The sequence below is a fragment of the Peribacillus sp. NPDC056705 genome, from assembly GCF_043656335.1.
In genome coordinates this window covers 1-57,671 of sequence record NZ_JBHTYI010000015.1, presented here as the reverse complement: position 1 = coordinate 57,671, position 57,671 = coordinate 1, and the positions used below count along the sequence as shown (strand labels likewise).

The 57,671-nt window shown below is 41.6% G+C and carries 50 protein-coding genes and 1 rRNA gene; 35 read left to right on the top strand and 16 right to left on the bottom strand.

Annotated features, from left to right (window positions below):
- The first annotated feature begins 421 nt into the window (after positions 1-421).
- From ACFRAK_RS17740 to ACFRAK_RS17695, 10 genes are all read left to right on the top strand, one after another.
- Entirely contained in the window at positions 422-622 is a 201-nt protein-coding gene (locus ACFRAK_RS17740; RefSeq protein ID WP_034304915.1) for a cold-shock protein, read from the top strand.
- Positions 623-1,158: 536 nt separating this feature from the next.
- A complete protein-coding gene (locus ACFRAK_RS17735; RefSeq protein WP_387604685.1) occupies positions 1,159-1,530 on the top strand; it encodes an ArsR/SmtB family transcription factor in 372 nt (123 codons plus the stop codon).
- Positions 1,523-3,646: a heavy metal translocating P-type ATPase gene (locus tag ACFRAK_RS17730; RefSeq protein ID WP_394572171.1), complete on the top strand. Its 2,124-nt coding sequence runs from the start codon at positions 1,523-1,525 to the stop codon at positions 3,644-3,646. The genes ACFRAK_RS17735 and ACFRAK_RS17730 overlap by 8 nt, the downstream gene beginning before the upstream one ends.
- 272 nt (positions 3,647-3,918) lie before the next feature.
- On the top strand, positions 3,919-5,184 hold the full coding sequence (gene hflX / locus ACFRAK_RS17725; RefSeq protein ID WP_387705118.1) for a GTPase HflX: 1,266 nt from the start codon (positions 3,919-3,921) through the stop codon (positions 5,182-5,184).
- Positions 5,185-5,889: 705 nt separating this feature from the next.
- Positions 5,890-7,251 (top strand): NAD(P)-dependent oxidoreductase, encoded by a 1,362-nt coding sequence (locus tag ACFRAK_RS17720; RefSeq protein ID WP_387604757.1) that lies wholly within the window; start codon positions 5,890-5,892, stop codon positions 7,249-7,251.
- 23 nt (positions 7,252-7,274) lie between these two features.
- On the top strand, positions 7,275-8,561 hold the full coding sequence (preA, locus tag ACFRAK_RS17715; RefSeq protein ID WP_387604691.1) for an NAD-dependent dihydropyrimidine dehydrogenase subunit PreA: 1,287 nt from the start codon (positions 7,275-7,277) through the stop codon (positions 8,559-8,561).
- Between the two features lie 14 nt (positions 8,562-8,575).
- Positions 8,576-9,994 (top strand): dihydropyrimidinase, encoded by a 1,419-nt coding sequence (hydA, locus tag ACFRAK_RS17710; RefSeq protein ID WP_394572170.1) that lies wholly within the window; start codon positions 8,576-8,578, stop codon positions 9,992-9,994.
- Between the two features lie 42 nt (positions 9,995-10,036).
- On the top strand, positions 10,037-11,521 hold the full coding sequence (locus tag ACFRAK_RS17705) for an NCS1 family transporter (RefSeq protein WP_387604695.1): 1,485 nt from the start codon (positions 10,037-10,039) through the stop codon (positions 11,519-11,521).
- Between the two features lie 16 nt (positions 11,522-11,537).
- Positions 11,538-11,753 (top strand): hypothetical protein, encoded by a 216-nt coding sequence (locus ACFRAK_RS17700; RefSeq protein ID WP_192207481.1) that lies wholly within the window; start codon positions 11,538-11,540, stop codon positions 11,751-11,753.
- Between the two features lie 166 nt (positions 11,754-11,919).
- Positions 11,920-13,554, top strand: a complete 1,635-nt coding sequence (locus ACFRAK_RS17695) for a PucR family transcriptional regulator (protein ID WP_387604697.1) — start codon at positions 11,920-11,922, stop codon at positions 13,552-13,554.
- A gap of 126 nt (positions 13,555-13,680) precedes the next feature.
- On the opposite strand, the gene yhfH (ACFRAK_RS17690) is transcribed toward ACFRAK_RS17695, so the two are convergent.
- From yhfH (ACFRAK_RS17690) to yhfH (ACFRAK_RS17670), 5 genes are read right to left on the bottom strand one after another with little or no spacing between them, the layout of a single operon-like run.
- On the bottom strand, positions 13,681-13,821 hold the full coding sequence (gene yhfH / locus ACFRAK_RS17690) for a protein YhfH (RefSeq protein WP_098371755.1): 141 nt from the start codon (positions 13,819-13,821) through the stop codon (positions 13,681-13,683).
- Between the two features lie 29 nt (positions 13,822-13,850).
- On the bottom strand, positions 13,851-13,988 hold the full coding sequence (yhfH, locus tag ACFRAK_RS17685) for a protein YhfH (RefSeq protein ID WP_192207483.1): 138 nt from the start codon (positions 13,986-13,988) through the stop codon (positions 13,851-13,853).
- 29 nt (positions 13,989-14,017) lie between these two features.
- Positions 14,018-14,155, bottom strand: a complete 138-nt coding sequence (yhfH, locus tag ACFRAK_RS17680; protein WP_076372630.1) for a protein YhfH — start codon at positions 14,153-14,155, stop codon at positions 14,018-14,020.
- Positions 14,156-14,184: 29 nt separating this feature from the next.
- Positions 14,185-14,322: a protein YhfH gene (yhfH, locus tag ACFRAK_RS17675; protein ID WP_098372156.1), complete on the bottom strand. Its 138-nt coding sequence runs from the start codon at positions 14,320-14,322 to the stop codon at positions 14,185-14,187.
- A 43-nt stretch (positions 14,323-14,365) separates the two neighbouring features.
- Positions 14,366-14,500, bottom strand: coding sequence for a protein YhfH (yhfH, locus tag ACFRAK_RS17670; RefSeq protein WP_394572169.1), 135 nt, complete (start codon positions 14,498-14,500; stop codon positions 14,366-14,368).
- Between the two features lie 510 nt (positions 14,501-15,010).
- Here yhfH (ACFRAK_RS17670) and ACFRAK_RS17665 point away from each other — a divergent pair.
- The 10 genes from ACFRAK_RS17665 to ACFRAK_RS17620 all read left to right on the top strand — a co-directional run bounded on the left by ACFRAK_RS17665 (position 15,011) and on the right by ACFRAK_RS17620 (position 26,590).
- Positions 15,011-15,901, top strand: coding sequence for a diacylglycerol/lipid kinase family protein (locus tag ACFRAK_RS17665; RefSeq protein WP_387604700.1), 891 nt, complete (start codon positions 15,011-15,013; stop codon positions 15,899-15,901).
- 464 nt (positions 15,902-16,365) lie between these two features.
- Positions 16,366-18,399 (top strand): Na+/H+ antiporter, encoded by a 2,034-nt coding sequence (locus tag ACFRAK_RS17660; protein WP_387604702.1) that lies wholly within the window; start codon positions 16,366-16,368, stop codon positions 18,397-18,399.
- A 121-nt stretch (positions 18,400-18,520) separates the two neighbouring features.
- Positions 18,521-19,045: a GNAT family N-acetyltransferase gene (locus ACFRAK_RS17655; RefSeq protein WP_387604704.1), complete on the top strand. Its 525-nt coding sequence runs from the start codon at positions 18,521-18,523 to the stop codon at positions 19,043-19,045.
- A 164-nt stretch (positions 19,046-19,209) separates the two neighbouring features.
- Positions 19,210-20,595 carry a protoporphyrinogen oxidase gene (locus tag ACFRAK_RS17650; RefSeq protein ID WP_387604706.1) on the top strand — a complete coding sequence of 462 codons (1,386 nt, stop codon included), beginning with the start codon at positions 19,210-19,212 and terminating at the stop codon, positions 20,593-20,595.
- Between the two features lie 497 nt (positions 20,596-21,092).
- Positions 21,093-21,635, top strand: a complete 543-nt coding sequence (locus ACFRAK_RS17645) for a helix-turn-helix domain-containing protein (protein WP_387604708.1) — start codon at positions 21,093-21,095, stop codon at positions 21,633-21,635.
- A gap of 60 nt (positions 21,636-21,695) precedes the next feature.
- Positions 21,696-22,805 carry an ABC transporter ATP-binding protein gene (locus ACFRAK_RS17640; protein WP_387604710.1) on the top strand — a complete coding sequence of 370 codons (1,110 nt, stop codon included), beginning with the start codon at positions 21,696-21,698 and terminating at the stop codon, positions 22,803-22,805.
- Positions 22,795-23,598, top strand: coding sequence for an ABC transporter permease (locus ACFRAK_RS17635; RefSeq protein ID WP_192207492.1), 804 nt, complete (start codon positions 22,795-22,797; stop codon positions 23,596-23,598). Before ACFRAK_RS17640 ends, ACFRAK_RS17635 begins: the two co-directional genes overlap by 11 nt.
- A gap of 1 nt (position 23,599) precedes the next feature.
- Complete coding sequence (locus ACFRAK_RS17630) at positions 23,600-24,403, top strand: ABC transporter permease (RefSeq protein ID WP_192207493.1); 804 nt, start codon at positions 23,600-23,602, stop codon at positions 24,401-24,403.
- Positions 24,400-25,473: an ABC transporter substrate-binding protein gene (locus tag ACFRAK_RS17625; protein ID WP_394572168.1), complete on the top strand. Its 1,074-nt coding sequence runs from the start codon at positions 24,400-24,402 to the stop codon at positions 25,471-25,473. The genes ACFRAK_RS17630 and ACFRAK_RS17625 overlap by 4 nt, the downstream gene beginning before the upstream one ends.
- A 226-nt stretch (positions 25,474-25,699) precedes the next feature.
- Positions 25,700-26,590 carry a peptidylprolyl isomerase gene (locus tag ACFRAK_RS17620; protein ID WP_387604718.1) on the top strand — a complete coding sequence of 297 codons (891 nt, stop codon included), beginning with the start codon at positions 25,700-25,702 and terminating at the stop codon, positions 26,588-26,590.
- 318 nt (positions 26,591-26,908) lie between these two features.
- Here the strand turns inward: ACFRAK_RS17620 and ACFRAK_RS17615 are convergent, their stop codons facing one another.
- A complete protein-coding gene (locus ACFRAK_RS17615) occupies positions 26,909-27,451 on the bottom strand; it encodes a YtxH domain-containing protein (RefSeq protein WP_387604720.1) in 543 nt (180 codons plus the stop codon).
- A gap of 169 nt (positions 27,452-27,620) precedes the next feature.
- Here ACFRAK_RS17615 and ACFRAK_RS17610 point away from each other — a divergent pair, with 169 nt between their 5' ends.
- Together ACFRAK_RS17610 and ACFRAK_RS17605 are read left to right on the top strand one after the other, a co-directional pair.
- Entirely contained in the window at positions 27,621-28,085 is a 465-nt protein-coding gene (locus tag ACFRAK_RS17610; protein ID WP_387604722.1) for a MarR family winged helix-turn-helix transcriptional regulator, read from the top strand.
- Entirely contained in the window at positions 28,086-31,202 is a 3,117-nt protein-coding gene (locus ACFRAK_RS17605) for an MMPL family transporter (protein ID WP_387604724.1), read from the top strand.
- A 109-nt stretch (positions 31,203-31,311) separates the two neighbouring features.
- On the opposite strand, the gene ACFRAK_RS17600 is transcribed toward ACFRAK_RS17605, so the two are convergent.
- The 4 genes from ACFRAK_RS17600 to nagA form a co-directional block, all read right to left on the bottom strand.
- Entirely contained in the window at positions 31,312-32,034 is a 723-nt protein-coding gene (locus ACFRAK_RS17600) for an SIS domain-containing protein (RefSeq protein WP_260287637.1), read from the bottom strand.
- A gap of 63 nt (positions 32,035-32,097) precedes the next feature.
- Positions 32,098-32,820: a GntR family transcriptional regulator gene (locus tag ACFRAK_RS17595; RefSeq protein WP_260287638.1), complete on the bottom strand. Its 723-nt coding sequence runs from the start codon at positions 32,818-32,820 to the stop codon at positions 32,098-32,100.
- Between the two features lie 15 nt (positions 32,821-32,835).
- Positions 32,836-33,570, bottom strand: coding sequence for a glucosamine-6-phosphate deaminase (gene nagB, locus ACFRAK_RS17590; RefSeq protein WP_394572167.1), 735 nt, complete (start codon positions 33,568-33,570; stop codon positions 32,836-32,838).
- A complete protein-coding gene (gene nagA, locus ACFRAK_RS17585; RefSeq protein ID WP_394572166.1) occupies positions 33,570-34,748 on the bottom strand; it encodes an N-acetylglucosamine-6-phosphate deacetylase in 1,179 nt (392 codons plus the stop codon). Before nagA ends, nagB begins: the two co-directional genes overlap by 1 nt.
- A 310-nt stretch (positions 34,749-35,058) precedes the next feature.
- Between nagA and nagE the strand changes: the two genes are divergently transcribed.
- Entirely contained in the window at positions 35,059-36,969 is a 1,911-nt protein-coding gene (gene nagE, locus ACFRAK_RS17580) for an N-acetylglucosamine-specific PTS transporter subunit IIBC (RefSeq protein WP_394572165.1), read from the top strand.
- Between the two features lie 610 nt (positions 36,970-37,579).
- Positions 37,580-37,759 carry a hypothetical protein gene (locus ACFRAK_RS17575; RefSeq protein ID WP_387604732.1) on the top strand — a complete coding sequence of 60 codons (180 nt, stop codon included), beginning with the start codon at positions 37,580-37,582 and terminating at the stop codon, positions 37,757-37,759.
- A 106-nt stretch (positions 37,760-37,865) separates the two neighbouring features.
- On the opposite strand, the gene ACFRAK_RS17570 is transcribed toward ACFRAK_RS17575, so the two are convergent.
- Positions 37,866-39,599, bottom strand: coding sequence for an AAA family ATPase (locus tag ACFRAK_RS17570; protein WP_387705996.1), 1,734 nt, complete (start codon positions 39,597-39,599; stop codon positions 37,866-37,868).
- 248 nt (positions 39,600-39,847) lie between these two features.
- On the opposite strand from ACFRAK_RS17570, the gene def reads away from it, so the two are divergent.
- Complete coding sequence (gene def / locus ACFRAK_RS17565; protein ID WP_048688779.1) at positions 39,848-40,426, top strand: peptide deformylase; 579 nt, start codon at positions 39,848-39,850, stop codon at positions 40,424-40,426.
- Positions 40,427-40,466: 40 nt separating this feature from the next.
- Here the strand turns inward: def and ACFRAK_RS17560 are convergent, their stop codons facing one another.
- Positions 40,467-41,168 carry an SGNH/GDSL hydrolase family protein gene (locus ACFRAK_RS17560; protein WP_387604736.1) on the bottom strand — a complete coding sequence of 234 codons (702 nt, stop codon included), beginning with the start codon at positions 41,166-41,168 and terminating at the stop codon, positions 40,467-40,469.
- Between the two features lie 111 nt (positions 41,169-41,279).
- On the bottom strand, positions 41,280-42,794 hold the full coding sequence (locus ACFRAK_RS17555) for an MDR family MFS transporter (RefSeq protein ID WP_192207505.1): 1,515 nt from the start codon (positions 42,792-42,794) through the stop codon (positions 41,280-41,282).
- Positions 42,795-42,923: 129 nt separating this feature from the next.
- Here ACFRAK_RS17555 and ACFRAK_RS17550 point away from each other — a divergent pair, with 129 nt between their 5' ends.
- The 4 genes from ACFRAK_RS17550 to ACFRAK_RS17535 all read left to right on the top strand — a co-directional run bounded on the left by ACFRAK_RS17550 (position 42,924) and on the right by ACFRAK_RS17535 (position 47,562).
- On the top strand, positions 42,924-43,403 hold the full coding sequence (locus ACFRAK_RS17550) for a MarR family transcriptional regulator (RefSeq protein WP_260287645.1): 480 nt from the start codon (positions 42,924-42,926) through the stop codon (positions 43,401-43,403).
- Between the two features lie 182 nt (positions 43,404-43,585).
- Positions 43,586-44,431 (top strand): iron uptake system protein EfeO, encoded by an 846-nt coding sequence (gene efeO, locus ACFRAK_RS17545; RefSeq protein ID WP_387604740.1) that lies wholly within the window; start codon positions 43,586-43,588, stop codon positions 44,429-44,431.
- Complete coding sequence (efeB, locus tag ACFRAK_RS17540; RefSeq protein ID WP_387604742.1) at positions 44,432-45,718, top strand: iron uptake transporter deferrochelatase/peroxidase subunit; 1,287 nt, start codon at positions 44,432-44,434, stop codon at positions 45,716-45,718.
- 89 nt (positions 45,719-45,807) lie between these two features.
- Entirely contained in the window at positions 45,808-47,562 is a 1,755-nt protein-coding gene (locus ACFRAK_RS17535; RefSeq protein WP_387604744.1) for an FTR1 family iron permease, read from the top strand.
- 43 nt (positions 47,563-47,605) lie between these two features.
- Here ACFRAK_RS17535 and ACFRAK_RS17530 read toward each other — a convergent pair whose 3' ends face one another.
- Entirely contained in the window at positions 47,606-48,031 is a 426-nt protein-coding gene (locus tag ACFRAK_RS17530) for a DUF4395 domain-containing protein (protein WP_260287649.1), read from the bottom strand.
- A gap of 487 nt (positions 48,032-48,518) precedes the next feature.
- Between ACFRAK_RS17530 and ACFRAK_RS17525 the strand changes: the two genes are divergently transcribed.
- The 5 genes from ACFRAK_RS17525 to ACFRAK_RS17505 all read left to right on the top strand — a co-directional run bounded on the left by ACFRAK_RS17525 (position 48,519) and on the right by ACFRAK_RS17505 (position 55,853).
- Positions 48,519-48,950 carry a MerR family transcriptional regulator gene (locus ACFRAK_RS17525; protein WP_387604761.1) on the top strand — a complete coding sequence of 144 codons (432 nt, stop codon included), beginning with the start codon at positions 48,519-48,521 and terminating at the stop codon, positions 48,948-48,950.
- 199 nt (positions 48,951-49,149) lie between these two features.
- Positions 49,150-50,448, top strand: coding sequence for a hemolysin family protein (locus ACFRAK_RS17520; RefSeq protein ID WP_387604763.1), 1,299 nt, complete (start codon positions 49,150-49,152; stop codon positions 50,446-50,448).
- Positions 50,449-50,768: 320 nt separating this feature from the next.
- A complete protein-coding gene (locus tag ACFRAK_RS17515) occupies positions 50,769-53,567 on the top strand; it encodes a response regulator (protein WP_394572163.1) in 2,799 nt (932 codons plus the stop codon).
- A 32-nt stretch (positions 53,568-53,599) separates the two neighbouring features.
- The gene (locus ACFRAK_RS17510; RefSeq protein WP_387604748.1) at positions 53,600-54,433 is read left to right on the top strand and encodes a CheR family methyltransferase; all 834 of its coding nucleotides are present in this window, start codon (positions 53,600-53,602) and stop codon (positions 54,431-54,433) included.
- Positions 54,434-54,710: 277 nt separating this feature from the next.
- Positions 54,711-55,853 carry a PP2C family protein-serine/threonine phosphatase gene (locus ACFRAK_RS17505; protein ID WP_387604750.1) on the top strand — a complete coding sequence of 381 codons (1,143 nt, stop codon included), beginning with the start codon at positions 54,711-54,713 and terminating at the stop codon, positions 55,851-55,853.
- Positions 55,854-55,947: 94 nt separating this feature from the next.
- Here ACFRAK_RS17505 and ACFRAK_RS17500 read toward each other — a convergent pair whose 3' ends face one another.
- Positions 55,948-56,118, bottom strand: coding sequence for a CsbD family protein (locus tag ACFRAK_RS17500; RefSeq protein ID WP_394572162.1), 171 nt, complete (start codon positions 56,116-56,118; stop codon positions 55,948-55,950).
- 80 nt (positions 56,119-56,198) lie between these two features.
- Positions 56,199-56,957: an alpha/beta hydrolase gene (locus ACFRAK_RS17495; RefSeq protein ID WP_387604753.1), complete on the bottom strand. Its 759-nt coding sequence runs from the start codon at positions 56,955-56,957 to the stop codon at positions 56,199-56,201.
- Positions 56,958-57,595: 638 nt separating this feature from the next.
- Here ACFRAK_RS17495 and ACFRAK_RS17490 point away from each other — a divergent pair.
- A 16S ribosomal RNA gene (locus ACFRAK_RS17490) occupies positions 57,596-57,671 on the top strand; the annotation flags it as partial.

The window sequence follows — 57,671 nt, the reverse complement described above, 5'->3', positions numbered from 1 at the left end:
CCGGAACGCCCGCGGAAAGCTAGTACCTGGAAGGTAAATCAACGTTCCGCTTTACACCTCCTCAAAAAAATGTAGGCAATGATAAATAACATCAAGTTTGTCTACAGTTTGAAACCTCTTTAACTTTGTAAACGAGAGGTTTTTGTTTGGACGAATGCGTGTGGCAGGTCATGAAGCCATTACCTGAATAGATAGAGCCCATTGGTTAATGCTTGATTATAAATGAATTTAAAGAGTATTAAAAATTCTGGAAAAAAGTTTCCCCAAACTATTTGCAATCGCTACCATTTAATGTTATGCTTAGTCTTAATTATTTTTGTTCGGTACTAAGGATACTAAAAGTACTACTTTTCGTTTTCGATGATGACTTAGAGCAAGGATAGTAATACATTGTGCTTAGATGCACTAGGAGGCAACAACAATGGAACAAGGTAAAGTAAAATGGTTTAACGCAGAAAAAGGTTTTGGATTCATCGAACGCGAAAACGGAGACGACGTATTCGTACATTTCTCAGCTATCCAAAGCGAAGGTTTCAAATCTTTAGACGAAGGTCAAGAAGTTACTTTTGAAGTAGAACAAGGTCAACGCGGACCTCAAGCTTCTAACGTTCAAAAAGCATAATTTCAATAACAAAAAAAGACAGATCCTTGTTATAGGGTCTGTCTTTTTTTGTTTTGTGAAAATACATGACAAAAAACCCTGCTCAACGATGAGCAGGGTAAATGGTACAAGTAAAGTAAAACGCTTAAAAAGGTTTGACTAAGTATATCATAGTTTTTCTAAAAAATACTAAATTAAATATATTATACTTATCAAGGCATCAATAGGAAAATATTAAAATCATTGGATTGAAGGGACGCGAAGGGATTTATGTCCCTTCTTTTTTTTCGCCTGAAGAATAGAGGTTTCGGTTCAGGAGATTCATGGAGACCCTGAAAAGAGGACAGCCTGCACTTTGTGTTCAGCAAAATTCCAGGGGAGCGGTTGAGAAGTGAAACAAAAAACGATGGCTCACATATAAAGACATATAGGTGCTTTCACTAAGCCGCTTTTGAGGAAGGAGAAAAGGCTCTTGAACAATCAAATATAGATTTGAATGTTCAGGTAATTATGTTATATTATAATCAAACGCAGATTTGAATGAGAGGTGTGAGAAGATGACGGAACTGAAAGATATATGTGATGTCCACCTGCATGATGAAGTGAAGGTTAATCGCATTCAAGAGGAAATGAACCAGGTGGATTTATCCAGCATGTCGAAGCTGTTTAAGGTTATAGGCGATGAGAATAGGGCAAAGATAGCTTATGCGCTCTGTAAGGACGAGGAATTGTGTGTGTGCGATCTGGCCAATATCATTGGTGCTTCGATGGCAACTACGTCCCATCATCTTCGTACGCTTTATAAACACGCAATCGTAAAATACCGAAAAGAAGGAAAGTTGGCTTTTTATTCTTTGGATGATCATCATATAAGGCAGTTAATTCTCATTGCATTAGAACATCAGCAGGAGGTAAGGGTCGATGGCTGAGTCCACATTAAAAACATATCGTATCCAAGGTCTATCTTGCACGAATTGTGCAGCTAAATTTGAGAACAATGTCCGTGAACTAGAAGGTGTGGAGGATGCCAAAATCAACTTTGGTGCCTCGAAGATTTCTGTACAGGGCAGTGCGACTCTCGAAGAGATTGAAAAGGCGGGTTCTTTTGATAACCTGAGAATCCGCGGTGAACAGGAACAGGTGAAACAAAAGGAACCATTTTGGAAGCAAAAAGAAAATATAAAAGTGGTGTTCTCGGTTATCCTTTTGCTGATCAGCTGGATTTTGGATAGTCGATATGCTGATGGAAGCATCGTGCCGGTAATCGGTTATGCGGCTGCAATCATAGTTGGGGGATATTCATTATTTATCAATGGATTGAAGAATCTTGTCAGGCTTCGCTTTGATATGCACACCCTTATGACGGTTGCCATCATCGGGGCGGCCGTGCTTGGTGAATGGGGCGAAGGGGCGACTGTCGTCATCCTCTTTGCGATAAGTGAAGCACTGGAAAAATATTCGATGGATAAAGCCCGTAATTCGATAGAATCATTAATGAACATCGCACCTAAAGAAGCCTTGATCCGTAGGGGGCATCACGAAATGATGGTTGCTGTTGATGAGATTGAAGTGGGCGACATCATGATCGTTAAGCCGGGTCAAAAGCTTGCCATGGATGGCAGGATCATGAAAGGTGCCTCGACACTTAATCAAGCAGCCATTACTGGGGAATCCGAGCCGGTTTTTAAAACGGTTGAGGGTGAAGTGTTTGCCGGAACCTTAAATGGTGAAGGGTTGCTCGAAGTGGAGGTCACGAAGCGAGTCGAGGATACGACGATTGCAAAAATCATCCACCTGGTTGAAGAAGCACAGGCTGAAAAGGCACCTTCCCAAGCCTTCGTGGATAAATTCGCAAAATTCTATACGCCGGCCATAATGCTCATTGCCTTGGCCATTGCCGTGTTGCCCCCGATTGTGATGAGCGGGGATTGGAGTGAATGGATTTACCGGGGGCTAGCTGTACTTGTTGTCGGTTGTCCGTGTGCTTTGGTCATTTCTACGCCCATCGCCATTGTGACAGCTATCGGAAATGCTGCGAAACATGGTGTGCTGATTAAAGGCGGGGTCCATTTGGAGGAAGCGGGAGCCTTAAAGGCGATTGCGTTTGACAAAACGGGTACTTTAACAAAGGGCATACCTGAAGTGACTGATTTCACAGTGTTATCTGCTGAGTTGAATGAACAGGATGTGCTGGCTATCGCTGCTGCTTTAGAAAGCAGATCACAGCACCCGCTTGCCACGGCCATTCTCCAAAAGGCGGAAGACCACGATGTGGACTATCATTCTTTATTGGTAGAGGATTTTACTGCAATTACCGGTAAAGGTATAAAGGGGAAAATCAATCAAGGAATCTATTACATTGGTAAACCCCACCTTTTTGAAGAAGAGGCAGGTTTAGGCTTCTCTGATGATGTGCTTAAATTAATCAGCGGCTTTCAAAATACAGGGAAAACGGTGATGGTGCTCGGCGATCAAGTGAAGATCTTGGCGCTCATCGCGGTGTCTGATGAAATAAGGGAAAGCAGTAAGGAAGCAATTCGGAAAATGCATGCATTGGGCATTGAAAAAACGATCATGCTGACCGGGGATAATATCGGAACAGCTAAAGCTATCGGGGCGGCAGCTGGCGTTCATGAGATTGAGGCGGAGCTATTGCCACAAGATAAATTGACCATCATCAAACGATGGAAACAAAAATATGATCGAGTGGCCATGGTAGGCGATGGCGTTAATGATGCTCCGGCCTTGGCAGCTTCCACGGTAGGAATCGCAATGGGCGGGGCGGGTACAGATACGGCCCTTGAAACGGCCGATATTGCCTTAATGGGTGATGACTTATCGAAGCTGCCTTATACAATCAGCTTAAGCCGTAAAACATTAAAAATCATTAAGCAGAACATCACGTTTTCATTGGTGATTAAAATCCTGGCCTTATTATTGATAGCGCCGGGCTGGTTAACACTTTGGATGGCGGTTTTTGCCGACATGGGTGCGACGTTATTAGTTACATTGAATAGTCTTAGGTTATTGAGAATAAAGGAATAGAGTAATATGGGCTCCCTGGTGCATCTTAAGGTGAACCAGGGAGCTTTTATTTAGGGGCTTTCCAATTGTTTCATGTGAAACTTGAAAAAAGTGATCGGTCCGGTTATTTTTTTGGTGAATTTTCTTTTATAGTAAAAGGAAGTCCGATAAACTTGTGCAGCGAACGTTATGCAAGTAATGTCTGGTGTGCTACAATGTGGCTGGCTTTTAGGCAGTAGGATAGGTTTGTTTAAGCAATATAGGGAGTAAGGTATGTACGGAAGGGATTTGAAATGATGGAATTACAGCAGAGGGCAATCTTGGTTGGAGTTAATCTCAACGGTCAAAAGGATTTTGAGTATTCAATGGAGGAATTGGCCAATTTAACGGAAGCATGTGAGGTAGAGGTTGCAGCGACCATCACACAAAATTTGCATCGGGTGAACTCGTCACATTTTATCGGTACCGGGAAGATCGAGGAAGTGAAAAATCTCGTTGAGCATAAAGAAGCGAATGTCGTCATTTTTAATGATCAGCTCTCCCCTTCGCAACTTCGTAATCTGGAGAGGGATATGGATTGCAAGGTGATTGACCGAACAATCTTGATTCTGGACATCTTCGCGCATCGGGCGAAAACGAAGGAAGCACAGCTTCAGGTAGAAGTGGCGAAGCTTCAGTATATGCTCCCGCGTCTCGTTGGTCTGAGGGAGTCATTAGGGCGTCAGAGTGGCGGGGTCGGTACAAACAAAGGTGCAGGTGAAAAGCAGTTAGAGCTTGACCGCAGGAGAATCGAGGAAAATATAAGTGTATTGAATAAAGAACTGGAAGCCCTTGTTGCACACCGGCAAACACAGAGGAAACAGCGGAAAAAGAATGCCATCCCTGTCGTATCCTTAGTCGGTTATACCAATGCAGGTAAATCTTCGATCATGAATGCCCTGATTGAGATGTTCCATCCAACAGCCGAGAAGCAGGTGTTTGAGAAGGATATGCTGTTCGCAACGCTTGAGACATCCGTCCGAAACATCCCGCTTCCGGATAAAAAGGAATTTTTATTGACGGATACGGTGGGGTTTGTGTCCAAATTGCCCCATCATCTCGTGAAAGCATTCCGCTCCACATTGGAAGAAGTGGTAGAAGCGGACCTGTTGATCCATGTTGTCGATTTTTCTAATCCTGATCATGAGCATCAAATTGAGATAACGGATAAGACTTTAAATGAGATAGGCATTAAAGGGATTCCAACGATTTTTGCTTATAATAAAGCCGACCTTACCGATTTGGATATCCCTCAGGTGAATCGTGGCTCTGTGTATATGTCAGCAAAAAACAAAGTTGGCATCGAGGAATTGATAGATCAAATTCGCAAGCATATTTTTGTCGACTATACTCACTGTGAAATGCTGATTCCATTTGATCAAGGACAGCTGGTTTCTTATTTCAATGAAAATGGTCACATAACCGAAACAGAATATGAGGCAACCGGATATCGAATAAAGCTTGAGTGCAAGAAAACGGATTATGAGAAATATAAACGGTACGTTATTCATCCGGAATGAACCTGCCTGTTGATAAATTGTTAACGGTTTGTTGATAAGTGGAAAAGTCGATTCTTTAATGTGGATAACTTTTGGTGGAATGCCTCCGTTCTGCACAAACAAAGAGAATAACACCACATAATATGTGAATAAGTTGTGGATAAAGGTGAAAAGACCCCGGAAACCAAGATTTTAGTTTCCGGGCTTTTTTTTATGTGGACAAAGTGTTGATAATTAGGTCTTCAGTACAAACCTTCCGAAGAATATCAATAAGTATGATGAAAAGTATGTTTGAATGTAGAAAAATGACGATGTTTATCGTTTATTGTTAGGAAATATAACATGATTATTACATATTGCATAGCTAGCACATGGAAATGCTTTACACTTTGTATAATGTAACTTACTTTTTAACATTATAAAATAAAGAATACTCAATTCTCTGAGTTATCATCAGGATTTGAGTTTTTAAGATTAGTAGGGGGGCCTTTTGTGTTAGAAGGAAGCAGGGACCGAGGCGTGACCAGTGAAAGAATGATAGAAAATATTAAACAAAACGAGAGAATTTGGCTGGGAAATCGCCATGACTGTTAGTTGAATAATGATGAAAACCATGTTGGCATGCTTTCAATCGTTTGAATATTAGGACAGTAGAGAGAAACGCATGCAATTCCTCCCTTTTTATTTTTCAAAATAAATGTTTGGAAGGAGAAATAGTGAATGAGTATGACGAGCCCGTTAAAAGGTGATCTGGAGATTAACTTTCAGGAAGCGGAGAGGGGGTTATCCCCAAGGGAAGCTTTGGAAGAATCGAATCGATGTTTATACTGCTATGATGCCCCATGCATCCAAGCCTGTCCGACTGGAATAGATATTCCAGGTTTTATTAAGAAGATAGCTTCAGGTAATTTTAAAGGATCGGCCAAGACCATCATGACAGCCAATCCTGTCGGTGCCAGCTGTGCGCGGGTATGTCCGACTGAGGAGCTATGTGAGGGGGCATGTGTCCTGAACCATTCTACAAAGCCAATCATGATTGGCAATCTCCAGCGTTATTCCACAGATTGGGCCATCCAAAATAAACAAGCCTTATTCAAGGCCGGAAAGAAGAATGGCAAAAAAGTTGCCATTGTTGGAAGCGGTCCGGCGGGTTTGTCTGCAGCAAGGGAGCTAGCCTTGCTTGGCTACAGCGTAACCATTTTCGAAGCTGAAAAGAATTCAGGCGGATTAAATACTTACGGAATTGTATCGTTCCGTTTACCTCAGAGCATTTCTTATTGGGAAGTTGAACAAGTAAAGAGTTTGGATGTTGATATTAAAACGAATACTCGGGTCGGGGTGGATGTTTCCGCAAATCAGCTGACTGCCGACTTTGATGCGGTCATTTTAGCGATCGGCATGTCCGATGTTCCTAAGCTTGGAATTGAAGGGGAGGACTTGGCTGACGTTTATGATGCAATCGATTTCGTAAAAGCAACGAAAACAGGGGCAATCACTGATAAATTCATTGGGAAGAAGATGGCGGTAATAGGGGCTGGAAACACGGCGATCGATGCCGCAACCTGTTCTGTACGCCTGGGCGCCGAACAGGTGAGCATTATTTATCGTCGTACCCAAAAGGAAATGACAGCCTATGATTTTGAATATGAGTTTGCCAAACAAGAAGGTGTCGGGTTCCACTGGCTGACTGCCCCCTCCAGGATACTCTCGGATGAAAGCGGTCAGGTTACGGGCATCGAGTGCGTGAAGATGGTGCTTAGCGAGGCGGGGGAAGATGGCCGGCGCCGTCCAGTCCAAATTACCGGATCAGAGTTCGTCATACCGGTCGATGGGGTCATTCGTGCCATAGGCCAATCCAGGTATGTAGGATTGATTGAACAGTTCGGCATTCAACATGATGATGGGGTCGTAACATTGGAGGGTGATTCCTACAGGACATCCAATGAAAAGATCTTTGCGTGCGGTGACGTGATCTTCGGAAAAGGACAAGGTGAGGCAATGGTTGTTTCAGCTGCCCAGCAAGGGAAGAAGACAGCCTATGAAATTGATTCGATTTTGATGGGCGAAGCGGTGGACATTGCTTTATAACTATAAAAATTAGGAGGCTTATCATGGCTGATTTATCAATTGATCTTGCAGGTATTAAATCTCCCAATCCTTTTTGGCTTGCTTCAGCACCACCTACTAATTCGGGTTATCAAGTCCAGCGAGCATTTGAAGCTGGCTGGGGCGGAGCTGTTTGGAAGACGTTGGGTGATCCCATCCTGAATGTTTCATCGCGTTTTGCAGCGGTCAGCTTTAATGGACAGAGAGTTGCCGGGTTCAACAATATAGAATTGATTACGGATCGACCTCTTGAAGTGAATCTGAAAGAAATATATGAAACGAAGAAGAGATTCCCTGATCATGCAATCATTGCATCGGTGATGGTGGAGCCACAACAGGAAAAGTGGCATGAAATCATCAAACGTATAGAAGATGTAGGGGTCGATGGTTACGAGTTGAACTTTGGTTGCCCGCACGGTATGGCAGAGCGTGGGATGGGAGCTGCTTCGGGACAGGTTCCCGAACTTGTGGAAAAGCAAACTTACTGGGCGAAGGAAGCTGCATCCAAACCCGTCATCGTCAAGCTTACACCCAATATAACTGACATTACGGTTACGGCTGAAGCGGCGGTGCGCGGCGGTGCGGATGCAATAAGCATGATCAATACGATCAACAGCTTGGCGGGAGTGGACATCCATTCATGGAATACGATTCCTCATGTAGGCGGCAAGGGAGCTCACGGAGGGTATTGCGGTCCGGCCGTGAAGCCGATTGCCTTGAATATGGTGGCTGAGTGTGCAAGGAATAAAATGATCAATGTTCCCATTTCCGGAATAGGCGGCATTTCAAATTGGCAGGATACGGTGGAATTTTTATTGATGGGTTCGACTGGAGTTCAAATTTGTACGGCTGCCATGCATCACGGTTTTAGAATAGTAGAAGACTTGATTGATGGCCTGTCCAATTACCTTGATGAAAAAGGGATTTCTTCCGTGATGGATATTGTCGGTAAGTCCGTACCGCGTTATTCCGACTGGGGGAATTTAGATCTCAATTACAAGGTTGTTGCGCGCATTAATAATGATGTGTGCATCAACTGCAATAAATGCCATATTGCGTGTGAAGATACATCTCATCAATGTATAGATATGTTAAAGGACACGTCAGGCGGCTCCTTCTTGAGAGTGCGCGAAGAGGATTGTGTAGGCTGTAACCTTTGCTCGATCGTCTGTCCGGTCGATGGGGCGATCGATATGATCGAATTGACAAATGAATTACCGCCAATGACATGGAATGAACGCCAGTCTTTCCTTGGGGGCATAAGCAGTGAAAGTGTTGATTTCGTAAAATGATGGAGGGATTGAAGATGAAGAAAATCATTAAAAATGGAACGATTGCAACCGCTGCAGATACGTATCAGGCGGATATATTGATTGAAAATGAGAAGATTGCAATGATTGGCAAGGACCTGCCTGCTGAAGGGGCTGAAATCATTGATGCAAGAGGGGCATATATTTTTCCGGGGGGCATTGATCCGCATACCCATCTCGATATGCCGTTCGGAGGGACAACGACGAAGGATGATTATGAAACGGGGACGATAGCTGCTGCATATGGAGGCACGACAACGATCATCGACTTTTGTCTGACCGAAAAAGGGGTGCCGTTAAAGAAAGCAATTGAAACATGGCATGAAAAGGCCAATGAAAAAGCGGCCATAGATTATGGATTTCATTTAATGATCAGTGAGATTAATGATGATGTATTGGCTGAGCTGCCAAGTATCATAGATAATGAAGGGATTTCTTCCTTTAAAGTGTTCATGGCTTACAAGAATGTTTTTCAAGCTGATGATGCCACGCTATACCGCACTTTGTTGCAAGCAAAGGAACTTGGCGCACTTGTCATGGTTCACGCTGAAAATGGTGATGTCATCGATTATCTTACAAAGCAGGCGCTTGCTGAAGGTAACACCGATCCAATTTACCATGCATTGACAAGGCCGCCGGAACTTGAAGGGGAAGCAACTGGACGTGCAGCTAAGCTGACGGAAATGGCAAATGGTCAGCTCTATGTGGTTCATGTCACCTGTGAAGATGCGGTTGAAAAGATCACTGAGGCAAGAAATAAAGGGGTGGATATTTGGGGGGAGACTTGTCCGCAATATTTGGTTCTTGACCAGTCTTATCTTGAAAAGCCCCATTTCGAAGGATCTAAGTATGTATGGTCCCCGCCGTTAAGGGAGAAGAAAAACCAGGAAGTGCTATGGAATGCTTTGAAAACGGGACAGCTGCAAACCATTGGCTCCGATCAATGCTCTTTTGATTTTAAGGGACAGAAGGAACTTGGGCGTGAAGATTTCACGAAAATACCGAACGGTGGCCCAACGATTGAGGACCGCATGAGCATCCTCTTCTCTGAAGGGGTCATGAAAGAGCGTATTACCTTGAATCAATTCGTCGACATGACCTCCACGCGTGCTGCCAAACTATTTGGATTATTCCCTCAGAAAGGGACGATTGCAGTAGGTTCGGATGCTGATATTGTCATTTTTGACCCTAAAGTTGAAAGGGCCATTTCTGCTGATACCCATCATATGGCTGTGGATTATAATGCGTTCGAAGGTATGGAAATTACAGGTGAACCGGTTTCCGTTTTATCGAGAGGTCAATTCGTCATTAAAGACAAACAATTTGTAGGTGAAGCTGGAAAAGGGCAATTCCTGAAACGGGCAAAATATAATGCGGCGCTGAAGCCGGATACCGGGAAAAAGCTTCCAGTCTAACTTCGGTAAGGAAACTTGCAAATTAATCTAGGGGGATTTTCTATGAGTGAGAAGAAGGATTATTTAAAGTCTCCCGATTTGCTGCCTATACCTCATAGTGAGAAAAATATAAGTGCAGCCGGATTTGGTTTCATTTGGGTGGGCATGGCCGTAGTATTGGCCGCCTTCGCAATCGGTGGGAATGGTGTTCAAAGTTTATCCTTAGGCTGGGTCGTTCTTGCAACGGTCATTGCCTGTGTGGTTCTTGGCTTTTTGATGACAATGACAGGGGATATTGGTGTTGAACATGGAATATCATTCCCGGTCTATATGAGGGCGCCGTTCGGTACGATTGGCACCCACATCCCTTCGGTTGTACGGGGTTTTGTAGCGTCATGCTGGTTCGGCCTCAATACTTACTTTGGAGCCACTGCAATGAACGCTATCTTCACAACCCTTTTTGACTTTGATAATTGGTTTATATGCTTTCTCATTTTTGCCGTTTTACAATTGGTCAACACGGCAATGGGAATAAAGTCGATAGAACGATTCGCCGACTTGGCGGCGCCCGTTATCATTTTAATTTCTGGCTGGATGTATTTCACCCTATCCGATCAGGCTGTGGCCAAAGGGAGAGATGTATGGTCCTGGATTGAAAGTCCGGTCACTGGCGGGGCTGCCGCCACGGCCTTCGTGGTCGTCATCATGGCAAATATGGGGTTTTGGGGCACATTGACTGCAGATATGCCCACGCTTTCCCGCTATATTAAGGCACCAAAAAATGAAAAAAATTGGTTCAAGCGCAATAAGGGGCAAATAATTGGGAATATTATCACCTATCCCCTCACGCAGACATTCATGGTGATTATCGGAGCGGTTTCTTATATGGCTGTTTCCAATTATGATCCTGTAGTTGCCGTACAGGGATCAGCAAGTGGAATTGCTCTCGGCGTCCTTTTAATCATGATCGTATTCGCTCAATGGTCGACGAATACTACGGCCAATGTCATTCCCGCGGCTACCATTTTCTCCAATGTCATGGGTCCTAAAATGCCATTCTGGGCGGGAGTCGTTGTGGCGGGAGTTATTGGGATAGTAGTTCAGCCATGGAGCCTTTTCGGCATCATAATAGAAGTTTTATTAATAATAGGTGGAATCCTGGCATCCATTGTCGGCATCCTTGTAGCGGATTACTATTTCCTCCGTAAACGGAGAGTGAATGTACAAGAACTTTATGAGAGTGAAGGCCAGTATAAATACTTGAATGGAGTGAATTGGGCAGGAATCATTTCTTGGGTGATTGGAGGAATAGGTGCGACGATTTTTTCAAATTATTCGTTTATTATTGGCTTACTTCTCGGCGGTGCAAGTTATTATATATTAGCTAAGTATTGGTGGTTCAAGCGATATGAACAAGCTGAAATCATGGATCCCAGCGATGAGAAATATTTAGGGATTTCCGTTGGCAGGGATTGGAAAATCGAAAGAGGTACAGAACTTGAGGAAGAGATGGTTTTTCCGGCTACAACGGGCAAGGAGAACGTATGAAAAGGGGGGAATGGAAATGTCCGAATATCAAGAGTATCTCTTAGAAAGGGAACAAATCGATTTTTTACTTGAAAGAGGATATCGAATTACCCGGGTTTCCGAAAGTTTAAGTGGAGCTTTTCTCGATTTTGAACTGATTGAAGGAACGAAACAGGAATGGAAGCAATTGAACATCAAGACCCCGGAAGGAAGGAAATACTTCTCTACATTGCTTGTCAAAAAATTGCATTGAAATGGTTATGGACCGGGCCTATTCCTCACGAATGGGTCCTTTTTCTTGTACCTGCCCGAGCTTTTTGTAGAATTTTGACGTTAGTTTTTCTAACAAGTGTCTGGAGGTTTAAGGGTTGTCCGTTTATAATAGATTTTAAAGCAGTTTTATAAAAGGATGTGGACGGATGAATACATCGATTACAGTCGAGGAAATTCTAACACGCAAGCATTTTAATCTGACGGATATAATTGCAGGTAGCGGTGGGATAAAGCGTCAAGTGAAGTGGGTACACTGTATGGAAGTCACCCAAATCAGCCATTTGTTAAATGGAAATGAACTGATTCTGACCACAGGTTTAGGGTGGAAGGATTGCGATGACACATTTCTATCCTACTTAAGACAGTTGATTGAATGCGATGCAGCCGGACTCTGTATAGAGGTTGGCGCCGACACCATGGCCGTGCCGCAATGTGCCATTGATCTCGCAAATGAACGGCAATTCCCTATCATCCTATTTCATGAAGAAGTCCCTTTCGTAGAAATCACACAGGATATTCATTCCCTTATCATCAATAAACAATATGAGATGATCTCCAACTTAGAAAACTACTCCCAGCAGTTAAATAAAAATCTCCTCGAAATTGACCATTATGAACCAATTCTAAAATTTCTCCACAGCTATTTAAATGTACAGGTTATTCTTATCTTTAATGAAAATGAAATAGCAGTCATTCCAAAAACCAAGAAAAAAATAACTTTTCAAATGGTAGCGGACATATACGAAGAGAAGCGGAAATTAAATAAAACCGTTCTTGGACAGCCGATTCAAGTGCTCGGTGAAAATTATGCGGAACTGCTCATTTGCAGCAATGACAGAGAGTTGACTGATTTTGATTCTCTGATCTTGGATCGAACGGCTACCGCATTGGCACAGCATCTATTAAGGGAGTTATATATAGAAGAAAAGAAAATGTCGGAAGAAAGTAAATGGCTTACAAATTGGATTGAAGGTGAATATAGTGACGAAGCAATCCGGGAGAGGCTTTCCTATCTTGATCCGAAAATGCAGTTGGATGGCGGAATTGTTTGCATTTGCAAACCACACCCAAAATATAATAAAAGTTCCACAAAATTAGATGGAACCTATTTTAAGATAATGTTTAGAACAGTTTTTGAACAGTACGGATTCCAGATATTTTCCATGGAAATACATCAGCATCTTGTTTTTATTTTAGGTGATAATCGTTCATCTGAAGATTGGAAATCAAGGGTTACAAGCGCGGTGGATCGAATCATGAAAATGGATGTAAGCGGGCGTAATCGCATGGGTCTGCTTTCCATTGGGTTTGGAAAGCATGTTCAAAGGTTAAGTGAGATTTATAAAAGTTATGAAACGGCCCGTGAGACTTTGCTGCTTCAGGATACACTACCAGAGGATAGCAGGAGCTTCTTTTATCAGGACTTACATATGCATCGCATGATTTCGCTCATAAATAAACATGGTAATCTGGAGGAAACGGTGTACGAATATTTAGGTCCGGTCATTGAGTATGACAAGCAAAACAATGGTGAGTTAATGCCTACCTTGAAGACCTATCTTGCTTGTAACGGTTCCAAACAGGAAACATCGAAACAACTATTCATTGTCCGGCAAACACTATATCATAGGCTTGAAAAATTGGAGAAACTGCTAGGTTCAGATTTTATGCGTTCAGATAAGCGTCTAGGCCTTGAATTCATGATTTTTGCATTGGACTTCTTACAATACAGCAGCAGGCAGGTAAGTGGGAAATATGTAGACAAATATATTGGGAGATAAAAAAATAAGAACGGCCGAAGGGTGTCCCGGGGACATCCTTTTTTAATGCAAGGAAAGGAAAGCCAATAAAGGATTAATGCTGACATCAAAATGGCCTAAATAGCTTCTTGATGTCAGCATCTTTTATTAATATTCATCTTTTTTGGAAAGGCAGCGGTCACATTCCAAGAGGTAGGATTCAGCTTGTTCAGTGATATGGGTCCCGCATTCCGAACATTGTTTAGGTGGCAGAGTCCTGAAGAATTCCAATGGGTTTTTAGTTTGCATGATGATTCCTCCTTATGATTTGGTTTAATTTATTCTTCGTGTTTCGAAAGGCAGCGGTCACATTCCATTAAGTAGGATTCGGCTTGTTCAGTGATATGTGTCCCGCACTCCGAACATTGTTTAGGCGGCAGCGTCCTGAAGAATTCCAATGGGTTTTTAGTTTGCATGATGATTCCTCCTTTTTGATTTGGTTTAATCAGTCTTCGCGTTTGGAAAGGCAGTGGTCACATTCCATTAAGTAGGATTCAGCTTGTTCAGTGATATGGGTCCCGCACTCCGAACATTGTTTAGGCGGCAGCGTCCTGAAGAATTCCAGTGGATTTATAGTTTGCATGATGGCTCCTCCTTTTTGATTTGGTTTAATTAGTCTTCACGTTTGGAAAGGCAGCGGTCACATTCCATTAAGTAGGACTCAGCGTGCTCAATAATATGGTCACCGCACTCGGGGCAATGTTTAGCAGGGATATTGTTAAAAAACTCAATGGATTTTTTCATTTGCATGATATTTCCTCCTTTTTAATGGTAGATATATTTTCCGATTGCTTTATTCTTCACGTTTGGAAAGGCAGCGATCGCATTCCAACAGATAGGAATCTGAGTGGTCCACATGTGTTTCACCACACTCCGGGCAATGTTTAAATGAATCGATTATGAATAAATCTGATTGATTTGCTTGCATGTCTCGCTCCTCCTCTTTATAGTACAGTTTTCGTTGTTTGTTTGTTGTTATAATACAGTATATACCCGAATTTGGAAATTGTATAGGTATTTTACAGAAAATTTGAAATTTTTTTCGCGATTAGTGTGGAAACCTTATAGGAAAGCGATTTAACATCCATTTATTTTTGTATTTTTCGTTATGGCAAGTAGGGAATGGAAGAAATAATGCCTTTTATGAAAGGAAAAAACAAAGAGAGAAGCGAAAGGGACAGACAATTTTCAATTGGTTGTGATAGATATAATGTAACAGATGTGGAACAGGAAAGTTCAGTGATCAGTGAATGCCTGTTTCACAGCTATGTAACAAATCAGAGCTTGTTTTAAAATGATGCAAAATTCAAGTGGCAGCGATTATTTGTAAATTACTGGGGGGATGCTTATTTAACAATCAGAAAAAATGTTCGTGTGGTTTTAGTACATCAGTAAAGAGGTAACTTGCTAATAGAAGTACAATCATGGGAGGTAGCATATGTCGAAAGCGATGATTATCATCAATCCATCTTCAGGTAAGGAAAAGGCAGGGAAGATTTTGCCGAAAGCGGAAAAGGCCCTTGGTGAAATTTATGATGAGATAAGCGTTTGTAAAACGGAAGGAGAGGGGGATGCTACCGATTTTGCTAAGGAGGCTTGTGCAGAAAGGTTCGATGCGGTCATTTCAATGGGTGGGGATGGAACGGTGAATGAGATAGTGAATGGCTTGGGCGAGCAGCAACATCGGCCTATTTTCGGAATCATTCCACTAGGAACCATTAATGATTTCGCGAGATCTTTGGGAATACCTTTGAGTCCGAATGCAGCCATTGAGATATTAAAGGATAGGCATATTAAGGAATCGGACATAGGGAAGATCAATGACCGTTACTTCATGAATGTGTTGGCAGTAGGGGCGATCGCCGAGGCCACCTATAATGTTACCGTTGAACAAAAAACCCGTCTAGGGTCTTTTGCATATTTCATTGAAGGAGCAAAAGCGATCATTAAAAAGACTCCGTTTCCTTTAACGGTTGAACATGATCAGGGAAAATGGATAGGCGAGGCCCATTTACTAATTGCAACAATGACTAACTCTGTCGGCGGTTTCGAACAACTTGCACCAGAGGCGGAAGTGAATGATGGAAAGCTGCACACATTCATCATTAAGGATTTATCTCTTCCTCTCATCGTCAAGATCATTCCCAGTTTAATTAAGGGGGAGATCAAGGGGCATGACGAAGTTGAATATATTAAAACATCCAAGCTCCATTTAGCCACGTCAGAGGAACTGGCAGTCAATATCGATGGCGATGAAGGCATCCTTCTTCCCTTCCAGGCAAACGTACTGCACAAACATCTTCGCCTCTTTGTCCCGGGAACTAAATAAGTTTTTTAGTCAAAGCTTATGTAATGTCTTTTCACAAGGCTGTTTTCGCATACTTTGTTGCTATTTACCAAGTAAAGCGGTGTGGTTGATTTCCCCTCCAGATGCTCACCTGTCCCGCTGCTCCCGCAGGAGTCTCGCACTTCCGCTCCAATCAACCTTAAAGCGTTTTGTTTTAAAAACAACAATCTTTACGAAAAGAGCCTTTCACAAAGACCATTTTCATCCATCATGCGGGAAAAGCTGATTATGGTTAGCCAATCAGCTTTTTTCTGTTTTATGCGTACCCAAGTTTGTTGATAGAGTTGATTTTGAAACATCCAATCACCTCGATCTTCATGATATTCTAACAGGTATCATTATTCAGGAGGATTCTAGGTTAGAATAGTTAATGCATGAATGAATGGGTATAAATATGTTACGCTTATAGTTATGAGAATAGATGAGAGAGGAAGTTTGATGTTTGTATGGAGTTTTTTCTTGTTATATTAGCCCTTCTTATATTGATTGGAATGTCTAATGTAATTAACCATTTTATACCCTTTATACCTGTACCATTAATACAGATAACACTGGGTGTCATATTGGCACTTTTACCCTTGGGAATGCATGTTGAGATGGAGACGGAATTGTTTTTACTGTTATTCATTGCGCCCCTATTGTTCAATGATGGCAAAAATGTACCCCGAACAGCACTATGGAAGTTGAGAGCGCCCATTCTTATGCTTGCACTGGGCCTTGTATTCATAACGGTTTGGGCAGGCGGGTATTTGATTAATTGGATGATCCCTTCGATTCCATTGCCGGCAGCTTTCGCTTTGGCGGCCATTTTGTCACCTACAGATGTTGTGGCAGTGAGCGCTTTGGCGAGTCGGGTCAAGTTACCGAAGAGCATCATGCACCTTCTCGAAGGAGAAGGACTAATGAATGATGCCTCAGGTCTAGTTGCCTTTAAGTTTGCCGTTGCGGCTACAGTCACTGGTGTTTTCTCCTTAGTCGATGCAACCTTCAGTTTCATATGGATTTCAATTGGTGGGTTTGTAGGTGGGGCAATAATTGCTTTCATCATTATCAGGCTTCGTGTAGTTCTTCGCCGTTTAGGGATGGAAGACGTCACGATGCATATGCTGATCCAAATCCTAACTCCTTTTATTATTTTCCTCGCTGTGGAACATTTCCACCTTTCAGGGATTTTGGCAGTCGTGGCGGGGGGAATTGTCCATGCCGTTGAACGAGATCGGGAAATATCACCAACCGTGGAACTTCAGGTCGTTTCAAGAAGTACATGGTCCGTCATTTTATATATATTAAATGGCCTTGTATTCGTCTTGCTTGGCTTGCAAATCCCAAGCGTTGCGAAAATTATCTTTCAAGATCCGGCCTTCAATAATGGACAAGTGATCCTTTATATCGTGGTCATTACACTTTTCCTCTTCGCTTTACGATTCATTTGGCTTACGGCTGCCTGGTCGATTGGCTGGATGATGAAAAAAACAGGCGCCCAAAAACCGGACTTCAAAGCGGCCGGAATCATTACCATTTCCGGTGTTCGCGGAGCTGTAACGTTAGCGGGTTCGTTTTCGATTCCGTATGTGTTGGCGGATGGAAGTCCTTTTCCTGAGCGTTCGTTAATCATTTTCATAGCAGCAGGAGTCATTTTGCTGACCTTGATTGTTGCGAGTGTATTTCTGCCAATCGTGGCACGGTCCGAAGAAGAGGAAGTGGTGGACAAGCAGGCTGACAAAACGAAAACTGCTGCCATTCACTCACATCAAGCGGCAATTCGGGTGATTGAGTCACAAATGACAGATGAAAACCGGGAAGCGGCTTTATCGATCATTTCGAGGTACTTTACCAAGATCAATGAGTTATCCTATGTAGAACAGGAGAAAGAACCGGCTGCATTAAGGGAAGAAGAGAAAGAACTTCGCTTCAAGGCCCTTGAAGCAGAGCAAAGATTCCTGGATAAGCTCATCAAGGGTGAAAAAGTGGACCGGGAGACGGCGTATATATGCAAGGAATACATCCAGCGAATGGAAAGTGCCGTAACAAATCGACTGAAGTTCCGTTTTTTCAGGTCGGTAACGCTTTTCAGAAGAAGTATGCTGAGGGTTTTAAAATTATTTTTCCCTAATAAAAGTGAAATAAGAAAAATCAATCTTAAGAGATTGGAAAAGGTCAGGGATCTTAAAATCAGGATGTATAAAGCTGCGATCCAAGAGATACAGGCCGGAATTACAGCCGATAATCATAAGACATCCTCGATGATCATAGAAGAGTATAAAGTGCTGATTTTAAAATGCAAACGTGAAAATAGAGGCCGGACCCCGAGTAAAATGGCCGATTATGAAAGAGAGCTGTTCTATAAAGGGATCCAGGCAGAACGTGACGACGTGCAGGATATGTTTGAAAAACGAGTAATTTCCCGTGATGTTGCCAACATACTACGCCAGCAAATCAATTTACGGGAAGCACTGACAATCAATGAAAATGCACATTGATTAACTTAAGGAGAGCACTGCCGGTATATTCGGCAGTGCTCCTTCTGGTTTGCGAAGGGAATATCGGGCGGGTCATCGAATCATTAATGTATCCAAAAATTGATGATAGAGGGTGTGTTCAATGAAACAGGACAAGGAAAACGAGACCATCATCTTAACGCCTTATTTACCGGAACATCTTCACCAGCTTTCCCAGTTTTATTTACCGGATACACAAACCCCTTTTTCAGCCCTGCCCGAAGAGTCACTGAAATATTGCCGGGAAGATTGCGACAGGCATCCTATCGTAATATTGGCTGAAGGTATCCCAGTTGGTTTTTTCGTTTTACACATTGGCGAGAACATCACCCCGTTCACCAATGATGAAAAAGCGATATTACTCCGTGGATTTCTTGTTGATCAAAAGCATCAAGGTAAAGGGGTTGCGAAGAAAGCCTTGCAAATCCTTCCGGAATTCGCAAAAACGATTTTTCCTAACAAGGATTCGATCATTCTGACAGTGAATGTCATGAACGTGATTGCAAAATCGCTATATGCGAAGTCGGGGTATCAGGATACAGGGATTCAAAAAGTAGGCAGAAGCGGGTTGATGGAGATAATGGAGTATCGATTAGATACAATGAACAAGGAAGAAGCGAATAGCTAATATTGTTTGATCTCGACTTTTCCAAGAGGAGAGGTCTTTTTTTGTCGAATTTGTTACAGGTGTCATTACAAAACCAATGAATTAGAAGGGCCGCTTTTAATAATGCCGCTGCCTTATGGTACACTTTACTTAATGCAAAATTCGTTAATTGAGGTGTAGTCCTAATGAAAACAGTCGTAGTCGTAGGTGGAGGCATTACCGGTTTATCAACGATGTATTATTTACAAAGAACAGTTAAAGCGAGGAGTCTCTCTGTACGATTGATATTAATAGAAGGAAATGAGGAACTAGGCGGTAAAATAAGGACTGTGCACAATGGTCCATTTAAAATCGAAGCGGGTGCCGATTCGATTGTCGCCAGGAAACAAAATGTAAAACCATTTATTAAGGAATTGAACCTAGAGGATCAAGTTGTTTATAATGCGACGGGAAAGTCCTTCATCCATACAGATGGGATGCTGAAGGGAATTCCAGAGGATGCCCTATTCGGAATACCAATGAGCCTGGAGTCGCTGGCGAAAAGCGATCTGGTTTCTGCCCAAGGGAAGGTTGACGCCTTAAAGGATTTCTATACAAAAAATGAGACGTTTACGAAGAATGACTCAATTGGTTCATTTCTTGAAAGCTTCTTAGGTAAGGAATTGGTGCAAAAGCAGATATCGCCTGTCCTATCGGGTGTTTACTCAGGAAAATTAAATGAATTGACCATTGCCAAAACACTGCCAGAGATGCTGGATTATAAAAATGAATATGGCAGTATAATACGCGGTCTATCGGAAAATAAGCAGAAATACCAAAGCAAGGGAAATAAGAAGTTCCTTTCGTTTAAAAATGGCTTATCAACATTGGTTGACCGAATTGAGGAAAGCCTCGATCTGGTGGAAATTTCAAAAGGGGTCAGCGTGGAAAAAGTCGGAAGAGGAGATGAAGGATATATCATTTCATTGGCAAACGGTGAAACGCTGGAAACGGACTTCATCGTATTGAGTACACCGCATACAGTTGCCCAGAAATTATTGGGTGATCGGGAGTTGGATGAGGACTTCGACGGCTTGATCAATAGTTCGATGATTAGCGTTTATCTTGGATTCGATATCCCGGACAGCAAGCTTCCTAAAGACGGGACAGGTTTCATTGCAGGTGATAATAGTGATTTGATTTGCAATGCATGTACATGGACTAGCCGAAAATGGGAGCATACTTCTGAAAACAGTCAGCTTTTGGTAAGGCTTTTTTATAAAAGCTCTAGTCCGGACTATGAACGCTTACGGTCCCTTACAAACCAGGAATTGATCCAGGTGGCTTTACGCGACATTAAAAACAGTCTAAGCATTTCCGCGGATCCAGTAACGAATGAAGTGACGAAATGGCATGAAAATATGCCGAACTACCATATTAAACATCCACAAATCGTTCAATCGCTGGAGGCGAAAATCTCCGAGAATTACCCCAATGTTTTACTTGCGGGCTGTTCATACAATGGTGTCGGAATACCGGACTGTATTGCTGATGGGGAAAAGAAAGCGCAAGAGATATGTCTGAAGTTGTAAAAGGGGTGCTGCCAGTGGCGGTCTCACACTGTAGACAAACTAGAGGAAAAATATCATCTACTGTTTTTTTGAGTGTTTGTAAAATGGAACGTTGATTTCCGTTCCAGGCACTCGCTTTCCACGGGCTCCCCTGGACGCGCTTTTCCCGCAGGAGTCTCGTACCTTCCGTACCAATCAACTTTGTTTTAACTTTTAGCGATTATGTAATAGGTACGATTGCAGCACCAGCTATGATAATAATATCTAAGAATTACAATTGAAAACGTGGAAGAATCACGAGAGGTAACTATTTCTATACCCTGCTTTGCTTTATTTCCAATAGTAAATCAGAAAGGACAGCCCTGTTGGCGGTCCTTTTTTTGCATGACTGGAAATTCCGTTTGAAGTTTCCCGCATTTCCTGTATAATGATATTCGTAAAATTAAACTGGAAGTTTACTTATACAAAACTTTAACTACTGTGGGTTTACTATAAGTAAACCGATTGAGGGTAATGGGATGCAAATTGGAAGAAAAATAAAGAACCTTCGTTTGAAAAAAGGGTTGACCCAGGAAGAATTGGGGGAAAGAACGGATTTAAGCAAAGGATATATTTCACAGTTGGAAAGGGATCTGAGTTCCCCTTCAATTGAAACTTTTTTCAATATTTTAGAAGTACTCGGCTGCAAGCCGAAGCAGTTCTTCGATGAAGAGGATCAAGTCCAAAAAGTGGTTTATGAAGAAGAAGCACAAACATTTTTCATCGATGAAGAACGCGGGTATCAAATCCAGTGGCTCGTGCCTGAATCGAATGAAAAGGAGATGGAACCTATTCGGCTGACTCTCCAGGAAAAAGGGGAGTTCAAACAGTTTGAACCATCCTTGTCTGAAACATTCGGTTATGTATTAAGCGGAAGAGTTATTGTAAAGCTAGGTACACACACGTATTTTGTCAAGGCAGGGGAGTCGATTTATTTTCATGCTTCAGATGAACATCAAATCATCAATGATTTTGAAGGTCCGTCAGAGTTATTACTCGTGGTGACGGAATCATACTTATAGAATCCAAAACAAATGCAATCGTTGATTGATGAGTAAGGTAATGGAGAGAGGGAAGAAGCAATGACAAACGGGAATATAATACGCTTCGATCAGGTTACGAAGCAATTTGATGATGATACGGTAGTTCTCGATAATGTTAGTTTTGAAATCGAGAGAGGGAAGTTCTATACGCTTTTGGGTCCTTCCGGATGTGGGAAGACCACAATCCTTCGCTTGATTGCTGGATTTACGGAAGCCTCCAAAGGTGATATTTACTTTGAAGGGAAAAAGATCAATGATGTGCCAGCCAATAAAAGGCAAGTGAATACGGTATTTCAAGATTATGCACTTTTTCCGCATTTAAACGTGTTTGAAAATGTAGCATTTGGTCTTCGAATCAAAAAAATGAAGAATTCGGAAGTGGAAATCAAGGTGAAGGAAGCCCTCAGCTTTGTCAATTTGGAGGGGTATGAAAAACGGGAGATCAGGGAAATGTCCGGCGGTCAGCGGCAACGGGTGGCGATTGCCAGGGCAATTGTTAATGAACCGGAAGTTATCCTTCTGGATGAACCGCTATCTGCCCTCGATTTAAAATTGCGTACAGAAATGCAATATGAATTGCGGGAGCTGCAACAGAGGCTTGGAATCACGTTTATCTTCGTCACTCATGACCAAGAGGAAGCATTAGCGATGTCAGATGAGATTTTTGTCCTTAACAAAGGGAAAATTCAGCAAAGTGGAACCCCTACGGATATTTATGATGAACCGCTGAATCGGTTCGTTGCCGATTTCATCGGTGAGTCTAATATTGTAAAAGGAAAAATGATTGAAGATTATCTCGTGGAATTCGTCGGCAGACAGTTCGAATGTGTCGACCAAGGATTGAACAGTAATGAAGCTGTCGATATTGTCATCCGCCCGGAAGATTTAGAGATTACTTCCGTCGACCGCGGAAAGCTGCAAGTTCGGGTGGGCTCTCAGTTATTTCGCGGTGTTCATTATGAAATCAGCTGTTATGACCATGATGGGAATGAATGGCTTGTCCAATCAACGAAAAAAGTGGCAGTTGGAGATGAAATAGGTCTTTATTTCGATCCGGAATCGATTCATGTCATGCGATTGGGTGAGACTGAAGAAGAATTCGATAAGCGTCTGGAAGCGTATCATGATGGAGAAAGTCATGAAGAATAAATTATCCCGGAATATTTACTTCATCCCATATGTCTTATGGATTGCTTTATTCGTGATTGCACCCATTTTGTTAATCCTATACTATTCCTTCTTTGACATTGAAGGCAATCTATCATTGATTAACTATCAAAAGTTCTTTACGCCAGTATATTTAACAATGACATTAAGCTCATTTTGGTATGCTTTCCTGATTACGGGAATATCCCTTTTAGTCGCTTACCCAACCGCATATTTGTTAACGAAAACAAAGCATAAGCAGCTGTGGCTTTTGCTGATCATCGTCCCTTCTTGGATCAATTTACTTTTGAAGGCTTATGCCTTCATTGGTATTTTTGGCACATATGGTGTGGCGAATGGTTTTCTAGAGGTTGTAGGAATCGGAAAGCAGCAGATTCTCTTTACGGATTTCAGCTTCATATTCGTTTCGGTTTATATTTTCATCCCGTTTATGATCTTACCGATATTCAATGCGCTTGATAAAATGAATCCAACCCTTGTGGATGCGGCCAATGACTTGGGAGCGTCCCGTTGGATGACATTCCGCCGTGTCATTTTTCCATTGACGTTAGATGGTGTAAAGACGGGATGCCAGGTAGTCTTCATCCCGGCACTTTCTTTGTTCATGCTTACAAGACTGATTGCCGGTAACCGCGTCATTACGCTTGGTACGGCTATCGAGCAGCACTTCCTTGTGACACAGGATTGGGGAATGGGTTCCACAATCGCGGTATTTTTGATTATTATAATGTTCCTGATTATGTTTGTAACGGGTAACCGAAAGCAGGGTGTGTAAATTGGGCAATAAATTATCACCAATATCAAAAGCGTTTCTCGTTTTGATTTTTATCATACTCTATGCACCGATTTTCTTTTTAGTCTTTTACTCCTTTAACAGCGGTGGAACGATGTATGACTTTAAAGGGTTCACGATGGAGTGGTACAAGGAACTGTTCCAAGATACAAGGCTGCTGATCATTGTATTGAATACACTTGTGATCGCTTTATTATCTGCACTGATCTCAACGATCATAGGGGTAATGGGGGCGATTGGTATTCGGTCCTTTACGAGCAGTAAAGCTAAGAATACGGTATTATCATTGAATAATGTATTGATTGTCAGTCCCGATGTGATCATCGGTGCTTCCTTCCTGATTTTATTCACAATGGCCGGGATCAAGCTTGGATTCTACTCGGTACTGTTGTCGCATATCGCCTTCAGCATCCCGATCGTAGTGCTGCTGGTCCTTCCGAAACTTCAGGAAATGAGCCCTACTTTAATTGATGCCGCTAGAGATTTAGGGGCAAGCCGGTGGGATGTATTGACGAAGGTCATCCTTCCATACATCTTACCAGGTATCTTTGCTGGTTTTTTTATGGCATTGACATATTCACTTGATGATTTTGCGGTTACGTTCTTTGTGACCGGTAATGGCTTCTCCACTCTTTCTGTGGAAATCTATTCATTGGCCCGCCGTGGGATTTCATTGAATATCAATGCACTATCGACACTGCTGTTCGTCGTGACACTGCTGTTGGTTGTCGTATATTACTTTATAACTCAACGTGTAAGGCAAACGGGAATGGGGGGGAAACGATGAAAAGGCTTGTCCAAATGTTTTTGATCATTTCCCTCGTATCCGCTTTGCTGCTATATGCGATTTCAAGATTGAATTCATCGCAGGGGTTTACGAGCAGCAATACGCTTACCATCTATAATTGGGGCGATTACATCGATGCGGATCTAATCGAACGTTTTGAAAAAGAAACAGGGATAAAGGTCATTTATGAGACGTTCGATTCGAATGAGGCCATGATGACTAAAATCGAACAGGGCGGTACTACTTATGATATTGCCATTCCGTCTGAGTATATGATCGATAAGATGCGGCAGGAAGACTTGCTGATTCCCTTGGATCATTCCAAGCTTCCGAATTTGAAAAACATCGATGAGCGGTTCATCGACCTGCCATTCGATCCGGAGAATAAATATTCCGTCCCTTATTTCTGGGGAACGGTCGGAATTGTTTATAATTCCAAGATGCTCGGTGGCAAAGAAATAACGGCCTGGGCGGATTTGTGGGATAAAGATTTAAAGAATGAAATCCTTTTGACGGATGGCGCTAGGGAAGTGATGGGCATGGGTCTGAACTCTTTGAATTATTCATTGAATGATATAGATGAAGAACACCTTCAAGAGGCAAAATCCAAACTTGACGCCCTCACCCCGAATATTAAGGCGATAGTGGGAGATGAAAGCCGCATGCTATTGGAAGCCCAGGAAGCGGCGATTGGCTTGGTTTGGTCGGGAGTTGCTTCTGAAATCATGGCTGAAAATGAAGATCTCGAATACGTGGTTCCAAAAGAGGGGTCCAATTTATGGTTTGATAATATGGTCATCCCGAAAACAACCAAAAACGTCGATGCGGCTCACCAGTTCATCAACTTCATGCTGGACCCGAAAGTTGCGGCACAGAATGCTGAATATGTAAGTTACTCGACACCCAATAAAGCAGCACTTAAATATATGCCTGAAGAAGTGGTGAAGGATGAACGTTTCTATCCATCACCGGAACTGACAAAGAAACTCGAAGTGTACGAAAACCTCGGGAAGAAAAACTTGGCCCATTACAACGAACTCTTCCTTGAATTCAAGATGCATCGTAAATAACAAGAAAAAAGCATGGTGTAGGAGCTCCCTCCGTACACCATGCTTTTTCGTTTTTGGTAATGATCAACCAAATCAATTGGTAGCAAGATGAAATACTCTAAAATATCTGTAGGGATATAAGTATGTTAGTATAATGATGGGTTAGTGCATATTGAAGGTTGTAAAATCTTAAGGATTAATTAATATTCACAAGCTATCATGATAGAAAAATTAAGGGAGAGTATTCATGAAACTATTAAGAAGCACAAAGGCATATATTTGGGCTGGGAGCATTTTGATCATTGCCGGGATCATGGCATTTGCGATGATATCGTCAACGGATAAGACAATGGCGAGTATCGATGGCGAGAAAATCAATAAGGATGAGCTGTATGACGCGCTTGTTGCGGGGTACGGAGCAGATACTTTAGACCTATTAATTACGAATAAATTGGTTGAATTGGAAGCGGAAAAAGCGGGAATTAAAATTAAGGATGAAGAAATCCAGAAAGAAATCGATGTTATGGCTGAGTCCTATGGTGATGAAAAGTCGTTAAAAGAGCAATTGGAAGCAAGCGGCTCTTCCATGGATGCCCTGAAAAAGGACATTGTGGTTTACCTGCAAACGAAAAAACTGGTCGAACCGAGAATTACCGTGACGGACGATGAAATCAGTACGTATTTTGAAGATAATAAAGATACATTTGATCAAGCTGAACAAGTGGAAGCTAGTCATATTTTAGTCGAAGACGAAAAAACGGCTAAAAAAGTTGCGAAAGAAATTGCAGAAGGCGGTGATTTCGCTAAATTGGCAGCTGAATATTCCACTGATGCACAAACGGCGGATAAGGGCGGAAGCCTAGGGTATTTTGGGAAAGGTGATATGGTGAAAGAGTTTGAAGATGTTGCCTTTGATCTTGATATAAATAAAATCAGTGATCCAGTCAAATCCGATTATGGGTACCATATCATAAAAGTAACCGGTAAGAAGGAAGCAAAAAAGGCTAATTTAGAAGACAGTAAAGATGTAATTAAAGAAACGCTTCTTTCTGAAAAATTACAAGAGGAATATCCCGTTTGGTTGGCTGAAGTGAAAAAAGACCATGAGATAACGAATAAATTGGAGGACTCTAACTAAGGTTATCAAGTGATTTATGAACAAAAAAGCTGAGGCATAACGCCTCAGCTTTTCTAATGGCTTGTACAATTGGGATGTTGATTTCCGCTCCAGGCACTCGCTTTCCGCGGGCAGTCGTGGAGCCTCCTCGGCTTGCGCCTGCGGGGTCTCCTCTAGACGTGCTTTTCCCGCAGGAGTCTCGTACCTTCCACTCCAATCAACTCCGTTATTAGATTTAGATAGAACATACCTATGGAGTTGAGGGTGTTGCCTTTGGGTCAAATGGTTCGGGAACTTCATTTGATGAAAGGTACGTTATCCGGACCCCTTTTTTATATATTAGAAGTTGGATGAAATGGATTTTTGATTGGTTAATCCTGATTCTTTAACGATTTCATCACTCTCTTTTTCACCTTTATCATTATCGGCTTTCAATGATTGTGATGGTGTTTCTTTCAGCTGTTTACCGGCAACGACCACTTTTGAGCTGATGTCTTTCAATTCACTTGTTGCATCTTTAGCTGTACCAAGGGCATCAGTGGAGATATCCTTTACTTCGGATACTCTACCCACCACGTCTTCATTAACGGTTTCATATAGTGTTTCAACGTCATTGATTGCCTCTTTAATCGTCTCTGTTGCCCCTTTGACTCCTGATACCATCTGTTCCTTCATTTCGCCGGGATTTTCCTTGGCCTGTTCAATCATATTCATGGAGTTGTCTTTTAAAAGGACGGCTGAACGCTTTACTTTATTTCTTGTATTGGAGTCAAGCAAGGTCAACGCACCACCAACAAGCCCCCCAATCAGAATCCCTTTTAAGAGTTTGCTATTCGGTTGAGTTTCGCTAGTTGATTGATTTTCGATAGTCGATTGAGTCATTTATAGTTCCTCCTTTAGAATAGTAGATTGTTTGCTTACTTTGGGTTTTCCCTTATTTACCATAAGATAAACTGGAAATAATAAACTATCTTGGGATTGACATAATAAATAAAACAATAGTAATCTACATATAGTTAAATGACTGAACTACTTTTTGGGAGGTACAACGATGTCTAATGACAAAGTTTCTGGATTGATTGATCGATATATGAGGGTTTCCTTCTATGTCAATAAAATGGGTGAGCTTTTAATAAAAGATCAGATTTGTGATGTGCTGACGAACGAACAATACTATACTTTACGGTTCATTCAACAACAGCGGTTGTGTACATCGACGGAAATCAGTGATGCCTTTTATATTAATAAGAGTGCCGTCACGTCCAACATCAACAGGCTGGAAGGCAAAGGATTGATAGAACGGGAACAGGACCTGGGTGACCGAAGGGTCTTTCACTTGAAGCTTTCCAAAGAGGGGGAAGCATTGTTACTGGAAACGGAAAATAAGATTCATAAATTGGTAGAGAGCATCATGACGAAATTCGATTATGAAGAGATCGTTAAATTCCTTGATACATATGAGAAGCTTTCACAAATTTTCATTCAAATGAAAAATGAGGAAAGGGGGGAAATATAAATGAGGGGGATCATAAAGGGAAGATGGCTGGTCATTATCGTTTGGGTTGCAATGACAGCAGGATTATTGTTTGCGGCACCGAATATGGCGGAACTTGTCCGGAATAAGGGACAGCTGGATGTACCGGCAGAGTATTCCTCCGGGATGGCCAATGCGCTAATGAAAGAGATCCAGGATAAGGATGAGTCACAAGTGGCTCTCGTATTCCATGGTGATAAGAAGTTGACTTCCTCGGAATTGAAAGAGATTGAGATAGCGGTCCAAAAGCTTGAAAAGAATAAAGCGGAGCTTGGTATCAAAGAGGTCATGACCCATTTTAAAGAGCCCTCGCTAAAAGGTCAGTTGGTCTCGGAAAATGAATCAACAGTTTTGACTTCCATCACGATGGTAAAGGGGGACCGAGAAGCTAAGGATGTGATCGATGCCCTTTATAAAGAGTTGGAACAAGTGGATGTCGAGCATTATTACACAAGCAGCTGGATGATCGATGAAGACCTTAATGCCAATTCCCAAGAGGGGCTGAAGAAAACTGAAGGCATCACGGTTGTCTTCATTCTGGCTGTATTGCTGATAGTCTTTCGTTCAGTGGTGACACCGATCATTCCGTTAGTGACAGTCGGTTTCACTTATTTATGTTCACAATCCATCGTCTCATTCCTGGTGGATAAATGGGACTTTCCGATTTCGTCTTATACCCAAATATTCCTGGTAGGTATTTTATTTGGGATCGGGACTGATTATTGCATCCTGCTTCTTAGTCGTTTCAAGGAGGAGCTATCGTCACAGGAGTCCTTGCCTGAAGCGATCGTGGAGACATACCGAACCGCCGGCAAGACTGTCTTCTTCAGTGGGCTGACCGTAATGATTGGCTTTGCGGCAATCGGTTTTTCTACTTTTAAGCTCTATCAATCTGCGGCGGCCGTTGCCATAGGGGTTTTCATTTTAATGATCGCCCTTTATACGATCGTTCCATTTTTCATGGCCGTTCTTGGCAAGAAGCTATTTTGGCCGGCAAAAGGGAAGCTTGAGCATAGTGAAAGTAAACTATGGGGAATTCTGGGTAACTTCTCCTTGAACCGCCCATTGTTGGCGCTTATGATCGTGGCAATCGTCTGTGTTCCCTTTTTGTTTATGTATGATGGGAAGATTTCATATAACTCCCTTGAAGAAGCGGGCGGTGATGTTCCTTCCATCATGGCATTTAATATCATTTCCGATGAATTCGGGCCAGGACAATCCATGCCAACACAGATTGTCATAAAAAATGACGAACGCATGGATTCGGAGGATTACATCGCACTTGCTGAAAAAATCAGCCAGGAAGTCGTCAAGGTGGATGAAGTCGATGTAGTTCGTTCCATGACCCGCCCGACAGGTGAACCCATTAAGGACTTATTTGTCGCGAACCAAGCCGAAACTTTGGAAAAGGGGATCGGGGAAGGAAATGAAGGCATTAAACAAATCAGTGATGGATTAAAGACGGCAGGCAGTGAGCTTTCCGATTCAGGACCGCGCTTGAAACAAGCGACGGATGGAATAGGGGGTCTCATATCAGGCACCAATGAATTAAAGAGCGGCGTAGGTCAGGTGGAGAAGGCGTTAACAAGCATTGAAGCAGGCATTCGCGATGGTTCCTCAGGGACTGGGGATATAAAAAACGGCCTGATTGAGGTCAAGGCAAACTTGGAAAAGCTCGCTGCCGGAAGCGGACAGCTCCTCGAAGGCTATAAACAATCAGCTAATGGGTTAAGTGAGCTCACAGGGGGATACAAAGAGATTCAAACTAACCTTACGGGCGTATCACAAAGCCTTGCCGGTTTAAATCCTTCTTTTGAGCAAATGGAAGCCGCACATCCAGAGTTACAGGCTGATCAGTCCTATCAAACGATCAAGCAAACGGTGCAAGGGGCACAGGGTGGTTTGGAGCCCATGGCAGCAGGCCTTTCGGAACTCAATAGGAATCTTGGTTCAGTGTCCGGCGGTTTGAATACGGCGAATCAAAATATGACAGAGATCGTAAAGGGTCAAACTTCTCTTGGAGAGGGCCTGAACCAATTGATTTCAGGTGTTGACACTTTACAAAAAGGCCTAAGCACGATGGCCAATGGTCAGGGGGAAGTCATAAATAACCTGTCAGGATTTAAAGGAGGACTTACCAGCTTAAGTAATGGGCAGCAAGAGCTTCTAAATGGTTTTTCAAGCCTCGGCGGACAACTTACCGATTTGACAGATGGCTTAAATGAAAGTGCGGATGGTCTGAATGAAGTCCATGATGGACTATCGTCTGCACAGGGTTATTTATCAGGACTGGCAAAAACGGATAAAACGGTAACAGGCATGTACATTCCCAAAGAAGTAGTGGAAAGCGAAGAATTCGGGGAGGCATTGAACGCGTATTTATCTGAAGATGGTAAAATCATGACAATGGATGTGGTATTCAAGGCAAACCCATATTCCAATGAAGCAATTGAGCAAATCGATTCGATCGAGGCAGCCGTTGAAAGAGTAACGAAAGATACAAAGCTTGAAAATGCGCAGGTGGCGATAGGGGGAATCACAAGTACGCATCATGACTTGGGCATGATGTCTGAGGAGGATTTCTCGCGGACGGTCGTTTTGATGCTGTCGGGTATCGCAATCATTCTCTTTTTCATGCTGCGATCCCTGGTCATGCCGGTCTATTTGATTGTGTCGCTCGTTTTGACTTATTATACAGCGGCAGCCATTACAGAATTGATTTTTGTTAATATTCTCGGTTATGCCGGCATCGGCTGGGCAGTTCCTTTCTTTGCGTTCGTTATCTTGATTGCACTTGGCATTGACTATAGCATTTTCTTGATGGATCGCTTTAACGAATGGAAAGGTAAACCGGTCAAGGAAGCGATGTTACTGTCCATGAGAAAAATGGGAACGGTGATCATCTCAGCAGCTGTCATTCTGGGTGGGACCTTTGCTGCCATGATGCCAGCAGGAGTTTTATCGCTCTTGGAGATAGCCACTTTAATTTTGGTGGGGCTCGCTTTATATGCGTTTGTCATATTGCCATTGTTTATTCCTGTTATGGTTGCGACGTTTGGTAATGCGAATTGGTGGCCCTTTTTGAAGAATAAGGAATAAAGGGAAGTACCCATTGAATAAAAGAAGGCATCCGAATGGATGCCTTCTTTTATATGACTGCTTCATGATGAACATAAAAGCTTATGTATTCCTTTTTGGCTATATCGGTTCATAATTGGGCGATTCTTGTTTTATATTTTGCGATGATCTTTTGATTGTGTTCATCTGCCCCTTCGATATTACTGCTTAGGAATACGGGAGGTGTTTCCCCTGTTTCAATAATCGTTTGGATGACTTGCGTGAATATCATATTGAGGAGAACGGCCCCGATCACGGTCGATCCAGAACCAAAAGATATATTATTTGATTTCAGTAATGTGTCACCTTTGGCAATATGGTTGTCTATGACCAAATCAACGACATCGTGGAGATAATGCTTCTGTTTATGCCGCGAAGGACAACTTTTTGCATACTCCGGTGATGTTAGTCCAATGACGAAGGCCCCTTTTTCTTTTGCGATAGTGGCGACATCTATGGGAACGGGATTTACGCCGGATGATGAAATGACGATACAGACATCACCAGGACGGATATCCTCATCATGCATGAATTTCTCTGATAGGTCATTTTGCCGTTCAAGTTGGGATGACCTTGAAGCTCCCTTAAAAAGCATCAAATCTTCAACGAAAATAGGACGAATTGCGGCTAACCCACCTGCCCGGTAGAATACCTCTTCGGTCAAAATATGAGAGTGCCCGCTTCCGAATAGATGGATGATTCCATCCGACATCACCGCTTTTGAGATATGGTCCACGGCTTCCTTAATTGACTGCTTTTCCTGTTCTCCCACAATTGTGAGTAAAGCCTGCACTTCTTCAAAGTATGAATTCATATTTGTGACACCCTCCGATTACCTTTGGCAATTAAAAGACTTTAGTGATGAAAATATTCAATTTTATCTGCTTATAGTGATAGTGAACTTATATCTGTCCGCACGATATGCCGATTTAACATATTCGAGGGGAGTTCCATCCATTAGGAACGTATTCCTCTGAATGAATAATATGGGTGAGTGCTTTGGAATCGCTAAATGGGTGACTTCTAATTCAGAAGCAATCGATGATTCCAACGTTTGTGTAGCATAATCTATTTTAAGTTTAACGTAATTCTCAACATATTGGTAAAGAGAGAGGTTAATGATCTCTTCCGTTAACCCTTTAATTAAATTGGCAGACATGTATACGGTCTCGAGGGCCATTGGAACATCATCAGCCAACCGAATGCGTTTTATTTCATAAACGGGAGCATAAAGGGAAATGTGCAATTCACTGGCAATCTTTTTATCAGCCGGAATGATTTCAAAGCTCAGCAGCTTACTGCTTGGATTTAATCCCCTGGCTTTCATGTCCTCGGTGAAGCTGGTCAACCCATTGAGCTGCTGCTCCAGTTTCTTATCGGCGACAAAGGTTCCCCTTCCTTTTTGACGGTATAAGTATCCGTCATTCACCAAATTATTTATGGCTTGCCGGACGGTCATCCGGCTAATTTCGAATTGCTCGGCATATTCACGTTCAGATGGAAGGGCATTGTGCGCTTGGAACTCACCGTTTTCTATTTGTCTTTTTATTTGTTCTTCGATTTGAAAATAAATCGGAAGAGGTGAGTTTTTATCAATCATCGACTTTCGCTCCTTTTAGGGTATTATCACTCCGGATAAAGCTTTTTGGTCTGCGATAATTGTAACATTATTATGTTTTTTTAGGATAGATGCAGGGAAGTCCTCGGAAATGTCACCGTTTATCAATTTCTTCAAGGTTTCGGCTTTTTCTTCACCAGATATCAGCAGCAGGATTTCCTTGCTTTTCATGATCGTTGAAATGCCCATCGTAACGGCATGTGTAGGAACTTCGTCTATGGAATCGAAATAACGTGCATTCGCCTGGCGCGTTGAATCTTCAAGTGTCACGACATGTGTACCCGATGTGAATGAAGTTCCAGGTTCATTAAAACCAATATGGCCATTTTGCCCAATACCAAGTATCTGAAGATCGATCCCTCCCACTGAATCAATCATTTCGTCATACCGTTTACATTCCCCGTTAGTATCATCAGCCGTACCATTTGGCAGGTGAGTACGCTCTTTATTTATATTGATGTGAGTGAATAAGGAGTCATTCATATAATAATGGTAACTGTTTGGATCATTTGGTTTTAAGCCGACATACTCATCAAGATTAAAAGATGTTACATTTTCATAGGAAGTATGATTATTCACATGATCTTCAATCAAATTATCATACATTCCTTTTGGGGTGCCGCCTGTAGCAAGGCCCAACTTAATATTTGGATTTCCTTTGACTTTTCCGATCACTGTTTCTGCAGCTGTCCGGCTCATTTCCATGTAGTCCTGCACTTGTATGATATTCATTATACATTCTCCTTTTTAAAAGCTAAATTTCCTCTGCAGAACGTCATTTCAACGTCCAAGCGGTCATTCAATATTACAAGATCGGCGTCTTTTCCGACCTGGATGCTTCCTTTTCTGTCAAAAATCCGAATCTGTTTGGCAGGGTTTTCTGCCGTCATTTTTATAATGTCAGTCATGGAACAATCGGTATATTCCAATGTGTTCTTGATCGCATCGTTCATTTTCAATATACTGCCGGCTAGTGTACCGTCTGAAAGCGTTGCTCTCGTTTCGTTCACATACACAGGCTGACCTCCTAAATCATAGGTTCCCTTTTCAAGCCATTTGGCACGAAGCGAGTCCGTTATCAAGATCAAGCGTTCACTGGTAATTTGGTTATACGCCAGCTTCACCATTTCCGGCCTGCAGTGAATGCCGTCAGCAATAAGTTCAACATATAGCTCGTCTCGAAGATAAGCAGCTCCCAAAACACCAGGTTCGCGGTGATGGAGTCCCCGCATCCCATTATAAAGATGTGTAACGTGGGTAGCACCTGCCTGGATTGCTTCATCTATTTGGTCATATGTTGCATCTGAATGTCCAATGGAGGCGACGACGCCAGTTCCCCTTAAGTGGGCGGCTAGATCTAATCCATTTGGTTGTTCAGGAGCAAGCGTTACAAGCTTGATTTGATTTTCGGCCAGTACCTGCCACTTTTTAAATAGAGTGACATCAGGATCAATGATATAATCCTCAGGCTGCGCTCCTTTACGGGCTGGTGAAATGAAAGGACCTTCTAAATGGATCCCAACTATTTCAGCGTGTTCTTCAGTTTGATTTTCGATATATTTACCAGCATTAAGAAGGGCTGATTCAATGGCTTCGGTAGATTGAGTCATTGTAGTGGCCAGAAAGCTTGTGGTTCCTTCTTTGGGAAGAGTCCCTGCCATTGTGGATAATGCTTCATATGTGGCATCCATGGCATCGGAATTGGATGCACCGTGAATATGAATGTCGATGGCACCGGGAATTACCTGATAATCCGGTGAAAGAGTAATTACTTTGGCATCATCGTCCTGTTTGTATTGGCTGACTGGACCAACCTCGGCAATTTTTCCATCCACGACTTTAATATACCCATTTTTGTATGTTTCCTTTTCGCCATGAACTATTAGATTATTAATAATGAATGTTTTCATACATAATCTCCTTTATGAAAGTAAAACTTAATGATGAGTCACGAAATGGTCTCATATATTTTGCCCTCATTTTATCGCTTTTATTAAAAGTTGTCTAGACCAGTTGGGAAGTATAAGGAATAAAAAAGATACTATTGCTTTATTTTCAAAGAATATAGTATATTTTCAAGTAAATTGGTATAGACATCTATATATTTTCTGTGCTAGTATAATCCAAAGAAAAGTTATTATATTGATAAAATGAAAACGCTTTATACTTCTCATTCAACAGAATCAATAGAAGAAGTTAGGAACAAGGGAGATGAGTTCGATGTTGAATTTTTTACAAAAGATTGGTAAAGCTCTTATGCTGCCAATTGCTGTTTTGCCGGCAGCGGCTATATTGCTTCGCTTAGGTCAGCCAGATTTACTTGATATTGCATTTATGGCGGCCGCGGGAAAAGCGATTTTTGATAATCTTGCCTTACTATTCGCTTTAGGTATTGCAATAGGATTATCTAAAGACGGTAGCGGTGCAGCGGCATTAGCTGGTCTTGTTGGTTACTTTGTTTTAACGAATGGAACACAAGCAATTAATAAAGATATCGATATGGCTGTTTTAGGCGGTATTATATCAGGTATCGTTGCAGCTCTCCTATATAATAGATACTCCGACATAAGACTCCCTGAATGGCTTGGATTCTTTTCAGGGAAAAGGTTCGTCCCAATCATCACTTCGCTTGCGATGATTATACTTGCGGGGATATTCGGCTTTGTCTGGCCGCCAATTCAGGATGTAATCAATAGTGTCGGAGACTGGATTACAGGTGCAGGGGCATTGGGTGCCGGCGTATTCGGCGTATTGAATCGCTTATTGCTTCCAGTAGGATTGCATCATGTCCTGAATAGTATGGTTTGGTTCGTTTTTGGTGAATTTAATGGTGCGACAGGTGATATAAATCGTTTCTTCGCAGGGGACCCGACAGCTGGGCCCTTCATGACTGGCTTTTTCCCAATCATGATGTTCGGACTTCCAGCTGCAGCATTAGCGATGATTGCAGCTGCTAAGAAGGAGAAACGTAAATTGGTAACGGGGATGCTTGTTGGGTTAGCTTTCACTTCTTTCTTAACAGGAATCACAGAACCGATTGAATTTCTATTCATGTTCATCGCCCCAGTGTTATATGTAATACATGCCCTTTTAACCGGGGTCTCTATGGCACTCGCTGTTATGTTGGATATCCATCATGGTTTTGGATTCTCCGCAGGCGCCATTGATTATTTCTTGAACTTTGGTATAGCGCAAAAACCGCTATGGTTAATACCGATTGGATTGGTATACGCGGTCGTTTACTTCGTGATTTTCTATTTTGTCATCAAGATCATGGATTTAAAAACACCAGGCCGTGAAGACGATGAGGAAAATGTGGAAGAAGAAACGATTGTGAAAACAGGGGATAAATATACCGATATGGGATCGCTTTTCATTCAAGATCTTGGCGGTAAAGAGAATATAACGCTAATTGATAACTGTGCAACACGCTTACGTTTACAAGTGGCCGATTCAGGGAATGTGAATGAAGCAGCATTAAAAAGGCATGGTGCGCGCGGTGTCATGAAATTAAATAAATCGAGTGTACAAGTCATTGTTGGAACGAATGTCGAATTCGTTGCAAATGCAATGAAACAACTTGTCAAAAATGACGTCAATCCAAGCAAAGTGAAAACAAGTCCAGCTGCACAAGTGGCAGAGGATAAAATGGAAGAAAACCAAGCTTTAAGTGCAAATGACTTTGTCCTTCCAATTGAAGGAACCGTTTTACCGATCGAACAAGTTCCCGATCAAGTGTTTGCCATGAAAATGATGGGGGATGGCTTTGCTATCGAGCCTGTCAATGGAAAACTAGTATCCCCAATTGATGGGGAAGTTCTAAGTATTTTCCCGACAAATCATGCACTCGGATTGAAAATGGATAATGGTTTGGAAATCCTGATCCATGTTGGGTTGGATACAGTTAAACTAAATGGTGAAGGGTTTACATCTCTTGTGCAGGAAGGTCAAAGAATAACAAAAGGAACTCCTCTTTTGGAAATTGATTTAGATTTCATAAAACGGAATGCACCATCAACGGTCACTCCTATTATATTCACTAACTTACCTGAAGGAACGGCAGTGAAGTTGCAAAAGTCAGGGATCCAGAAACAAAATACACCGGATATCATCCGGTTGGATAAACTATAAATTTATGAAAAAAGGGGTGCCGACTTGTCGGCATCCCTTTAGGCTTTAGACTGTAGACAAACTCAAAGAAAAGCGAGTTTGCCCGCAGTTTTTTTCATGGCTTGAACAATTTGGATGTTGATTTCCGCTCAAGAAACTCGCTTTTCCCGCAGGAGTCTCCCACCTTCCTCTCCAAACAACTATGTTATAAAATTCAGGTGGAAACAATGCCTGAGGAATTGGAAGTGTTGGATGAAACGGCTTCTTTGTATACTTTTTGCTGTGATAAATTGTCATAGCCAAAACAAACGGGCACCCCATTGGCAGGACCTACCATACCCTTGCATGAATACGAAAGACTTCTTCTAAAACGGCAGGTGTTATGATTTCGCCTTTTGGTGACGCCTCCGGCAATTCCTAAACTCAGTCCCACCAAAACGGCAATTACGGAAAGTTGCGCTTGTAACGAGGTGCTCAAGGTATTGGAGATGCCGTTGTTCAGGCTTTAGCCAAGCTTGGCGTTATTGTGGCGGCCATTGATTATAATGTGAACAGCTTGATAAATATGTAAGTGAATTGAAGTCTCAAGGCTTGGGGGTATATGCCTTTGCAGCGGATGTGAGCGACAGTCATGCAATCAATTGCACATTTGGTCAAATTGAGAATGGTATTTGGTCCCATAGATTCACTGGTCAATGTTGTCGGAGTGTTACAGGGAAGAAGTACAAACCAAGAAAGGCAAATAGCAAGTATTGTTCTTTGGATTGCAGCAACAAACTTGGATGGGAATGTCCATCTGTTAATTTCCTGAAGTCATTTCTTTGTCTAGCAGCCATATAAATAAAAAAAGAGCCTGTTCGATTTGAAACAGGCTCTAAAAATTATATTAGGTACTTAAGACTCAGGGCAAAAGAGTCTTAAGCATTCGAGCATATGCCGGTTATTTCTGAAGCATCAACGATTCGCTGAACCTCTGATCCCTCAAGTGTCTCTTTTTTTAATAACTCTTCAACGAGCTCTTCATATTGTAAGCGATTCGAATCAATCAACATTTCCGTTTCAGAAATCGCTTTCGTGAATAATTCCTGCATCTTTTGCTCCTTCTCACCTTTATTAAAGGTGAGGGTAAATCCATCCTGAAGCATTCCGGTATCGACCATTTGTTCAAGCAGGTGCTTCGCCTGTTGTACATCTCCGCCTACACCGATGCTATGTTCTCCTAAATACATTCTTTCCGCCACGCCACCTGCTAAGATCATTTTGACTTGATCAAGCAATTCACTGGCTGTTGCCAGATGGAGTTCTTTTGGTATTGGCGCTACATATCCAAGGGCTTCCCCACGCGGAATGATGGTCGCCTTTCGGACGGAACCGGGCTTTGTCAAACCTGCAATAAGGGCATGTCCACTTTCATGAATGGCTACGCGCCGCTTCGTATCCGCATCATTCAAGGTACGTGATGTCGCTCCAAGTATCGTACGGTCAATGGCGTAATCAAGGTCCTGTTTACGAATCATGTCCTGTTCATTCCTCAGTGCATGACGTGAGGCAGTATCGAACAGGGAGCTTAAGTCAGCGCCGGAGAAACCGGATGTACTTTCAGCCAACTCATCCAGGGAAGCCAGGACATCTGTCGCTAGACGCTTTCCCTTCGTATGGATATCGATGATTTCCTTTCTTCCTTGTGTATCTGGAAGTGGAACTTGGAAAGAAAAATCAATCCTGCCCGGACGTAGAAATGCCTCATCGAGCATATCTTTCCGGTTGGTCGCTGCAATGAATAAAATACCTTCATTTGGGTGGCCGCCATCCAATTGCACAAGCAGTTCAGTTAACGTTTTTTCGCCTTCTTCCCCGCCATGAGCTTTCCTTTTACCAGCCAACGCGTCCACTTCATCGATGAAAATGACAGCTGGCGATTGCTTACGTGCATTTTGGAAAAGGCTGCGGACACGGGCTGCACCGACACCAACAAACATTTCGTTGAAGGCTGAACCGCTCGTTGAGAAGAAGTTTGCACCAAGCTCTTTTGCAATTGCCTGTGCAAGCAGCGTTTTCCCCGTTCCAGGGGGGCCATATAATAAAATGCCTTGAGGCGGCTTAATTCCAATTTTAGCTGAACGTTCAGGTTCCTTCAGTGTAGTGAGTGTCTGTAGGATTTCCTGTTTGATTTCGGATTGCAAACCGCCTACATCATCCAAAGTTATCTCTGGCAGGGGTTTTGGGGTGGAAAGGCTTTGTTTTTTACTGCCGATCCGCAATCCATTCTTTGATTTTTTCTGTATTATGACACCGGTTGTGACGAGAGCCGCCATTAATCCGCCTAAAATCCATAATGCAGATTTATTAGTTGATGAAAAAGAATATTGAACGTTATAAGTTTCGACAAGTTTATTGATCATTTGACTGTTGGGAGGAATATTGGAAACATATTCTCCATCTGGCGTGGAGATGTGAAGAGTGCCATTTCTTTTTTCTTCAATGGTGACAAGGGCTCCATTTTGGGCTTTAATCGTCTTTTCTACCGAAGAAAAGGGAATGACCATATCCTTTGACTGAGTAACAACATACCAACTGACTCCAGCAATTATCACAATGAGAGCCGTAAGGAACGGCAGCAATTTCGAAACTAATTTAGAGTTCGAGTTCAATTTTTCATCTCCTTTAAGAGTATATATCCAGTATAAAATTTTTAAACATGTAATCTATAGGTCTTTGTACCTTAAAATAAAGGTAAATAATGTGAAATGCAAGAAATAATATTTATTATGGAAGTTTAAGGAGTCCGGAATTTTGAAATATTTAATCTAACCAGCATATTAGACTTTTTAAAAGCGAAATGCTAAAGTGAAAGGGTCTAAGTCATGAAAAATAAAATGGTAGAAGAGTGTGAAGTTCTATGAGTAAATTTATAAAAGACTATATGATTACGATGAAGGATATCGTTAGAGAAGGGGATCCCATTCTGCGTCAGGTAACGGATGAAGTTAGCCTGCCGATTTCGGATGAAGATCGTGAAACGTTGGAATGCATGATGCAATACCTGAAAAATAGTCAGGATCCAAAACTCCAAAAGAAGTTCAACCTGCGTGAAGGAGTTGGGTTGTCTGCAAATCAGATAGGCTTGAATAAACGCATGTTCGTCATGTATTTTCCCGACGAAAAGGGGAAGCTGTTTGAATATGCCCTTGTGAATCCGAAAATCATCAGTCATTCGGCCACAATGATCTATTTACCGCAAAGTGAAGGCTGCCTTTCTGTCGACCGTGATATTAAAGGATATGTACCGCGTTATGAACGGGTTAAAATTAAAGCGTTGGATGGTAATGGCGAGGAAATTGAGATGCGGCTGAAGGGCTTTGCTGCTATCGTTTTTCAACATGAGTTAGATCATTTAAACGGGATGATGTTTTATGATCGGATCAACACCGAAAACCCTTTCAAGCTTCCGGAAAATGTGGAAGTGAAAAGTCTGTAAGTCCAAAAAAAGGCAAAGCGCCATGCTTTGCCTTTTTACGTTATGGCTGTGGAAGAATATCTTCTTTCATATGCTTTTGCAAATCACTGAATATGGCCATGCTCATTTGCTGGTACCCTTCTGAAGTGAGGTGGATGCCATCATCGCTAATCAAGCGCTCCAAGTCGCCGGAGGATTTAATATAGGAACGGACATCAATCAAAGGCACCTTCAGTTCCTCTGCAAGGTGTTTCAATTGGCTATTATACATCCCATGCCAATGTTCAATACCACCTACATGGGAAACGAAATGCCCGATCGAATGCCCGAACTTATCAGCAATGGATCTGTAATACCTGGCAGGGTCAAGTGGCGGGAGAGTTAAAAGGAATGGTTTTACATGTTTGTCCTGAATCTGCTTGACAAGTTGTGTGATATTATCCAGGTAGCGTTCGATTGGAACGATGGGCTCATGGTCACCTTCTGGATTCTTGGCTACTTCATCCCAATGGAAGTTACAGTCGTTTCCACCGACCTCGATTAATACGATATCGGGATTTTCTGACATGACGTCTTTCTCGATTCGGCTAACCAACAGGTCGGAGTTGTCATTGAAAACCCCTTTATTCAAGACTTCCACGAATGGCAAAGATTCTGTTAGCTTAGCTAAAGAGTTCGGATAATTTTCTTTAATGATGCGAAGGCGCCCCTTAACATAAGAAATGCCTCTTGTTAAACTGTCACCAAAACATACGATTTTCAAACTTCTCACCTCGGTATGTGAATGTGTTACTTATATTTTAGTTGTTGAATGATTTTTCGGCAATATTCACCTCCCATAAACAAAAAGCGCTGCACTTGCAGCGCTTTTTGTTTATTGTATTGATTCCTTTTTTGAGGCTGTTTCCACTCTTGTTTTTCCCATGAAGAACACAGTGATTGCAGCAAGACCGATCGGAATGAGGGCCAAGGTGAAGATCAATGAAATCGAATCGGACATCGCGTGAACGATTTTATCCAGGATAAAGTCCGGAATCTCGGCACGTGCATCCGATTGGAAGAGCTGCCGTGGGTCATCCATCAATCCGGCTGTATCCGGACCTCCTTGCATTCCTTTAAACGCATCCGTCATTTTACTTTGGAATACATTGGTCTGAATCGCTCCATAAATCGTTACACCGAGTGTCATCCCAAATGAACGGAGGAATGAGTTTGTGGAGTTGGCCGACCCCCTGAATCTAGGTTCCAGGTTGTGAATGGACGCAATAGGCAAAAGGGAGAAGGAAAAGCCCATGCCAAATCCAGTCAGAATCATGTACAAAGTTAATAAAGTCCTGCTGGTATCAGGGGTGATGGTCCCTAATAGAAGCATTCCGGCAAAATAACAGATGACGGAAATCGTCATTAAGTTGCGAAAGCTTGTTTTGGTATTGAATATCCCGCCAACTGCACTGCCGAATACTGAACCAAGCATCATGGGAGTAAGGATCAATCCTGCATTTGTTGCGGAACCGCCGTAGACTGCCTGGACGAAAATCGGGATATAGACGGTTAAAATAATGAATGTGCCGCCATAAAGAATGGCTAAAATCTGAGAAGTGGCAAATAATCGCCTTTTAAACAGCCATAATGAAATGATTGGATCTTTTGCTCTTTTTTCGAAAAAGAAAAATGAAACGAAGAAAACCACGAAACTGGCAAACAGACCTATGATAGGAGAGGAACTCCAGCCATACTCCCCGCCCAGTTCGAGAGCGAACATTAAGCTGATAACGGCAATGACGAGAGTTGCTGCGCCACCCCAGTCAATTTTTTGTTCTTGAGTGTTGGGTGACTCCTTGTAATAATTCCAGATGAAAAATAAAGAAATGACACCAATCGGAACATTGACGTAGAAAATCCAGTGCCAGCTGGAGTATTCAGTAATATAGGCACCTAAAAGCGGTCCCAATACACTTGAGGCCCCAAATACAGCGCCGAAAAGGCCAGTTAATTTCCCGCGTTTTTCAGGTGGGAAAATATCAAAAATGATCGTAAAGGCTATAGGCATCAAAGCGCCTCCGCCTATCCCCTGGATTGCACGGAAGATACTTAACTGCACAATGCTCTGGGCCATGCCGCATAATGCGGAACCGACCAAAAAGACTATAAGTCCGAAAATAAAAAACCGCTTTCTTCCATACATGTCGGAAAGCTTACCGAAAATCGGCATACTTGCCATCGTGGCGACCATATAGGCAGATGTCACCCATACAAACTTATCGAACCCGCCTAAATCAGAAACGATCGTTCCCATTGCAGTCGCAACAATCGTATTATCCATTGCTGACATCAAGATACCCAAAAGTAAACCGGCAACAATGAATTTTTGTTTTTTTTGAACGTTCATTTATTTTCCTCCTTCATATCAACCAGCTAATGAATTTCCTTTACATGGTTGAAGGGTAAACGTTAAGATGAAACAAAACATTTATCTTGAAAATCAAGATAAATTTAAGTGTAAAAGGGGTGGCATTTTATGTCAAGCGATAATGGGGTGAATGCAGCTCTGTTAGAGAGTTTAACACAAAGATTGCAACGGTATGGTATGAGGTCCGTTTTATTTCAACAAAACATGGCCCAGAAAATAGGGGTATCCCATACGGACTTAAAGAGTGCTGAAATATTGAATGAAACAGGACCGATTACCGCTGGTGAATTATCCAAAATTACAGGATTGAGTACGGGATCGGTTACGGCACTGATCAATCGCCTTGAGAACTCCGGTTATGTTAAAAGAGAACGAGATCAATTGGATGGAAGAAGGGTGATGATTGTGCCCATACCGGAAAGACAGGAACAGATTAAATTGCACTATCAATCGCTCTCTGTGGCCACCAAGGAGTTATGCTCCGCTTATAATGAGCAAGAGCTAATATTGATCAATGAATTCGTTGTGGATATCACGAAAATCATGGACAAAGAAAATGACAAGTTAATGAGTGAGCGTGAAAGGTAGCTGATTTATAGGCTGCCTTTTTTTATTTTTAGCCATCTGGTGGCTTATCATCCGAAAGGAAAAGGAATAGAGTTTTTGGAAGAGAATGCACAATGTCATGTTTCCATTAAAATATATATTGATAATGAATTTCATTATCTGCTAATATGAATCTACAAACCATTTCAAAGGGAGAATACAATATGAAGAAAGCAAAAGCGTCATTAGCAGTCTTACTATCAACCAGTCTATTATTTGGCTGTGCGCAGGAAAAGGAAGGAACTAAACCGGCAGATGATAAGGCCAAAGAAGTGAGTGCGAGTCAGCTTGATGGTGTATCTAGCGAGTACCGGGAATATGCCATTGGTGAAATAGAAGAGTTCGTAAACGCAACGGAAGAATTCACTACAGCCGTATCTGCCGGTGATATTGAAAAGGCGAAGGAATTATACGCACCAGCACGGATGCATTATGAGAGAGCGGAACCCATCGCAGAAGTTTTTGGCGATCTTGATCCCAAAATCGATGCGCGTAAAGGGGATGTCAAAGATGAAGAATGGAGCGGTTACCATAAGATTGAAATGGGATTATGGGAAGAAAATACAACAAAGGGATACGAAAAGTATGCAGAGCAATTAATGAGTGATGTTAATTTGCTTCGTGCTAAAGTTGAAACGGTTGAGGTAACACCCGATTTGTTGATCACGGGTGCGGTGGATTTATTGAATGAAGTTTCCACGAGTAAAGTGACAGGAGAAGAGGACCGATACTCCCATACCGATTTATATGATTTCGTGGCAAATGTTGAAGGTGCAGAGAAGATCTATGAACTGCTTACTCCAGCTTTAAAAGAAAAGGATGCGCAGCTTGCTGCGGAAATCCAAAAACGTTTTGACGATGTATACGGCTTGCTTGAAAAGCATAAGGAAGGGAATGGCTACATCTCATATACGGATTTAAAGGAATCTGAAGTCAAAGAGCTAAGTCAAGCAATTGATGCATTAGCTGAACCACTTTCGCAAATAGGGATTGTAACGGAGGAATCTTAATTGAAAGAACATACACCGAAAGATGAAACCGGGCTTTTTACAAAAAAGGTGAGTCGTCGAAATATGTTGAAAACGGCAGGAGTCGGTGGAATCGGAGTCGTGATAGGGGCATCCGGGTTTGGCGGGCTGCTGACACTTTCTGAACAAAAGGCGAAGGGACAAACTAAGGATATTGTTCCTTTTTATGGAGCGCACCAAGCTGGTATCACCACTGAAGCGCAAGATAACCTTTACTTCGCATCATTGGAAGTAACCACGGATAAAAGGTCAGACTTAATTCAGTTATTTAAGGATTGGACAGAGGCTGCGGCTCAGATGACAGCGGGGAATTTGATTGGTGATACATCACTTAATACGAATATGCCCCCAAAGGATACGGGGGAAGCGAAAGAATTATCACCTTCCAATTTAACGATCACTTTTGGCGTGGGTCCGACCCTGTTTTCGAAGGATGGCAAAGATCGATTTGGTTTGAAATCAAAAAGACCTGCTGAATTAAAGGACCTGCCCCAATTCCCTTTAGATGCTTTAGAAGAAGAATGGAGCGGTGGGGATATTTGTATTCAAGCATGTGCAGATGATCTTCAAGTGGCTTTCCATGCCGTCCGGAACTTAGTGAGGATCGGCAGAGGGAAAGCGATCATTCATTGGGCACAAACAGGATTTCAACGGACAAAGCAAGCCGATTCACAAAAAACGACACCGCGGAACTTATTCGGATTTAAGGATGGGACTGTCAATCCGGATACAAATGATAATAATGAAATGAATGAGCATGTTTGGGTGAAGGGTGAGGACGGTCCTGACTGGCTTGTTGGAGGCAGTTATATGGTGGTGCGCCGAATCCAGATGTACATTGAAGTTTGGGACCGGACTATATTGAAAGAACAAGAAAATACGTTTGGCCGTCATCGCGACAGCGGAGCCCCACTAGGAATGAAGAACGAGTTCGATACCGTGGATCTCGAAGCTAAAGACCCAAATGGAAATCGGGTCATTCCAGAAAATTCGCATATGAGTCTTTCCAGGGGGGACGGAAAAGCAAAGATATTGCGGCGTCCCTATTCATATGCAGATGGAATGGATCCTAAAACGGGGAGCTTCAATGCCGGCTTGTTATTCATTTGTTTTCAGCGAAACCCAAGTAAACAATTCATACCCATACAAGAACGACTGGCCAAAAGTGATAAGCTCAACGAATATATCGTTCACAGGGGCAGTGCCATGTTCGCTTGTTTACCAGGTGTGAAAAAGGGTGGCTATATCGGGGATTCCCTTTTTGGGTAAATATAATTTCAAAAAATGAGGACGTGAAAATCGCCAGCATGGATATTATCCAGTTGGCGATTTTAGTTCATGAATAAGGAGTGACCACTATGAAGGTTTCTAGATGGAAGAGTGGGATATTGGTTTTAGTCGTCAGCCTTTTATTTCTTTCGACTGATATAAAGATGGTTTCGGCGGGTGAAAACCATGATCAGCTTTTTGTTTATATTGGCGATAGTTTAATGAAGGTAAAATCCGGCGACCTTGAGGGAGTATCGAAGAATATCGATCTATTCGAGCAAGATTGGAAAACGATAAAAACGGACAGCGAGAGTGCGAGGAAAGTCGACGAGAAGCTATCCGCTGTAAAAAGTGCTGTGAGCGACCAAGCCTCCACAGATGAAATCAAAAAGCGATTATCGGCATTATCAAGTACTCTTGTTATTTATGATACAAACGAAAACCCTGTTGACAACACGGACTATAAAGAACGGTTAAAAGCGATACTTCCATTAATAGATAAGTTGGAGGCTTTGATAACTGAAGGTGACTTTGATCAAGCCAAAGTTCAATATAACAATCTCCTGAATCAATGGACCGATGCAGAGGTCATTGTCAGGGAGAAAAGTGTTGCTACATATGGTGAGCTTGAAACGAAAATGGCCTTTGTGCGGATAGCGATTACCCAAGACCCGCCTGATTCGGAAAAAGCCCAAAAAAATTTAACTGAATTGAAGGGTCTAATCGAGGATTTCCTTGCTGGTAAAGTTGAATTGGGAAGCCAGAAAAACACCTATTCACTTGGGGATGTAACAGAACTTTTACAAGGAAGTGCAACGGATATCGAAAAGGATGACATCGATTCTGCCGTTGATAAGCTAAATGAAATCTTAACAATTTGGCCCAATGTAGAAGGGGAGGTTTCCACAAGGGACAGCAAGCTTTACAGCGATATGGAAACGAAAGTCCCGACCGCAATCAGCCTATTGCAATCGAAAAAGGTAAAGGCGGATGAAGCAAAGGGAATCGTATCTGATTTAAACACAAGGTTACTCCCTTTAATTGAGGATACGGGTTATACAACCTGGGATGCAGCTCTGATCCTTTTACGGGAAGGGTTGGAAGCACTCTTGATTGTAGCTACATTACTGTCTTTCCTAAAGAAAATCGGGCAAGCGGACAAACAAAAATGGATTTGGACAGGGGTTGGTGCGGGTTTAGTTGCCAGTTCCATTTTGGCGGTCATAATCAATATCGTTTTCTCTCAGATCACGGCTGCTTCAAGCCGGGAATATATTGAGGGAATCACTGGTATTATGGCAGTATTGATGATGTTGACAATTGGTCTTTGGCTTCATAGTAAATCGAATGTCCATGCATGGAACCAGTATATCGGCAAGCAAATGAACCAGGCCATTGCGACGGGGAGCATCATCTCATTCGCTTTAATCAGTTTTCTATCCATATTCCGTGAAGGTGCCGAGACGATTATCTTTTATGCTGGAATGGCTCCTTATATGGAATTAAAGCAGCTGCTGAGCGGCATTTTCCTTGCCTTCCTCATTTTAGTGTTGATCGGTTTCATCATGCTGCGATACAGTGTGAAATTACCGATGACCCTATTCTTTAAAGTGGCAACGATACTCATATATGCCTTGGCTTTCAAGATTCTTGGAGTCTCCATCCACTCACTTCAGGTTTCTCAAGTGATACAGACAAATACGATCAGCTCTTTCCCATTTGTAGAAACGATAGGTCTTTATCCAACAATGGAAACGCTGGTACCGCAAGGTGTGTTATTATTGCTGATTGCATTGGCCACCATTTGGGTCAAAAAGAGTAATTCCACACGTGCAACCGAATAATAAAATGGGACTGACGAATGTCAGTCCCATTTTATTTGGGGTATTAACGAATAGATCGGCGATAGGAATAATGCTTCCATTGATAAAGGATAAAGCAGCCGATGCAGAATCCAAGAATGGCCATGAAAGAAGCCATTCCGACCATCAAGGTGAATATATAACCGGTAGCATTCCACCCCAGCAAGAAAGAAGTGAATCCAAGTCCTAAGCAAACGACTGCTATGGCCTGGTTGAATCGTTGCTGTGAATGATCTTCAGGAATATAATCGGAGGGTTTCTTTTTCAGAAAGAGCTTGGCCAGACGCATCACTGGATTGAAATTAAAGAGCATACCCAAAAGTCCTGCTGTTAAAGGAATCACTAATATCCACATTTGTCCCGTTAATAAGGCGGTGGCTACGCTTAACAAAATGACCCATTGATTCGTTCGTACTAAGGGACGGGGAATGGAACGGATTTCATTCGTCATACTAATACCAACTTTCCTTATCTGTTTTGTGATATTTTATCTTTATTATAATCCCTTGTGAAGTGAATAGCTAATAAAATAAATTCAAAAATTACCCTTGTTTATAATTATTTTAATTTAGTATTGATTATCATAATAAAAGTAGTATAATATATAACAAGCAATTAAAGTGAGGAGGACAGTATAAATGGTAGCAAAAGTTTGTGAAACATGCGGAACACCAATAAAAAGGCTAAAGCATTCTTCCTTATGCCAGTGCGGTCCTAAGATATTGAGCAATCAATTCTCAGTTAAAACAAAAAAATAAATCCATGGATTAAATGATAAAATTAAACCGATTATTCAATTAATCGGTTTTTGTTTTTCCATTGAAGGGTAAAAGGAGGGTAATAAATATTTTTCATTTCAAATAAAATAATGTATGATTATAGAATAGAATAAAACGTCATGGAGGAAATGACATGCTTCCAGTTTGTCAAACCATCACGTGACGGTTAGGAGGGGTTATGTTGGGAACGAGACTTTAAAAATTGGCGAGTTGGCGGAAATGGCGAACGTTACGAAACGAACCGTAGATTATTATACGAACCTAGGCTTGCTTAAAGCAGAACGTTCCGCCTCTAATTACCGTTATTATTCAGTCGGTGAACTTGAAAGGCTCCGCCGTATCGAAGGATACAAAAGAGAAAACCTTTCATTGGAAGAAATTAAAGAACTACTTAAAAAGGAAATGGAAGCCGCATCAGCAATTGAGGAAAAAGGTCTTCAACTCAAAAATAAAATGGATGGCCTGAACGAGGAACTTCAAGAATTCATCACCTTGATTGAAAAGGATGGAAAAAGTGAGCATCTTCTAAAAAAACAGGTATCCAGTGAAAGCATGGCCTTGATCCAATCATTACTATTGTTGCTGGTATGATTAAAATTTATCTCTATAGTTTTATGTACGAAGGTGCATATTAACGAATATAGGCTAAATGGTTTTGGTTCATGTTATAAGGCAAAAATCTCATTTTGAAACGAAAATAACCATTTATACAGGAGGTGCTTGGGATTAAGCCGTACATGTCTAATTCAAAGGTCAGAAGGATTGGCACTATATGGCGAACCCGCACATATTGGAGATTTTTATAAAGTTATTAGCAGTAGCTGTATTAATAGCATTAACCGCTTTTTTCGTAGCATCGGAATTTGCAATCGTTAAAGTCAGAAGTTCCCGAATCAATCAATTGATTGAAGAAGGGCATAGAAATGCCCTCGCAGCCAAGAAAGTGACAACGCATATCGATGAGTACTTATCTGCCTGTCAATTGGGGATTACAGTAACCGCCTTAGGTTTGGGGGTGTTGGGTGAACCGACGGTGGAGGCGATCTTAAAACCATTGTTCACTAAATGGGGATTAGAGGAATCCATAAGTCACATCATCTCGTTCCTGATCGCTTTCGGTTCCGTAACATTCCTTCATGTTGTAGTCGGTGAACTGGCACCAAAAACGGTTGCAATTCAAAAGGCTGAAGAGGTAACCTTGCTTTTTGCAAAGCCGTTAATTCTCTTTTACCGCATTTTATACCCATTCATTTGGTTATTGAATGGTTCTGCGCGCCTTCTGACAGGCATTTTCGGATTAAAGCCAGCATCTGAGTCAGAAATGGCCCATTCCGAAGAAGAGCTGCGCATCATTTTATCGGAAAGCTATAAAAGCGGTGAGATCAACCAATCGGAATACAAATATGTGAATCAGATATTTGAATTTGATGAGCGTATCGCCAATGAAATCATGGTTCCGCGTACGGAAATGACCGTTATCGAAAAAGGCATGCCATTATTGGAAGTTGTTGAACTTATTCAAGAAGAACAATACACAAGGTATCCAGTCATAGACGGTGATAAAGATAATGTTGTGGGAATGGTCAATATCAAGAAACTTTATACAGCGACGATTACAGAAGATAATGTAACAGCTTTGACGGTGGATTCCTTTGTGACACCCATCATCCGTGTTCTTGAAACGATCGCCATTCATGATTTGCTGCTGAAAATGCAGAAGGAACGGATCCATATGGCAGTTTTGACAGATGAATATGGCGGAACGGCCGGTCTTGTAACGGTTGAAGACATCCTTGAAGAAATCGTCGGGGAAATCCGTGATGAATTTGACCAGGATGAACGTCCGCTCATTCAAAAGATTGATGAAGGGCATTATGTATTCGACGCTAAAACATTAGTTGAAGATGTCAATGATACCCTTGCGATCGATTTGCCGGAGGAAGATATCGATACATTGGGAGGATGGTTCCTGACAGGCAGATTTGAGATTGCTATCGGGGATAAAATCGAATACGCCGGATATGAATTTACTGTAAAGGAAATGGACGGCCACCATGTTTTATATGTTGAAGTGAAGAAGATTAAATAAACAGGATCACAACAAAAGCCAAAAGTGGAAACTTTTGGCTTTTATTAATGCTCATTGGTTCGAACGATGACAATCATAACAATGGTTAAAGCAGACTGTTGTGTAATTGGAAAATAAATTCCATAAAAAATTACACTGTAGGTAACCATTTTAGCTTGGAAAATGTTAAAATTGACTTTGAGCAATGAATCTATCTATATATATATCATTTTAAAGTTTAAAAATTCTTCAAAAGTAGTACTGATGATAATATTAAGATTTATTTTGCAAAGCCGTTTATTTTTGGCTGATATAAATAAGTATCGAAGGTGGGCGGGAAAATGGGTTTTAAGAAGAAGCAAATATTGGGATTTGGTTTAATCTTGCTTTTCTTGGCTATTTTACTTTCTTTCATGATGGTTACACTTAACAATTTAAAGAGCAGCATGACTGAAATAGTTGAAAATCGCTATGAAAAAGTTCAAGATTCGATGGAAATCCGTCAGCTTTTTTCCAGGTCGGACCGTGAGATCCTGTTTGCAGCTAATGATGCAAACAAAGAAGAAAGAGCAGAGAGCCTTGAAATCATCAATGAGAATCATAGTTTGATTGAATCAAAAATTGCTGGGTTATCAGGTAGGTTAAATAAGGCGAAAGCAAAGCAATTACTGAAAGAGTTCGAGACTCAATATGCTTCTTACTCCATAACGGAGGCTGAGATCATCCAAAAGATAAAGTCGGGAAACTCATCGGATTTAACAAGCCTGATGGATGATCAAAGGGAAAAACGTACGAAAGTCATCAGTACGATGGACGAATTTAAAGATTACCAAGAAGACGTCATGAAAGATACATTAAGTAATTCGAAACAAACCTATGAAGATATGATCGGTTTTGTGATTTTTGCGGTTATCCTCAGCATTTTGGTTATTTCCGTAACGGTTGTTTGGATGATTCGCAGTACTTCGAAAGATCTGCAGTCGATTACGAATGTCATCAAAAATATTGATTTTAAAAATTTATCGGTCATACCAAGAATTCCGGTTCGAACTACTGATGAAATTAGTGATATAGCGAGATCGTTCAATGATATGGCGGAATCTCTTGAAGACTATAATCGAAAAGAGAAAGATTTCACTGAAAAGATTAGTGAACAGAACTGGATCCAGACCCGTGTGGCAGATATAGCTACCATGTATCAGCGCATTGTTGATGTGGAAGTTCTGGCTGACCGGTTCATTACAAGACTTGCACCGATGATGGGGGCTTCAATTGGAGCTTTTTACGTGAAACGGGGTGAGGGTGTTGATATGCGTTTTGTGAAGCTTGCCAGCTTTGCTGGAGATGGCGAAGATTCGGGCAGACGTGAATTCCGTCTTGGCGAAGGGCTGATCGGACAATGCGCCCTTGAAAAGAAATCCAAAGTCATTGACGATATTCCTGAAGATTATCAATTGGTTACGACAGGATTAGGGGAAGTCAACCCGAAAAGCATTGTCATTGCGCCAGTCGTTTTTGAGGATGAAGTTGTGGCGATGGTTGAACTGGCGAGTTTGGAGACTTTTACGAAGTTGCAAAAATCTTTCCTGAACCAGGTTCTTGATACTCTAGGCATCACAATTAATAATGTAGAAGGCCGGATGGAAATAGAGCGTTTATTGAAAGAATCACAAGCACAGACCGAAGAGTTACAGGCCCAATCGGAAGAATTGCAGTCACAATCAGAGGAAATGCAAGCTCAATCGGAGGAACTGCAAACACAGGCTGAAGAGCTGAGAATGATCAATGAAAAATTAGAAGAGAGAAATCGTGAAACTGAAGAGAAATCAAAAGAGCTTCAAGTTGCAAAACAAAATCTTGAAAAACAGGCGGAAGAATTAAAGTTAAGTTCAAAATACAAATCGGAGTTCATGGCCAATATGTCCCATGAATTACGGACACCGCTCAATAGTATTCTGATTTTATCTGAAATGCTTTCAGATCCAAATGATAATAAACTAAATGAAGAGCAGCAGGAATTCGCTCGTGTCATTAATTCATCGGGCCAAGACTTATTAATGTTGATCAATGACATTTTGGATTTATCTAAAGTTGAAGTCGGAAAACTTGAAGTGGTCTTTGACGAAATGAATTTGAGTGAACTTCCTGAGTTATTACACCGTAACTTCGATCATGTAGCGAAGAAAAAGAACATTGACTTTATAATAGAAAAAAGTAAAAACGTTCCGGATATTTTCTTTACGGATGAACAGCGCTTCCAGCAAATTTTGAAAAACCTGTTATCCAATGCATTTAAATTCACGGAAAAAGGTTCTGTGTCTGTCCGAATCCAAAAAGCTGATGAAGAAAATGTAGCACAATGGATACAGACAAAAGGAGCTAGCAATTGGGTTGAAATTAAGGTGACGGATACGGGCATCGGAATATCAAAAGAGAAGCAAAAACTTATTTTTGAAGCGTTCCAGCAAGGTGACGGAGCTACGATGAGAAAATATGGCGGAACGGGCCTAGGGCTATCTATTTGCCGGGAATTTGCCAAACTTCTGGGAGGCTGGGTCATTGTAGATAGTGAAGAAGGGCAAGGCAGTACCTTTACTTTCTTTATTCCAAGTATGCCAGAGGGCTTCAAAAATGTCAGTGAAGCAATAGCTGCTTCTCCGGAAGTGGCAGCAGCTAACCACGATGATTCTACCGCGGATTTTGACGGTCAAGGAGAATCGGATGTAGTTATAATTGATGAAGAAAATCGGAATAAGGTTAAACCATTCTGCAATAAAACAGTACTGGTCGTCGATGATGATCACCGTAATATATTTGCTCTGAAAAATGCGCTGAAGCATGAGGGGATGGAAATCCTTACAGCTGAAAACGGCTACGAATGTTTGGAACTCCTTGAAAAAGGAAACGATATAGATGTTATATTGATGGATATCATGATGCCGGGCATGGACGGTTACGAAACGATGACCAGAATTCGCGAGCAAAGTAAGTTCGAGGATCTTCCTATCATCGCGCTAACTGCGAAAGCGATGAAAGGCGATAGGGAAAAATGCCTGAAGGCCGGCGCTTCTGATTATGTCAGCAAGCCGTTGAAGCTGGATCAGTTGCTATCCGTCCTAAGAGTATGGCTGACTAATTGATTGATAGAACGTACGAGTAAGGAAGGTTTTGCATGAAGGATACTTTAACGATTGAAGAAAGAGAAGATTTGGAAATTGAATTATTGTTAGAGGCCATTTATTCCGTTTCTGGCTTTGACTTTCGCAAATATATGCGGTCTTCAATAAAAAGAAGAGTTGAAAATAGAATGAGACTGGACCATGTTCGCAGGATTAGCGGAATGATAGAGATGGTTTTATATGAAAAAGGGTATGTTGAGAAGCTTTTGAGGGATTTTTCAATAAATGTCACTGAAATGTTTCGCGATCCGGAATTTTTTAAAGCCTTTCGTTTAAATATTGTACCGCTCCTGAAAAAACTTCCTGAAATCAGAATTTGGCATGCGGGTTGTTCGACCGGTGAAGAGGCCTTTTCCATGGCGATCATCCTCAAGGAAGAAGGGCTTTATGATAAGGCGAGGATTTATGCCACTGATATGAATGAAGAAGTCCTCCTTCATGCAGAAAAAGGGATATTACCTTTAAATAGAATGCAGTCTTATACGAAAAACTACTTGCAAGCTGGGGGTAACCAGGAATTTTCGGAGTATTATACAACCGATTATCAAAATGCTTATCTTGATTCGGGCCTCCTTAAAAACATTGTGTTTTTCCAGCATAATTTAGTTACTGATGGTTCGTTCAATGAGTTTCATATCATCATGTGCCGGAATGTGATGATTTACTTTACCGGTGAATTACAGACCTATGTTAATCAGTTGTTTTATGACAGTCTTTGTAAAGACGGTTTTCTTGCGGTTGGCAGCAAGGAAACACTGCATACATCATCCTTTTCGGAAGATTATGAGGACTTTGACTCAAGGGAACGAATTTATCGGAAATTGTAAAAGGAAAGAGTCCGCATATAAGCGGACTCTTTCTTTTTAATCCAGTGCATTATTTTTCGTTTTTTTTGCATATCTATGTTTAAGGTATTGGAAGAAGGGGTATATATAATGAGTTGGTCTCCATGTCAAATCGCTAGCGTGGTTTATCATTATTAAATGAGACTGAACTTCGTTATAATATAATCAAACTCCCTTTTTAAGGAGTTTTAGTAAAGTACAGATCCATAAAAAAAGATAAATGTTGCCGCTCGATATAAGCCAAAAGGGGAATGAAAGAATGACGATTTTAATCGTAGATGATAACCAGGTTAACCTTTTCGTTATAGAGAAAATTCTAAAACGAGCTGGCTATACGGATTTTCTATCATTAACTTCAGCTGTTGAGATGTTTGAATATTTACAGGTGGATAGTCCGCAACCTAAAGAGAATTCAGTTGATATCATTCTGCTTGATATCATGATGCCGGAAATCGATGGGATAGAGGCGTGCAGGAGACTTCAAAGTATTCCTCACCTTAGAGATATACCCGTGATTTTTGTGACCGCCCTTGAAGATTCAAACAAGGTGGCCGAGGCACTTGATGTTGGTGGAATTGATTATATAATGAAGCCTATCAATAAAATAGATTTACTTGCGAGGATTCGCGTAGGGTTAAGACTTAAATATGAAAAAGATTGGCATAAAATGCAGGATGAAAAAATCCGCAATGAATTGGATCTTTCCATGCAGGTTCAAAGCAGCTTATTAAGTGAACCCATTATAAATGACCACTTAACTATAAGGGCATCATACTTACCTGCGAATAAATTAGCAGGGGATATGTACTATTGGCACCGCATCGATGAAAATCGGTATGGGATCATCCTGTTGGATATGATGGGGCATGGCATATCCGCCTCACTTGTGTGCATGTTCATTTCCTCCGTATTGAGGGATGCCATCAGGACACATACAGATCCAGTGGCAGTAATAAACGAAATGAATCGCTGGATGAGTACCCTTAATAAAGAAGATAATCAAGTGCATTATTATTTTACCGCGATTTATATGATCATTGATACAGAGCAAAAGACAGTGGAATATGTGAATGCCGGACATCCTCCGGGATTTGCTTTAATGGACGATGGAAAAGTGGCCTCACTTTCAAAGGGGACATGTCCTGTTGGGTTCTTCACTGAAATGAAAATAGAGAAATCCGTCATTCATTATGAAGAGAAGATTCAGCTTATGCTTTTTACGGATGGAGTCATGGAAGCAATAGATCGAGAAGGAACGGAAGGACTCGACCAAATAAAAGAAGCAGTCTCGACGAGGTGGTTTGATTGTAAAGAATCTCCCCCTATCGATTTTTTGATGTCCCCGGAAATGCAGCAAGATCAACCTGATGATATGTGTGTTGTTGTTATACAAGCGAATTGAAGAAGGAAGAGGCGGCAGATTATCTGCCGCCTCTTCTCTATAAAAGGGGGGTCACTTTTATATGAGAGTGGATTCTCTATTCGGTTATTTGCAATTAACGGTCATTTTTCAATTTACTAATGCCATCTTGGAGATTGCCTTTTAATTTATCAACTTTACCATCTGCTTGTAAGTGAGGATCATTTTTCGCGTTTCCGACTTGGTCTTTCGTTTCACCTTTAACTTTATTTACAGTACTTTTTACTTTGTCTGATAAACCGCTCATTATGTTACCTCCTTTTTCTTTATATACTATATATACCCATGAAGTGCATGGGTAAACCTGATTTTTATGGAGAAAGGAGTTTAAGAGGCGACTATTGCCCTTTTGCTTAACCTCTGGATGAAATGATATGACCGATCAATGATTTGATCTTTATCATGATCCAACGAGGCCACATGATATGAGTTTTCAAGGGGGGCCATCTCCTTATCACCGGACATGACATTATCGTAAATCTGATAGGAACACGAGTCTGGTACAACGTGATCTTCTGGAGAATGGAAGATAAGTATCGGGCACGAAACGTCTACTAGTTTTTGACTGGCATGTTCCATTATATCGAGCAATTGATTAATAGCTTTTGCCGGAACTTGGTCATATGTGATTTCTTTAGTTGTATCGTCTTTTATGTCAGGCTTGCCTTCAGGAATGAAGCGCGGAACCGATTGGTTGCGATATTTTTCATATTCAGGAACTTGGAGAGCAGCATTGATGGTGAGAATTCCATCACAAACAACTTTTGTAGCTAAATCGAGAACAAGGGCGCCCCCCATTGATTGTCCGATGGCAAATACATGGGTGCAGGTTCGTTTTAATTTTGCATAAGCCATTTCAACATCCTGTATCCATTCCTGATAATGACTCGTTTCCATTTCATATTCATCCGTTCCGTGGCCCGCCAGTCGAGGAGCGAAGACAGTAAAGCCTTTGGCGGCAAATTTTTCACCTAAATACCTTACGCTTTGTGGCGTTCCGTTAAAACCATGGCAAATAAGAATGCCGATAGAATTGCCGGGTAAGAAAAAAGATTCTGCACCTGGTATTACCATTGCTGCTGTCATATTCCCATCTCCTTTAAATTAGCTAAGTTTTATTGATAGAAAGTTTATAAATAAAATTAACTATTCCGATTATTTTACTTGGTTATATAATAGCATAATGAAAATTGTGAAGTCAACTTGGTTATAATCCGATTTCATTATCATTAAGTAGCATTAAAAAAGGATATAAGATACTTATTAGGTCCATTCCATATATCGTTGCCAATCTTTCTACTATATAAGGATTGTCTTGTAATTGTTGATAAACTGAAGAAGCTAATAACCGGTGAAAGATAAAAATAAAAGAAATGAAAAAAAGGCGTTGACATTAATGTGAAATGGGATTAATATAAATAAGCACCAACTAAGAGAAACGAAAAATTTCATCACTTTCGGCAGATTGCTGAAAGAAATAACTATTGACTTCTTACTATGAAAATGATAAGATGAAATGGTCGCTGAAAAACACAGCGATTTAAAATAAGTTAAAAACTTCGCAGAAGTTGACAACTAATCAATAAAGTGTTATGATGAATAAACAGCCGTTCGAAAGAACGATTGTGAGATTGCTCTTTGAAAACTGAACAAAACAAAGCGCCAACGTTAAATTTTTAAGTGAGCACACACTATCAAAAAAGCGAATGAGCAAGTCAAACATTTCTTCGGAGAGTTTGATCCTGGCTCAGGACGAACGCTGGCGGCGTGCCTAATACATGCAAGTCGAGCGAATCGACG

Excerpts from the sequence above, each read along its gene's own strand:
- ACFRAK_RS17740 (WP_034304915.1), top strand. The coding sequence starts at position 422 with ATGGAACAAGGTAAAGTAAAATGGTTTAACGCAGAAAAAGGTTTTGGA.
- ACFRAK_RS17735 (WP_387604685.1), top strand. The coding sequence starts at position 1,159 with ATGACGGAACTGAAAGATATATGTGATGTCCACCTGCATGATGAAGTG.
- ACFRAK_RS17730 (WP_394572171.1), top strand. The coding sequence starts at position 1,523 with ATGGCTGAGTCCACATTAAAAACATATCGTATCCAAGGTCTATCTTGC.
- hflX (WP_387705118.1), top strand. The coding sequence starts at position 3,919 with ATGATGGAATTACAGCAGAGGGCAATCTTGGTTGGAGTTAATCTCAAC.
- ACFRAK_RS17720 (WP_387604757.1), top strand. The coding sequence starts at position 5,890 with ATGACGAGCCCGTTAAAAGGTGATCTGGAGATTAACTTTCAGGAAGCG.
- preA (WP_387604691.1), top strand. The coding sequence starts at position 7,275 with ATGGCTGATTTATCAATTGATCTTGCAGGTATTAAATCTCCCAATCCT.
- hydA (WP_394572170.1), top strand. The coding sequence starts at position 8,576 with ATGAAGAAAATCATTAAAAATGGAACGATTGCAACCGCTGCAGATACG.
- ACFRAK_RS17705 (WP_387604695.1), top strand. The coding sequence starts at position 10,037 with ATGAGTGAGAAGAAGGATTATTTAAAGTCTCCCGATTTGCTGCCTATA.
- ACFRAK_RS17700 (WP_192207481.1), top strand. The coding sequence starts at position 11,538 with ATGTCCGAATATCAAGAGTATCTCTTAGAAAGGGAACAAATCGATTTT.
- ACFRAK_RS17695 (WP_387604697.1), top strand. The coding sequence starts at position 11,920 with ATGAATACATCGATTACAGTCGAGGAAATTCTAACACGCAAGCATTTT.
- yhfH (WP_098371755.1), bottom strand. The coding sequence starts at position 13,821 with ATGCAAACTAAAAACCCATTGGAATTCTTCAGGACTCTGCCACCTAAA.
- yhfH (WP_192207483.1), bottom strand. The coding sequence starts at position 13,988 with ATGCAAACTAAAAACCCATTGGAATTCTTCAGGACGCTGCCGCCTAAA.
- yhfH (WP_076372630.1), bottom strand. The coding sequence starts at position 14,155 with ATGCAAACTATAAATCCACTGGAATTCTTCAGGACGCTGCCGCCTAAA.
- yhfH (WP_098372156.1), bottom strand. The coding sequence starts at position 14,322 with ATGCAAATGAAAAAATCCATTGAGTTTTTTAACAATATCCCTGCTAAA.
- yhfH (WP_394572169.1), bottom strand. The coding sequence starts at position 14,500 with ATGCAAGCAAATCAATCAGATTTATTCATAATCGATTCATTTAAACAT.
- ACFRAK_RS17665 (WP_387604700.1), top strand. The coding sequence starts at position 15,011 with ATGTCGAAAGCGATGATTATCATCAATCCATCTTCAGGTAAGGAAAAG.
- ACFRAK_RS17660 (WP_387604702.1), top strand. The coding sequence starts at position 16,366 with ATGGAGTTTTTTCTTGTTATATTAGCCCTTCTTATATTGATTGGAATG.
- ACFRAK_RS17655 (WP_387604704.1), top strand. The coding sequence starts at position 18,521 with ATGAAACAGGACAAGGAAAACGAGACCATCATCTTAACGCCTTATTTA.
- ACFRAK_RS17650 (WP_387604706.1), top strand. The coding sequence starts at position 19,210 with ATGAAAACAGTCGTAGTCGTAGGTGGAGGCATTACCGGTTTATCAACG.
- ACFRAK_RS17645 (WP_387604708.1), top strand. The coding sequence starts at position 21,093 with ATGCAAATTGGAAGAAAAATAAAGAACCTTCGTTTGAAAAAAGGGTTG.
- ACFRAK_RS17640 (WP_387604710.1), top strand. The coding sequence starts at position 21,696 with ATGACAAACGGGAATATAATACGCTTCGATCAGGTTACGAAGCAATTT.
- ACFRAK_RS17635 (WP_192207492.1), top strand. The coding sequence starts at position 22,795 with ATGAAGAATAAATTATCCCGGAATATTTACTTCATCCCATATGTCTTA.
- ACFRAK_RS17625 (WP_394572168.1), top strand. The coding sequence starts at position 24,400 with ATGAAAAGGCTTGTCCAAATGTTTTTGATCATTTCCCTCGTATCCGCT.
- ACFRAK_RS17620 (WP_387604718.1), top strand. The coding sequence starts at position 25,700 with ATGAAACTATTAAGAAGCACAAAGGCATATATTTGGGCTGGGAGCATT.
- ACFRAK_RS17615 (WP_387604720.1), bottom strand. The coding sequence starts at position 27,451 with ATGACTCAATCGACTATCGAAAATCAATCAACTAGCGAAACTCAACCG.
- ACFRAK_RS17610 (WP_387604722.1), top strand. The coding sequence starts at position 27,621 with ATGTCTAATGACAAAGTTTCTGGATTGATTGATCGATATATGAGGGTT.
- ACFRAK_RS17605 (WP_387604724.1), top strand. The coding sequence starts at position 28,086 with ATGAGGGGGATCATAAAGGGAAGATGGCTGGTCATTATCGTTTGGGTT.
- ACFRAK_RS17600 (WP_260287637.1), bottom strand. The coding sequence starts at position 32,034 with ATGAATTCATACTTTGAAGAAGTGCAGGCTTTACTCACAATTGTGGGA.
- ACFRAK_RS17595 (WP_260287638.1), bottom strand. The coding sequence starts at position 32,820 with ATGATTGATAAAAACTCACCTCTTCCGATTTATTTTCAAATCGAAGAA.
- nagB (WP_394572167.1), bottom strand. The coding sequence starts at position 33,570 with ATGAATATCATACAAGTGCAGGACTACATGGAAATGAGCCGGACAGCT.
- nagA (WP_394572166.1), bottom strand. The coding sequence starts at position 34,748 with ATGAAAACATTCATTATTAATAATCTAATAGTTCATGGCGAAAAGGAA.
- nagE (WP_394572165.1), top strand. The coding sequence starts at position 35,059 with ATGTTGAATTTTTTACAAAAGATTGGTAAAGCTCTTATGCTGCCAATT.
- ACFRAK_RS17575 (WP_387604732.1), top strand. The coding sequence starts at position 37,580 with ATGCAATCAATTGCACATTTGGTCAAATTGAGAATGGTATTTGGTCCC.
- def (WP_048688779.1), top strand. The coding sequence starts at position 39,848 with ATGAGTAAATTTATAAAAGACTATATGATTACGATGAAGGATATCGTT.
- ACFRAK_RS17555 (WP_192207505.1), bottom strand. The coding sequence starts at position 42,794 with ATGAACGTTCAAAAAAAACAAAAATTCATTGTTGCCGGTTTACTTTTG.
- ACFRAK_RS17550 (WP_260287645.1), top strand. The coding sequence starts at position 42,924 with ATGTCAAGCGATAATGGGGTGAATGCAGCTCTGTTAGAGAGTTTAACA.
- efeO (WP_387604740.1), top strand. The coding sequence starts at position 43,586 with ATGAAGAAAGCAAAAGCGTCATTAGCAGTCTTACTATCAACCAGTCTA.
- ACFRAK_RS17535 (WP_387604744.1), top strand. The coding sequence starts at position 45,808 with ATGAAGGTTTCTAGATGGAAGAGTGGGATATTGGTTTTAGTCGTCAGC.
- ACFRAK_RS17530 (WP_260287649.1), bottom strand. The coding sequence starts at position 48,031 with ATGACGAATGAAATCCGTTCCATTCCCCGTCCCTTAGTACGAACGAAT.
- ACFRAK_RS17515 (WP_394572163.1), top strand. The coding sequence starts at position 50,769 with ATGGGTTTTAAGAAGAAGCAAATATTGGGATTTGGTTTAATCTTGCTT.
- ACFRAK_RS17510 (WP_387604748.1), top strand. The coding sequence starts at position 53,600 with ATGAAGGATACTTTAACGATTGAAGAAAGAGAAGATTTGGAAATTGAA.
- ACFRAK_RS17505 (WP_387604750.1), top strand. The coding sequence starts at position 54,711 with ATGACGATTTTAATCGTAGATGATAACCAGGTTAACCTTTTCGTTATA.
- ACFRAK_RS17500 (WP_394572162.1), bottom strand. The coding sequence starts at position 56,118 with ATGAGCGGTTTATCAGACAAAGTAAAAAGTACTGTAAATAAAGTTAAA.
- ACFRAK_RS17495 (WP_387604753.1), bottom strand. The coding sequence starts at position 56,957 with ATGACAGCAGCAATGGTAATACCAGGTGCAGAATCTTTTTTCTTACCC.